The sequence below is a fragment of the Stenotrophomonas sp. YJH_SMC_19 genome (assembly GCF_059367915.1).
In genome coordinates, this window is sequence record NZ_JCAFRI010000002.1 from 1 (window position 1) to 57671 (window position 57671).

Below are 57671 nucleotides of genomic sequence, written 5' to 3' on the forward strand. Positions count from 1 at the left end.
CGCCCTGCAGCGCGTGACCAGCCAGCAGTACGATCCGCTCAACCGACTGGCGCAGACCCTGCAGGATGTCGGCGGCGTGGCGGCGGAGATCCGCAGCCAGTACAACGCGCTGGACCAGGTCACCCAGGTCACCGACCCGAAGGGCCTGCATACCACCTACGCCTACAACGGTTTCGGTGATATGACCGGGCAAGTCAGCCCGGACAGTGGCGCCAGCAGCTTCGCCGTGGACGCCGCCGGCAATCGCAAGACGGCTACCGATGCGCGTGGCGTCACCGCCACCTATCACTACGATGCACTCAACCGCCTGATCGGTATCGCCTACCCGGACCCCAATCTGGACGTGGGCTACAGCTATGACGTGGCGCCTGCTGCGTGTACCGCCGACGAGCGTTTTGCCAAGGGGCGCCTGGGGCAGGTGCTGCACGCCAATGGAAGCGCCCAGTATTGCCATGACCGCTTCGGCCAGGTCACCCGTAAAGTGCAGACGATCAATGGTGTCGCCAGCACGCTGCGCTACGCCTATAGCAAGTCGGGCCGTCTGACTGCGTTGACCTACCCCGACGGCAGCGTGGCCGACTATGTACGCGATAGCCAGGGGCGCATCAGCCAGATCGGCCTGACCCGGCCCGGCCAGGCACGCCAGATCGTGGTGAACAACGTGACCTACGCGGCCTTCGGCCCGGCCACCGGCTGGGCCTATGGCAATGGGCGGCAGCTGCAGCGTCCGCTGGACTTGGACTATCGCCCGCAGGCGGTGCACGACCCGGCTGCGGGCGGTCTGTCGCTGGGCTACGGCTACGACCCGGTCGGTTCGATCACCGAGCTGAAGAACGGCGCAGGTTCGACGGTGCTGGCCAAGTACGCCTACGACACGCTGGGCCGCCTGACCCAGACCCAGGACGGCGCGACCGGCACGCCGATTGAAACCTATGCCTACGACGCCACCGGCAATCGCACCGCGCTGACCACCTCGGCAGGCACCGCCAGCTACACCTACCCCGCAACCAGCCACCGGCTGACCGCCGTGGACGGCGAAGCGCGCAACCATGACGCGGTGGGCAACACCACCAGCATCGGCGGCAAGACGTTCATCTACAACGATGCCAACCGCATGAACGCGGTGAAGCAGGGCGATGCCGTACTGGAAAGCTACGGTTACAACCACCGCGGTGAACGCGTTCTGCGTACCCCGGCTGGTGGCGCAGCGCAGATCACCTTGTACGACGAAGCAGGGCAGTGGCTGGGCAACTACTCGGCCACGGGGCTGGCGCAGCAGCAGGCCATCTGGCTGGACAACTACCCGGTGGCGCTGATTAATGTGCCGGCTACCGGCGTGCCGGAGCTGGCCTACGTCCAACCAGATCATCTGGGTACGCCGCGCGTGGTGATCGATCCGGTGCGGAATGTTGCAATCTGGGAGTGGAGCAACAAGAGCGAGGTGTTCGGCAACCAGATGCCGAGTGCCGACCCGGATGGGGATGGTGTGGCGTTCGAGCTGGCGCTGCGATTCCCAGGCCAGCAGGCCACGGATGCGAGTGGGCTGTTCTACAACTACCAGCGGGAGTATGACCCTGCGGTGGGGCGGTATTCGCAGAGTGATCGCATTGGACTCAGGGGCGGGATCAGCACATACGGATACGCAGGTGGCGTCCCGTCGTCTTTGATAGATCCACTTGGTTTGTGTCCCTGCGAGTGCGTCGACTACTTAGGCATGACGTTCGGTGTGGCAGACCTCACCTTTGGAGGCTTGGAAGCTGTGAATGGCGCAGGAGCCACCATTGCCGGTGTTTTGTCTCTGCAGCCCGAAGTTGCAATCCCCGGATTCCTGGTAATGGTGAATGGTGGAGCAACGGCGTACGATGGAGTGTCAGCGATACAAACCGCTCAAGATGGAAAGGAAAGAGAATCCATCTACGCCGAGGTGGGCGGGGAGTTGCTGGGGCCAGTTGGCGCGAAGACGGGAGAGCTGTTGTCGTTTGGCTTGACGTTCAGCGGTCACCTTAAGGCCACACGGAAACTGTTGCAACGCGTAGCCACTGACAAGGATGCACTGGATGCCATGAAGGCGGTGAGGGATGTTTCGGGTGGGTCCGGGTGCAATTGCAAATAATGGAGATGATATGCATATGCGCAAGAAAATATTTAATTGGCTTGGTTTGTTGTTCTTTGCGCTAATCTTCTTGAGGTCCTCGTCCTATCTTGTATTGAAGGCGTATGCGATTGGCCGTCTTGAGAGGGGCGATTATTTTGTAATGTTGCCTATGGCGCTGGGGTCGCTCCTGATCTGCGGCATGTTTATGGCAATTATTATTAAAGGAGTGAAAGCCAATCGGTAAGCTCCGCCTGGAGACTCGCGCGCGACGTATGGTTGCGGCAGATTGTATGGGTATCACTTCACGATTTGCAGCTAGCTGGAATTCGTCTTGATCCGGTGTCGGGTGTGAATGGTTCTCTGTTCGATTGCAGGATCTTGCGAGAGCGCTCAGCGAGAACCTGCTGGTCGACTCTCCGGTGATCCGCCGGATTATTAATGTGTGAGATATGAAACATGAAAACATGGAGCTCCTCAGCCCTCCAGGAAGGTCCGTGGCATAGCATGAGAGCGTTTGATCTGCGGTGTTTGAAAAAGGACGCCGAAGCGAAACCATAAGGCGTTATTGGAAAAGAGGGTGCCTAATGCCCTGCGTGGGTAGGCCTAAAGGTGCAAGCGCATTCCCATAGGACTGGGAATATGGTGGGATCGGGCATCGGCAGCTGGCCAATGAGCTTGAGTGTCGCGCATATCAAGAGCGGATGATCTGCGCAACTCGGCTGCGCGATGGAGGACTCGGAGGCGCCGCAGTAGACAAGGCCTACAGCAGGGCAGTAAAGGAAGGAGCAACACGCAATGCGATGCATTCGGATACTGGCCATCTTCTCGCTCGTTCTGGGCCAGCTGGGGTGCCGGGATGATGCTGAGAGTTCAACGTACCCCATGGGTCAGACTGGAAAGACTTGCACTGCCTTCAAAGGCTTTGATCGCCAGCCTCCCGAAGTGGTTGTTACCGAACTGGCTAGACGGGGGTTGGACAGTCGCAGGTTGATCCATAAAACAGTTTGCGGCTCGATCACCAGCTGGGAGATCCTTCCTGCAGGGGCGTCGATCAATCGGATACCTCCCCCAGATACCTACGTGAACGTCTGGCTGAGGGAAAACGGCTCTGTTTCCGTCAGTACGGACCTCCCTTGATGTCGGCGCTCTGATGCTCACGCATCGGGCCAGCGCGCCTGCGCAATAGGTCAGCTAAGGCGAAGTCGCGCTCACTTGATGTCATCCGGGTGGACCGCGCGTGGCAATCGCTCGGTCGCCCGATGTCCCGGCTTGGGCGCGGAGCAGAAAGAGCGAAGTGTTTGGCAACCAGATTCCGAGTGCCGACCCGGACGGGGATGGTGTGGCAGTCGAGCTGGCGCTGCGCTTCCCGGGGCAGCAGGCCACGGATGCGAGTGGGTTGTTCTACAACTATCAGCGCGAGTACGACCCGGCGGCGGGGCGGTACTCGCAGAGTGATGCTATTGGATTGAAGGGGGGGCATCAGCGCTTACGCTTATGTGGATTCGAATCCAATCATTGCTACCGATCCGAAGGGGCTGGCAAAGAAGAGAGCGTGTGTCGCGGCCTACACCGCTGGAGGTGCGGTTTGCGGCGGTGCGGCGGGCTACTACGGAGGAGGCACTGTGGGAGGCATCAGCGGCGCGGCGGCTTGCAGTCCATCAGGCCCAGGGGCAGCAGTCTGCGCCATCGGCGGCGCGGCTGGCGGGAGTGCTCTCGGCGGTGCCGCAGGTTCGGTGGTCGGCGGGTTTCTGGGCAATATCGCCGGTCAGGCGATGTGTTCGGACGAGGAGGGAGAAGATTGTGAGGCCCTGCTACGGACTGACACGGATACCTGCAATGGAATCACCAGGGTGCGTGGCGCAAGAGCTGGTGCGGTCTGTCATGCGTCGGCGACGCAGAGATATGCTGCGTGTCTTAGCGGAAGCCCTATTCCGCCATTGAATACATGGAACAATTGACAATGAATACGTATGACCATCTCGTCTGTGTTGATGAAGATGCAAAGGAATTGGTTGTTTTTCGGGTGGGGGCAGATGGGAAGAGGACCTTGTTCACCAGGGTGGCGCTTCCGCAGGTTGAGGGATGGTCTGCCGAGTTGCAGGATCTTGCGAAAGCGCTCGGCGAGAACCTGCTGATCGACTCTCCGGTGATCCGGCGGATTCTCAATGTGTGAGACATGAAACAGGGAGCTCCTCAGCCCTCCAGGAAGGTCCGTGGCATAGCATGAGAGCGTTTGATCTGCGGTGTTTGAAAAAGGACGCCGAGAAAAGCGGAATGCGGGCCGTTGGAAATTTCTTGATTGCCTTGTATGCGCGAGATGTGATCTCTGGGTATGCGATAGCGCCTGCACCGTCTGCTATCTACTTATGGACCTTCGTGATTCCCACATATGATGATTTTCCCTACCTGCACATATCTCTAGGTCAGAGGATTGCAGGTGCGGAAGTGGATAGAGTTTTTTCCGTGGAATGCGTGAGAGGATTTTGAAGTTGCCAATGTCCAATGCTATTCAAAATAGACTAGATGCGATTCATTCTGTACTGAAGAATGGTGGTGAACCGGGAGCGCAGCATCTTCTGGAGACGTGGTCTGTTCAGACGGCTCGATTGGTCGGCGGCAGCTCCTGGGGCAGCGGACGGTAGCGAATTGTCTCGCTGGGCGCAGCCCCAACGCAGCAGGGAATACCACGCTCTGGCAGCAGATCGTTTACCTGCAGCGACCCGGTGCGTGATGTCGCGATCTGGGATTGGAGCAACAAGAGCGAAGTGTTCGGCAACCAGATTCCGAGTGCCGATCCTGATGGGGATGGTGTGGCGTTCGAGCTTGCGTTGCGCTTCCCGGGCCAGCAGGCGACGGATGCGAGTGGGTTGTTCTACAACTATCAGCGGAATACGTCTCTGCAGTGGGGCGGTATTCGCAGAGTGATCGCATTGGACTACTTTGGGGGATTGCAAGCTTTGCGTATGTTGGTGGGAATCCTATTTCACAGTCCGATTCTCTGGGATTGTGCGAAGACGATAATGGTTCTGATGCGTCCATTCATCAAAAGACATATGGCAAGTACTTCAAGTCATGCATGTCTTACGTTCAGCCTCCGACATGGTTGACTTTGCCGGTGTCTAGTGCATCCGTTCTGATATTGTTTGTTGAAGTGCCCTTTGTTGCCGGTGTTGCAACAGTGGGAGGAGGAGCGCTGGCGAGCTATGAGGTTGGAGCAGCTATAGTCTGCGCTATGGCTGGAATTCAAACTCTGCAGTGAGCCCTATGAAACTGACACGCGGGTGGCTTCTTACATTTTCTGGGATTTGGCTAGCACTTTCGGCCTTGATGCTGTGGCTTGACCGAGTCTGGGATGCGTGTGGCGCGTTCCTGGCTGCGGCAGCCTTCTTTCTGGTTGCCTTGAGGAGAAAGCAGCATTTGGCTGGTAGATCACAAGAGTAGCGCGCCTTCTCGGCCCTCTCTTCGAGGAGGGGGCTTGAGAATTGTGACTCCACCGGTAATCGCACCCCGCTGACCACTTCGGCAGGCACCGCCAGCTACACCTTTCCCCCAACCAGCCATCGCTTGGCTGCGGTGGATGGCGAGGTACGCAGCCATGACGCAGCGGGCAACACCACCAGCGTCCAGGTGGAGAACGTGGAAGTCGTCGGATTCGGGGGCGTGGTGTTCCTGTCCAGCACGACCCAGGTTTTCGGAAGCGACATTGCCACGGCCATGCTTGCCGATGCCGACGGCGTACCGGTGAGGGTCACCTTGTGCCTGGACAATCACGATCAGCTCTTCGAGCTGGAGCTGTGCAAGGTGGACTTCTCGCCGATCATCGGCGTCGATCTGAGGAGCGCTTTCAGCGAGTACTGACGCCTGCTGAAAGCGATCCAAGCTGAAGGGCGTTGCGCATCGCCTTCACCCTTCGGGCTGCAAGCGCCCCACCGCCTGCGCGCACAACGACTGGCAGGCCATGACCAACCCCTCCATCACCCGGTCGCCCACGTACTGCCCGGGTTCGCCATTCTGCCGGGTGCGTTCGGCCGCCAGCAGCATTTCCAGCACCACCCGCAACCCGCTCAACGCGCAATCGGCATCGGCCAGGGCCAGGCAGCGCCCGGGCAGCTGATGCCGCTCCGGCCACGGCTGCCCATCAGCCGCCGCACCGGAGCCGATGCGGTGGAGATTGGCAATGAAGGTGTTCCTGTCCACTGTTGGCGCAGCCTGTGGCGAACCGTCGTCGCCGGCGGTGCGGCGGTAGGCGTGCAGATGCGGGAAGTCCGATTCGTTCATGGCAAGGCTCCGTGCAGGGCAATCGGTAGCCGCCACCCATAAAAGTGGCGGGCGGTACGTGGTTCGAATCCGGGTTGGTCCCAAGCCGGTGGGCGCGAACGCCCCCACGCACCGCCCGCCATAGCCGGCAGACGGATTGCCAGCCGGCGCCACGGAATGTGGACGCCGACTGGCAAGCGCAATCACTCAGGACCAACTCGGGATTCGAAACCCGGCCACCCTTTTCCGGTGGCACGCCATCTGAGCCCGTGGCGCTGTGCAATGCCAATCAGAAGAGTTGCAAACATCACTCGATTGGAGACGCTTTCGGCATTCTCCCACGCTGTTAAGCACCGCCAGCGCTAGCTGGCGCGGCGGTCCGCCCGCACCGTGCAATCTGCGACAGGTGTCGAGGTTGGGGGGCGTTAGGGAACAAGGGGGGAGGGGCGATGACGACAGGCTCTGAAGGGAAGGGCCTGAGTCGAGCATGGCCCGCCTCTACAAGCGTCAAAGCGTGACGTGCGACTCGGGTTGACGTTCCCAGCCACCAAGCGCAGGCTTGTTCAGCACGTTTCCTAAACAGAAGGAGACTTATGACCGCGACCGCTTCGCTGCACCCCACCCCCGACACCCAGGGCCGTTCCCGCCTGTGGAGTGTGTTCTGGCTGCAGGGCGTCATTCCCAGCAACATTCTGTGGGCGGTGGCCCTCTGGGCCCTGGCCAACCAGCGCACCACGCTGCTGCTGGGGGTATTTGCCGTGCTGCTGCTTTATATCGGCTGGATCATCCCGGCGGCCTGGCGGGCGGCGCCCACCGCGCACAACCCCAACCTGGGTGTGGCGGCGCGCGGGTTGACCGTCGCCTGGGGGCTGAACACCGTGCTGGTGATCTTCTTCCTGACCCTGCAGCTGGTGGCTCAATAGAACTGAACGGGCTCGCCGCCACGGTCGAAGGCGGCGAAGCGGCCGATCTGACCGTCATGGATGGCGTTGACCATCAGCTTCAGCGGGCGCGCGGCTTCGTCGCTGTTGGGTGCGAAACCGCCTCTGCCATCCAGCGCCGCCACGAACACCAGGTCCCAGTCGATGCCGGTGGTGGTCGATTCGGTCGCCAGCGCCTGGAAGCTGGGCACCTCGGCTGGCAGCTTGTCCACGCACAGCACCGGCGACAGGGTGCCGCCCTCGCGGCGGTCATGCCGGTCGCGCTGGTCACCGGTGGGCGATTCGGGCAGCTCGGCGCGCACGAATACGAACAGCAGGCGTTGCGGTTCAGCCTGCTCGCCGGCGGCATGCAGCAGTTGCTGGAAATCGTTCATCATCATGAGGGTTGTCACACGCCCGCTGCACGGAAAGCCGCATGCTGCCACAACGCCTGCCGCGCGGGGCCGAACGCGATTGATTTAAGTCATGCCCATGGAACTGAAGGCCGCGTACTCTGGCAATCGTTCCAGCAGGCGAGGGTATCCGGGCCGTTCCGGGCACAGGCAAGACGGTGGAGCAACAAGGTGGACCAGCCATGAGCCAACTCACCGACGGTTTCGGACGCAGCTTTCCGTACCTGCGCCTGTCGTTGACCGAAGCCTGCAACTTCCGTTGCAGCTACTGCCTGCCCGACGGTTACCAGGCCGATGGCCGCCCGCGCTTCCTGCAGGTGGATGAAATCGCGAGGCTGGTGCGTGCGTTTGCCGCGCTGGGTATGAGCAAGATCCGCCTGACCGGCGGCGAGCCCAGCCTGCGCAAGGATCTGGACGAGATCATCGCCACCGTGGCGGCGGTGCCGGGCATCCGCAAGGTGGCCATCACCACCAATGGCACGTTGCTGCCGCGGCGCCTGCCGGGGTGGCACCGGGCCGGCCTGACTGCGCTGAACGTGAGCATGGACAGCCTGCAGCGCGAACGCTTCAAGACCATCACCGGGCACGACCGCCTGCCGGAGATCGAACAGGGCCTGGCCCTGGCGCAGGCGTTGGGCCTGCCGGCGATCAAGCTCAACGCGGTGCTGCTGCGTGGCCTGAACGATGACGAGTTGCCGCAGTGGATGGACTACCTGCGTGGCCGCCCCTTCAGCGTGCGCTTCATCGAACTGATGCGCACCGGCGACAACGAAGCCTATTTCCAGCGCCACCACCTGCGCGCCGACGTGGTGATCGAGCAGCTGCTGGCCGCTGGCTGGCACGAGCGTCCGCGCGCCGCCGACGCCGGCCCGGCGCGCGAGTTCGGCCACCCCGACCATCGCGGCAGCATCGGCATCATTGCCCCGTATTCGCGTGACTTCTGCAAGGGCTGCAACCGCCTGCGGGTGACCGCCAAGGGCGACTTGCGGCTGTGCCTGTTCGGCGAGTTCGGCGTACCGCTGCGCCCGCTGCTGCAGCGCGATGAGGACCACGACGCGCTGCTGGCACGCATCACCACACAGCTTGGCCTGAAAGCGGCCGGGCATGGACTGCACCAGGGCCAGACCGGGCTGACCCCGCACCTGGCCTCCATCGGAGGATGAGCAACACGATGAGTGGGGAATTGAATGCGGCCTTCCACATGGCCGATGTCCGTAACAAGCGCATCAGCCGCCGCCGTGCGGTGGCGGTGGGCGAGCTGCATGCCGGTCCAGTGGCCTATCCGCTGATCGTCGAGCGCCGCCTGCCCAAAGGCGATGCGCTGGTGATGGCCGAGATTGCCGGCCTGCAGGGCGCCAAGATGGCGTCGATGCTGATGCCGCTGTGCCATCCGCTGCCGCTGGAACTGGTGCAGGTGTTCTGCGCACCGGTGCCGGAGCGGCAGGCGATCCGCGTGTGGTGCGAGTGCGCCAGCGAGGCACGCACCGGCGTCGAGATGGAGGCGCTGGCTGGTGTCAACGCGGCGTTGCTGACCCTGTACGACCTGAGCAAGCCAGTGGAACCGGCACTGCGCATCGAAGGCATCCGCCTGCTGTTCAAGGAAGGCGGCAAGCGCGGGGTCTGGCTGCACCCGGATGGCATGGACGAGGCCGAGCGCGTGCGTTTCAACCCACGTGCACCTAAGGGGTTGGAGGGTGCGGCCTGCGCGGTGATTACGCTGAGCGATCGCGCCAGCGAAGGCACTTATGAGGATGTGTCCGGCCCGACCCTGGTGACCGGCCTGAGAAAGCTGGGTGGCGACGTAGTGGCCGCCGAAGTGCTGCCCGATGGCATCGAGCCGTTGGCGGGCCGCCTGCAGGCCTTGGCTGCCGAGGGCGTGCGCCTGTGCCTGTGTACCGGTGGTACCGGGCTGGGCCCGCGTGACCTGACCCCGGAGGCGCTGCGTTCCTTGAACGCGCGGCCCGTGCATGGCCTGGCGCAGATGGTGCGGGCCCTGAGTGCGCAGCACACGCCGATGGCCTGGCTGAGCCGCGCCGAGGTGGTACAGCTGGGCAACATGCTGGTGTTCGCATTGCCCGGCAGCCCGAAGGCGGCGGCGCAGTGCCTGGATATCCTGGCGCCGGTACTGGGCCATGCCCTGGCGATGGTCGAGGGGGATGGCCACTGATGATTGCCTACAGCGATGCCTTGCAGCACCTGCTGGACGCGGCCAAGCCGCTGCCGGCCGAGCATCTGCCGCTGCATGAGGCCGCGGGCCGCACGCTGGCCCGTGACATCCACAGCGCGCAGTCGCTGCCGCCGTTCGACAATTCGGCGATGGACGGCTTCGCGCTGCGCGCCAACGGCACGGCGTTCGAGGCCGGTACCGAATTTGCCGTGCAGGGTTGGCAGGCGGCCGGCGATGCTGGCGCCGAAGGCGGCGAGGGTGCCTGGGAAATCATGACCGGTGCGCGCATGCCGGTTGGGCTGGATACGGTGGTGCCGGTCGAGAATGTGGAGATCCTCGCCAGCGAGGACGGCCGCCCGGCCCGCATCGCCCTGAAGACATCGGTGAAGCCGGGCCAGAACGTGCGCCTGCGCGGCGAGGATGTGAGCGACGGCGAGCGCGTGCTGCGGGCCGGGCAGTTGCTGGACATCAACGCGCGCACCCTGCTGCATGCCATCGGCGTGGGCGAGGTGGCGGTGGTGGCACGGCCGAAGGCGGCGGTGATCGCCACCGGCAAGGAACTGGTGACCGAGGCGGCGCAGACGCTGGAATCCGGTCAGATCCGTGACAGCAACCGGCCGTACCTGGTCGGCCGCCTGCAGGCCGCCGGTGCCGAGGTGGTCTGGCAGGGCACGGTGGGCGACGACGTGGCCGCGTTCAACGCGGTACTGGATGCAGCGCTGGACGCGGGTGCGCAGCTGTTGATCAGCACCGGCGCGGTGTCGGCCGGCCGCTACGATTTCATTCCCGACGCGCTGCGCGGCCGGGGTGCGCGCATCGTGTTCCACAAGGTGGCGATCCGCCCCGGCAAGCCGCTGCTGTTTGCGGTGCTGCCCAATGGCGCGCTGTATTTCGGCCTGCCCGGCAACCCGGTGTCGGCTGCGGTGGGCCAGCGCTTCTTCGTTGAGCCGGTACTGCGCCGCCTGCTGGGGCTGGCGCCGGAGCTCATGTTGCAGCTGCCGCTGCAGGCCGACGTGCGCAAGCCGCCGGGCCTGCGCTTCCACGCGCGTGCGCGGGTGGAAATGGACGGACAGGGACGCCTGAGTGCGCGCGTGCTGTCCGGGCAGGAGTCGTTCCGTTTGATGTCCATGCTGCAGGCCAACGCCTGGGTGGTGCTGGAGGCCGAGGGAGACCTGGCCAGCGCTGGCACCTACGTGCGCGTGCAGGGCTGGGGTCACCACGAACCGGTGCAGCTGGTGAGCCAGGAGTCATGATGAAACAGGTGAATCTGCAGTTGTTCGGTGCGTTTTCCGATCTGGATGCCAGCCGCGAGATCGCCGTGGATGTGGCCGGTGGCACCGTGGCCGATCTGCGCCAGGCGCTGCGCGAGCTGCTGCCGCTGCGTTGGCCGGGTTTCCGTGCCGGCCTGCTGGACTACTCGGCGTTCGCCGACCAGCAACGCGTGCTGCGCGACCACGAGGCGCTGCCCGACGATGGCCGCGTGGCGATCCTGCCACCAGTGAGCGGGGGCTGAGCGATGAGCGAGAAGATCATCGCGAAGGTGGTGGACCGCGCGCAGGCGGCGATCGATCCAGCCGAGGGCATTGCTGCGGTCTCTGATCCGGGCTTCGGCGGCATCGACGTGTTCATCGGCAAGGTGCGCGACGTCAACATCGGCCGGCTGGTGACCGGGATCACCTACGACCTGTTCGAGCCGCTGGTGCTGAACGAGTTCAAGCGCCTGGCCGCCGAGGTCGAGGCGGCGTTCGGTCCGAAGCTGAAGCTGTATGTGGCCCACGCCAAGGGCCGGTTGGGCATCGGCGATGTGGCGGTGGTGGTGGCCGCGGGCAGCCCGCACCGCGACGAAGCGTTCCGCGCGTGCCGGCAGTTGATCGAGGTGGTCAAGCACCAGTGCCCGATCTGGAAGCAGGAGCACTACGAGGACGGCGACAGCGAGTGGAGCGAGGGTTGCAGCCTGTGCCATGCGGACAGCGAACCCGCCCATGCCCATGATCATGCGCACGACCACGGGCATTGACCCCACCCTTCAGGGCGGCGCGGGGTTCAGTAGATCCACGCCATGCGTGGATGAGGCCTTTCCCGAGCACCCGGCCGGCGCAGCCACGCATGGCGTGGCTCTACGGCGATGAGCGTCAACGGCATCGTGCTGGCCGGCGGCCTGTCCACCCGGATGGGCCGCGACAAGGCGCTGCTGCCGTGGCAGGGGCGGACCTTGCTGGAACACATGCGGGGCCTGTTGATGCAGGCTGGCGCACGCGAGGTCTGGGTCAGCGGAAATTACCCGGCGTTCGGCGGCGTGCCGGACCGCGTGGCACGTTGCGGGCCGCTGGGCGGGCTCTACAGCGTGGCGATGCGCATGCCCGATGGCCCGGCCTGGGTGGTGCCGGTGGATACGCCGCTGCTGCCGCCGCGATTGCTGCAGCAATTGCGTGACGGCCATCGCGGTCCATGCACGATCTTTGCCGGCCATCCCCTGCCCATGCTGGTGGATATAGACGATGCTTGTCGCAACGTACTTGAATCGATGCTGGGCGACCCGGACGGTCCGCGCTCGCTGCAGGCCCTGCAGCGTCGTCTTGGCGTGAATTCCGTGGCGCTGGCGCCGGTTGACGAGGCCGGGCTGGTCAACTGCAATACCCCCGAACAATGGGAGGATGTTGCGTCATGAAAGTGCAGTTGCAGGACCAATCGGTACGGCTTCGCCTGGACGAGGCCGAGCTGGCGCGCCTGCTGGCCGGTGAAACGGTCGAGAACATGACCCGCTTCGGCGGTATCGAAGGCTGGGGCATGGCGGTGTCGCTGCATGGCGGCGATCAACCGGTACTGCTCGACGGAGGCACCTTCTGCCGCCTGGTACTGCCGCGCTCGGCCGTCGAGGCCTTGGCGGCGCGGCTGCCGTGCCGCGATGGCCTGCCATTCGACATTGCCCTGGAAGATGGAAGCCAGCTTCAGCTGCAGTTCGATGTGGACGTGCGCGACAGCGTGCGCCAGCGCGGGGTGACCCGCCGCAGCACCGCTTCATCGGTTTGACATTTGTCAGGGGCAGGGTGGAAACCGGCCCTTGATTGATCCAGATCAACCCCGTCGTCCGTGCTGCACGGCCTAATGGCTGCATGACGACGGGTTACAACTTGAAACGCAGTACCCACGTCATTCCACAGCCTTGGAGCCATGTATGACCGTCGGTAGCGATCCTGTTGTCCGCAGCACTGCCAGTCCCGGTCGCGTCATCAGCGACTGGACGCCGGAGGATCCCGGCTATTGGGAGCGCACCGGCAAGCGGGTCGCCACCCGCAACCTGGTCATCTCGATCCCTTCGCTGCTGCTGGCCTTCTCGGTCTGGGTGCTGTTCTCGGCGGTGTCGATCAGCCTGCCGAAGATCGGCTTCAACTTCAGCACCGACCAGCTGTTCTGGCTGGTGGCACTGCCCAGCCTGTCCGGCGCGACCCTGCGCATCTTCTATTCGTTCGTGATCCCGATCTTCGGCGGCCGCCGCTGGACCGCGCTGTCCACCGCGTCGCTGCTGGCGCCGACGCTCTGGCTCGGCTTTGCGGTGCAGAACCCGGCCACGCCGTACTGGGTGTTCGTGGCCATCGCGATCCTGTGTGGTTTCGGCGGCGCGAACTTCTCGTCGTCGATGTCCAACATCTCCTTCTTCTACCCCAAGCAGAAGCAGGGCCTGGCGCTGGGCCTGAACGCCGGCCTGGGCAATGTGGGCGTGTCGGTGGCGCAGGCGGTGATTCCGCTGGTCATCACCGTGGGCGTATTCGGTGCGCTGGGTGGTGCACCGCAGCCCGCGGTGGAGGGTGGGGCACCGCTGTTCCTGCAGAACGCCGGTTTCATCTGGGTGCCGGCCATCGCGCTGTGCGCCATCGCGGCCTGGTTCGGCATGAACGACCTGACCAGCGCCCGCTCGTCGTTCTCCGAGCAGGCGGTGATCTTCCGCCGCAAGCACAACTGGCTGATGTGCTGGCTGTACATCGGCACCTTCGGTTCCTACATCGGTTTCTCGGCCGGCTTCCCGATGCTGGTGAAGAGCCAGTTCCCGGACGTGAACCCGCTGGCCTACGCCTTCATCGGCCCGCTGCTGGGCGCGCTGATGCGCTCGGTGGGTGGCAGCATGGCCGACCGCTGGGGTGGTGCACGCCTGACCTTCTGGGTGTTCGCGCTGATGATCGCGGCAGTGTTCGGCGTGCTGCACTTCCTGCCCAGCGATGGCCAGGGCGGCAACTTCTACGGCTTCCTGCTCAGCTTCATGGCGCTGTTCGTGCTCAGTGGCATCGGCAACGGCACCACCTTCCGCATGATCCCGGTGATTTTCCGCACCCTGCATGAGCGCTGGTCGGCCAACGACAACGCCGAGGGCAAGGCCACGGCCGCACACCAGGCCAGCATCGAGTCGGCCGCAGTGGTCGGTTTCTCCGGTGCGATCGGTGCCTACGGCGGTTTCTTCATTCCCAAGAGCTACGGCTCGTCCATTACGTTGACCGGCAGCCCCGACATGGCGCTGTACGGATTCGTTGTTTTCTATGTCACCTGCCTGGCCGTGACCTGGTGGTGGTACTACCGGCGCGGTGCCGAGACACCCTGCTGACGACATGAAAACGCACCGCAGCCAGATGACACACACAGCCACGATGCCGATGTCCGCAAAGGGAGATCCCCGATGAGTTATTTCCTCGATCGCTTGCAGTTCTTCAAGCGTGACCCCCAGACCTTTGCCGATGGCCATGGTTTTGCCAAGAGCGAGGGCCGCGACTGGGAAAACAGTTACCGCGCCCGCTGGCAGTACGACAAGATCGTACGATCCACCCACGGCGTGAACTGCACCGGCTCCTGCAGCTGGAAGATCTACGTCAAGAACGGCCTGGTCACCTGGGAAACCCAGCAGACCGACTACCCGCGCACACGCCCGGACCTGCCCAACCATGAACCGCGTGGCTGCCCGCGTGGCGCCAGCTATTCCTGGTACCTGTACAGCGCCAACCGGCTGAAGTACCCGCTGATCCGCGGCACGCTGCTGCGCCTGTGGCGCGAAGCACGCAAGAGCAAGGCCCCGGTCGATGCCTGGGCCAGCATCGTGGAGGACAAGGAGAAGGCGCGTTCGTACAAGACCCGCCGCGGCATGGGTGGCTTCGTGCGCCTGCAGTGGGAAGAGGCCAACGAGATCATCGCCGCCTCCAACCTGTATACGGTGAAGCAGTACGGCCCGGACCGCGTGGTCGGGTTCTCGCCGATTCCGGCGATGTCGATGGTGTCCTACGCCGCCGGTGCGCGATATTTGTCGCTGCTGGGTGGCGCCTGCCTGTCCTTCTACGACTGGTACTGCGACCTGCCGCCGGCCTCGCCGCAGATCTGGGGCGAGCAGACCGACGTGCCCGAATCGGCCGACTGGTACAACAGTCGCTACATCATCGCCTGGGGCTCGAACGTGCCGCAGACGCGTACGCCCGATGCACATTTCTTCACCGAGGCGCGCTACAACGGCACCAAGACGGTGGCGATCTGCCCGGACTATTCCGAGCTGGCCAAGCTGACCGACCACTGGCTGCACCCCAAGCAGGGCACCGACGCGGCGCTGGCCTTTGCCTTCGGCCATGTGATCCTGCGCGAGTTCCATGTTGATTGGCCCTCGCAGTATTTCCAGGACTACTGCCGCCAGTACTCGGACATGCCGATGCTGGTGCGTCTGGAGCGTCGCGACGATGGCCGCCTGGTGGCGGGCCGCTTCCTGCGTGCCAGTGAGCTGGGCGGGCTGGGTGAAGCCAACAACCCGGACTGGAAGACCCTGGCCTACGACGAGAACAGCGGCCAGATCGTGGTGCCCAACGGCTCGATCGGTTTCCGCTGGGGCGAGAAGGGTCGTTGGAACATCGAAGAGAAGGCCAGCAATGGCGCCGATACGCGCCTGCGCCTGAGCTTGTCCGAGGCCAACGACGGCATCGAGGCAGTGAGCTTCCCGTACTTCGGTGGCATTGAAAGCGATGGCTGGACCGCTGCACCGGCCGAAGAAGTACTGGACCGCAACATTCCGGTGCGCCGACTGGCCACGGCCGATGGCGGCGAGACGCTGGTGGCCACGGTCTACGACCTGCTGCTGGCCCAGTACGGCGTGGACCGTGGCTTTGGCGGCGGCAACGTGGCATCGAGCTTCGATGACATGGTGCCGGGCACGCCGGCGTGGCAGGAACGCATCACCGGCGTGTCGCGCGCCGAGGTGATCGAGATCGCCCGCGAGTTCGCGCGTACCGCCGACAAGACCCACGGCCGATCGATGATCATCGTCGGCGCGGGCATGAACCACTGGTTCCACAACGACATGAACTACCGCGGCCTGATCAACATGCTGATCATGTGCGGCTGCGTGGGCCAGACCGGTGGCGGCTGGGCGCATTACGTGGGCCAGGAAAAGCTGCGCCCGCAGGCCGGCTGGCAGCCGCTCGCATTCGGCCTGGACTGGAGCAAGCCGCCGCGCCACATGAACGGCACTTCGTTCTTCTACTTCAACACCGGGCAGTGGCGCTACGAGAAGCTGCAGGTGGACGAGCTGCTGTCGCCGCTGGCCGATGCGAGCAAGTACGGCGGCAGCCTGGCCGACCTGAACCTGCGCGCGGTGCGCATGGGCTGGCTGCCGAGCACCCCGCAGCTGGACCGCAACCCGCTGCAGCTGGTACGCGAGGCCGAAGCGGCCGGCGTGGCCCCGGCGGACTATGCGCTGGGCAAGTTCAAGGACGGCTCGCTGGACTTCGCCTTCGCCGACCCGGACGCCAGCCAGAACCACCCGCGCATGATGTTCATCTGGCGCTCGAACCTGCTGGGTTCCTCGGGCAAGGGCCACGAGTACATGCTGCGGCACCTGCTGGGTACGCGCCACGGGCTGCAGGGCAAGGACCTGGGCGAAATGGGCGCAGTGAAGCCGCAGGAGGTGAAGTGGCGCGACGAGGCGCCGGAAGGCAAGCTGGACCTGCTGGTCACGCTCGACTTCCGCATGTGCACCACCGCGCTGTACTCGGACATCGTGCTGCCGACGGCAACCTGGTACGAGAAGGACGACCTCAACACCTCGGACATGCACCCGTTCATCCACCCGCTGTCGAAGGCGGTGGACCCGGCCTGGGAATCGCGCAGTGACTGGGACATCTTCAAGGAGGTGGCCCGCACCGTGAGCGAGATGGCGCCGGGCGTGCTGGGTGTGGAGAAGGACCTGGTGCTGGTGCCGACCCTGCACGACACCCCCAACGAGCTGGGCATGCCGTTCGGCGTAGCCGACTGGAAGAAGGGCGAGTGCGAGGCCATTCCGGGCCAGACCATGCCGTCGATGACGGTGGTTGAGCGTGACTACCCGAACCTGTACCGCAAGTTCACCTCGCTCGGCCCACTGCTGGACAAGCAGGGCAATGGCGGCAAGGGCATGAGCTGGGACACGAAGCACGAGGTCGAGTTCCTCGGCAAGTTGAACCACACCGTGCACGAAGAAGGCGTAAGCCAGGGGCGCCCGGCCATCTCGACCGCGATCGACGCGGCCGAAGTGATCCTGCACCTGGCGCCGGAAACCAACGGCCACGTGGCGGTGAAGGCCTGGGAATCGCTGGGCACCTTCACCGGCCGCGAGCACACCCACCTGGCCGTGGGCAAGGAGCACGAGGCGATCCGCTTCCGTGACATCCAGGCACAGCCGCGCAAGATCATTTCCTCGCCGATCTGGTCGGGCCTGGAAGACGACAACGTCAGCTACAACGCCGGCTATACCAACGTGCACGAGCTGATTCCGTGGCGCACGGTGACCGGTCGCCAGCAGTTCTACCAGGACCACGAGTGGATGATCGACTTTGGCGAGGCCTTCATGAGCTACCGGCCGCCGGTCAACACGCGCACGGTGGAGCCGCTGCTGAACCAGCGCCCGAACGGCAACAAGGAGATCGTGCTGAACTGGATCACCCCGCACCAGAAGTGGGGCATCCACAGCACCTACAGCGACAACCTGATCATGCAGACACTGTCGCGCGGTGGCCCGATCGTGTGGATCAGCGAGGACGACGCGCGCAGCGCCGGCATCGTCGACAACGACTGGATCGAGCTGTTCAACGTCAACGGTGCGATTGCTGCGCGCGCGGTGGTCAGCCAGCGCGTGATGCCGGGCATGGCGATGATGTACCACGCCCAGGAACGCATCATCAACGTGCCGGGCTCGGAGATTTCCGGCACCCGCGGCGGCATCCACAACTCGGTGACCCGCATCGTGCTCAAGCCGACCCACATGATCGGCGGCTACGCGCAGCTGGCCTATGGCTTCAACTACTACGGCACCTGCGGTACCAACCGCGACGAGTTCGTGATCGTACGCAAGATGGACAAGATTGATTGGTTGGACGATGAACAAGGAAGTTCGAGTGTCGCGGGCGCAGGACGCGCAGGAGCGACCGATGAGCAGCCCGCTGGTGCTTCGGCATCGGCCAGCAAGGAGGTGGTGTGATGAAGGTCCGTGCACAGATCGCGATGGTGCTGAACCTGGACAAGTGCATCGGCTGCCATACCTGCTCGATCACCTGCAAGAACGTCTGGACTTCGCGCGAGGGCGTCGAGTACGCCTGGTTCAACAACGTGGAAACCAAGCCGGGCATCGGCTACCCGAAGGAATGGGAAAACCAGGAGAAGTGGAACGGTGGCTGGGTGCGCACCGGCAGCGGCAAGCTGGTGCCACGCGCGGGTGGCCGCTGGCGCATGCTGGCCAAGATCTTCGCCAACCCGGACCTGCCGCAGATCGACGACTACTACGAGCCGTTCGATTTCGACTACCAGAACCTGCACACCGCCAAGGACAGCCAGCACCAGCCCACCGCGCGGCCGCGTTCGCTGATCAGTGGCGAGCGCATGCAGAAGATCGAGTGGGGCCCGAACTGGGAGGAGATCCTCGGTTCGGAGTTCAGCAAGCGATCGCGCGACTACAACTTCGACCAGGTGCAGAAGGAGATCTACGGCGCCTTCGAGAAGACTTTCATGATGTACCTGCCGCGCCTGTGCGAGCACTGCCTGAACCCGGCGTGCGTGTCGGCGTGCCCCTCGGGCGCGATCTACAAGCGCGAGGAAGATGGCATCGTGCTGATCGACCAGGACAAGTGCCGCGGCTGGCGCATGTGCGTGTCGGCCTGCCCGTACAAGAAGATCTACTACAACTGGAAGAGCGGCAAGTCGGAGAAGTGCATCTTCTGCTACCCGCGCATCGAGATGGGTGAGCCGACCGTGTGCTCGGAAACCTGCGTGGGCCGCATCCGCTACCTGGGCGTGATGCTGTACGACGCCGACCGCATCGCCGAGGCCGCTTCGGTGGCCGCCGAGAAGGACCTGTACCAGGCCCACCTGGATATCTTCCTGGACCCGAACGATCCGGCGGTGATCGCCGCCGCGCGCAAGGAGGGCATCCCGGACAGCTGGCTGGAGTCTGCCAAGCAGTCGCCGGTGTACAAGCTGGCGATCGACTGGAAGCTGGCGCTGCCGCTGCACCCGGAATACCGCACGCTGCCGATGGTCTGGTACGTGCCGCCGCTGTCGCCGATCCAGTCTGCCGCCGAGCGTGGCCGCGTGGGCATGAGCGGGGAACTGCCGGACGTGGCGTCGCTGCGCATTCCGATGCGCTACCTGGCCAACCTGCTGACGGCCGGTGACGAGGCGCCGGTGGTACGCGCGCTGGAGCGGCTGATGGCGATGCGTGCCTGGCGCCGGGCCAGGAACGTGGACGGCGTGGAAGACACCTCGGTGCTGGAACAGACCGGGCTGAGCATCGCCCAGGTGGAGGAGATGTACCGCTACCTGGCCATCGCCAACTACGAGGACCGTTTCGTGATTCCGACCGGCCACCGCGAGTATGCCAACGACGCCTTCGGCGAGCGCGGCGGCTGCGGCTTCACCTTCGGCAACGGCTGCAATGGTGACAGCCCGGCCGACCTGTTCGGCCAGCGCAAGACCACCACCTTCGTGGTGGACAAGGGCCCGAACCACCGCCGCAAGGAGGTGGTGTGATGAGCGTGCTCAAGCTGGTCGGGGTGTTGCTGGACTACCCCCGCGAAGAACTGTGGGAGCACGGCGAGGAACTGCTCGCCGCCTGTGACGACCCGGCGCTGAACGCCACCCGCCGCCAGCAGCTGCGCAGCTTCGTGCAGCAGCTGCTGGCCACCGATGCGCTGGATGCGCAGGCGGCGTGGCTGGCCAGTTTCGACCGCGGCCGCTCGATGAGCCTGCTGCTGTTCGAGCACATCCATGGCGAGTCGCGCGACCGCGGCCAGGCCATGGTCGATCTGGTCGAAACCTACCGCCGCAACGGCTTCGAACTGGATGCACGCGAGCTGCCGGATTACCTGCCGCTGCTGCTGGAGTTCCTGGCCCATCGCCCAGGCAGCGAGGCCCGCGAGTGGCTGCACCACATCGGCCATATCGCCGGGATGCTGGCGGCGCGTGCCGCCGAGCGGGAGCTGCCGCACCGGGTGCTGTTCGAGATCCTGGTCGAAGCCGGTGACGGCAAGGCCGATCTGCAGGCGCTGCGCCAGCGTGCCAGCGAGGAAGTCCGCGACGATACCGCCGAGGCCATGGACCGTTTGTGGGAGGAGGAGGCGGTGCGCTTCGGCGCCGAAGCTCCTGCCGAAGACTGCAAGCCGCCCGTGCGTTCGCCGGCCCGTCCTTCGCATCGAGAGGTCCAGCCATGAGTTACTCCCTGCATCAATTCGCCTTCCAGTACTACCCGTACATCGCCGTGGCGGTGCTGCTGATCGGCAGCTGGGCCCGCTATGACAGGGCCATGTATACCTGGCGCACCGGCTCCAGCCAGATGCTGTCGGACAAGGGCATGCGGATCGGCAGCAACTGCTTCCACATCGGCATCCTGGCCATCCTCGGTGGCCACCTGGTCGGCCTGCTGACCCCGCACGCGGTGTACGAGCACTTCATCACCTCCTCGCAGAAGCAGATGCTGGCGATGGTGGTCGGTGGTGTGTTCGGCGCACTGTGCTTCATCGGCATCAGCATCCTGCTGGTGCGCCGCCTGTTCAACGCGCGCGTGCGGGCCACCGGCAGCTTCGGTGACACCCTGGTGCTGGTGTTGCTGTTCGCCCAGCTGTGCCTGGGCCTGTACAGCATCCGCATCTCGTCCGGCCACCTGGACGGCGGGGTGATGGTGCAGCTGGCCGAGTGGGCACAGCACATCGTGACCTTCCGTGCCGGTGCCGCCGACTACATCGAGGGCGTCAGCTGGGTCTACAAGATGCATATCTTCCTGGGCCTGACCCTGTTCCTGATCGCGCCGTTCACGCGCCTGGTGCACGTGTGGAGCATTCCGATCAGCTACCTGTGGAGGCCGTACCAGGTGGTGCGCCGCCGCCAGGCCACGCTGCGCTACGGTCCGCGGGAGTAAGTCATGGGCAGCCTGCCGAAATTCCTGCCGATCACCGTGATCGACTCCGCTGCGCCGGTTCCCGCCGAGGCGCATTCGCACCACCATGACGCGGCAGCGCAGGGGCCGCGCTCGCTCGGGCAGCCGGCACCGTGCCGGCTGTTCGTGGACGAGACCGCGATCAGCGAGGCCGACATCGCCCGCGAGATGCAGCACCACCGGGCGATGCGCCCGGAGCAGTCTCGTGCCGAAGCGGCACGTGCACTGGTGGTGCGCGAGCTGCTGCGCCTGGAAGCGCAGCGGCTTGGGCTGCAGGCGCCGGAGGGCAACCGAGTAAGCGACGAGGAAGTGCTGATCCAACAGCTGCTGGAAGATGCGATCAAAGACCGCGTACCGAGTGATGAAGACTGCCGCCGGTACTTCGAGCAGAACCCGGAGCGCTTCCGCTCCCCCGACCGCGTGCGTCTGCGCCATATCCTGCTGGCCGCGCCGGCCGACGACGTGGCTGGGCGCTTCGCCGCACGTACCGAGGGCGAGCGGCTGGTCGGGCTGCTGAAAGAGTCGCCGCACCTGTTCGCCGATTTCGCCCTGCGCCATTCGCGTTGCCCATCCAGCAGCGAGGGCGGCGACCTGGGCTGGCTGCAGCGTGGGCAGACCACGCCGGAGTTCGACCGCCAGGTGTTCCGCCTGCGCGAGGGCCTGGCCGGTTTCCCGGTGGAATCGCGCTGGGGCTACCACGTGGTCTGCGTCGATGCACGCGAGGAAGGCCAGCCGCAGCCGTTCGAGGCGGTGCTGCCGCAGCTGCGTGACTACCTGGAGCTGCAGGTACGCCAGCGTGAAGTGCAGGCCTACCTGCTGCAGCTGCAGGAACGCTACCCGGTGCGCGGGCTGGATGAGATCGAAGCCGAAGCGGATATCGGCTGAACCCCCTTGAACGAGGAGAATTCATGAACCAGGCCCTTGCCCCCGCCAGTGCCGGGCAGCAGCAACGTGCGCTGTGGCTGAGCACGTTCGCCTTCACCGTGTGCTTTGCGGTGTGGATGATCTTTTCGATCATCGGCATCCAGATCAGTCAACAGCTCGGCTTGAATGACACCCAGTTCGGCCTGTTGATCGCCACGCCGGTGCTGACCGGTTCGGTCAGCCGGGTCTTCCTCGGCATATGGTCCGACCAGTTCGGTGGCCGCAAGGTGATGGTGCTGGTGATGCTGTGTGGCGCAGTGGCCACCTGGATGCTGACCTATGCCCAGACCTACACCCAGTTCCTGATTGCCGCGCTGTGCGTGGGTATCGCCGGCGGCAACTTCTCGGTGGGCGTGGCCTACGTCTCGAAGTGGTTCCCGGCCAGCAAGCAGGGCACCGCACTGGGCATCTTCGGTGCTGGCAACATCGGCTCGGCGGTGACCAAGCTGCTGGCGCCGCTGGTGATGGTGGCGGCCGGCTGGACCATGGTCGCCAAGGTCTGGGCCGTCGCGCTGGCCGTCACGGCGGTGCTGTTCTTCCTCTTCAGCAAGGAAGATCCGTCGCTGGAGCAGCGCCGTCGCGAAGGCGTGAAGCCGGTGCCGTTCGCCGAGCAGATGGCGCCACTGAAGAACCTGCAGGTGTGGCGGTTCTCGCTGTACTACTTCTTCGTGTTCGGTGGCTTCGTGGCGCTGGCGCTGTGGCTGCCGCACTACCTGGTGGGCGCCTATGGCATGGACGTGGGCCACGCCGGCATGCTGGCGGCGTGCTATTCGATCCCGGCCAGCCTGTTCCGCGTGGTCGGTGGCTGGATGTCGGACCGGATGGGGGCGCGCCGGGTGATGTACTGGACCTTCGGCGTGTCGGCCATCTGCACCTTCCTGCTGGCCTACCCGGATACCGAGTATGTGGTGAAGGGCATCCATGGCCCGATCCACTTCCATCTGGCCATCGGCGTGGTGATGTTCACCGTGCTGGTGTTCGTGCTGGGCTTCTTCATGTCGCTGGGCAAGGCCGCGGTCTACAAGCACATCCCGGTGTACTACCCCAAGCACGTGGGTGCCGTGGGCGGCGTGGTTGGCATGATCGGTGGCCTGGGTGGCTTCATCCTGCCGATCGTGTTCGGTGCATTGAACGATGCGGTGGGCATCTGGAGCAGCTGCTTCATGCTGCTGTTCGTGCTGGTGGCCGCTGCACTGGCCTGGATGCACTTCGCGATCCGCCGTATGGAACGCCGCCACTTCCCGCAGATCGACCGCGAAACCGACCTGCCCGAAGCCATCGATGCGGCCGCCGCCGAGCGGGTGCGCGGTGGGTGAAGGTGTTTGCCGGCCAGCGGCCGGCACTACCAGAACGGTGCGCGATGGGTGGAGGGTGCTGCCGGCCAGCGGCCGGCACTACCAAATGGTGGGTGAAGGGGTAGTGCCGGACGCTGGCCGGCAGCAACCGCCAGATGCGCCACGCTTGATTTCAATCAGGGCCACGCGAAGAGGAACGCCCGAAGATGTCTGCCATGAGCTTCCACGTTGACGAGAGCGAGGACACTGCGCTGCAGGCTGCATTGCTGCGGCAACCGCGGCACGTGCTGTTTCCGCCGGCTGACCAGTTCAGTACTGGTTTTGGCGAAAGCGGCTGGCGCGCTGCCATGCGCGCCAGCAATGAGCACCTGATCCCACGCGGCTTGACGCTCGGCTTCCAGGTCGGTCGTGGCGGGCGCGGTGTGCCGCCGCAGGCCTATCTGGACACCTTGCTGCTGGCGCTGCGGCTGCAGGCCGACGTGCTGGCCGAGGACCGTGAAGTGGTGGCGATGGTACTGCAGCTGGGGCTGGCCGAGACGTTGCCGCCGCCGCAGCTCGGCCAGCTGCTGGATGCGGTGCCGCAGCACCTGCGCACCGTGGCGCGGCCCCAGGTGGAGGTGCGGCTGGACGCAGGCAGCGCGCTGGCGCCGGCGCAGCTGCGTGCGGTGGGCTGCACCCGTTTGAACGTGATCGATCGCGCCGATGCACCGGGGCCGACCCTGCTGGCACAGGCGCGACAGGTGGGCTTCACCGCGCGCTACTACCAGTTGCGGGTACCCGGCAGCGAGGACGCTGGCTTCATTGAACGGCTGCACGAGGTGCTGGCCGAGGCACCGGAGCGCATCCTGCTGCCGGCGCCGTGTGCGCTGCCAGAATACCCCTCGGCCGTCCATTGGCTGCAGGCCTGGCGCCTGCTGCGCGCTGCGGGTTACGAACCGATTGGTGGCGATCACTATCAGCGCGGCGATCTGCCGAACCCGCACGGTCCGGGCGATGGCCAGCGCCATTGCGATCTTGCCAGCGTGCCACGCCGCGACCGCAGTGATTTCATCGGGCTTGGCCTGTCTGCCTGCAGCCAGATCGGCGAGGTGTTCTACCGGCTGGAGGACGAACTGGGCGAATGGCGTGCGCGGCTGCTGGCGGGTCACATGGGAGTCTCCGCCGGGCTGATCCTGTCCGAGGACGAGCGGTTGGTGGCCGAAGTGGCGCAGAGCATCGCCTGTGACCACGCCCTCGATGCGGCTGCCTTCGAGTGGCGCAACGATGAACCGTTCGAGGAATGTTTCGCCGAACAGCTGCCCGCGTTGTCGCCGCTGCTGGCACGCGGCTGGGCGCAGTGGGATGCGCGCGTGCTGCGCCTGGCCGAAGAAGGGCGCCTGCTGTGGCGTATGATGGCCGCATGCTTCCGGCCGGCGGCCGCCATCGCTTGAGTCTTGCCCCGATGTCTTCAATTCCGCCTTCGCAGGGCCGTCTCGGCCGGGCCACACCCAACCCCGCCGCCGCCGATGATGGCGACGCACTGCACTTCTGCAGCACCTGCGCGTTCTCCGACGCATGCATGTCGCAGGGTTACGACAAGACCGCACTGGGCGACCTGCACGTGCTGGTCGACCATGTCGGTCCGTTCCATGCAGGTGACTACATCTTCCGCGCCGGCGAATCGTTCGATTCGATTGCTGCGGTGCGCGCGGGCATGGTCAAGACCTTCGTCGATGACAGCCAGGGCAACGAGCAGGTGCTGGGCTTCAGCCTGCCGGGCGAAGTGATCGGCCTCAACGCGATCCACGGTTCGCGCTTCCCCTGCAATGCGGTGGCGCTGGACACCGTGCACCTGTGCCGCATCTCGTTCCCCAAGCTCAGCCTGTTGGCGACCCGCATGCCGGGGCTGCAGGCCAAGCTGTTCAGCCTGCTCAGTGCGGAGATCGGCAAGGTCGCGACCCTGGCCGCCAACCACCGTACCGAAGAACGCATGGCCGCGTTCCTGCTGGACATGTCCGAGCGCTACGCGCGGCGCGGTTTCTCCGCCACGCGCTTCAACCTGACGATGGCGCGTACCGAGATCGCCAATTACCTGCGGATGGCGCCGGAAACCGCCAGCCGCGTGCTGCGCCGCCTGAGCGATGATGGGATCATTGCGGTGAAGCAGCGCGAGATCCTGTTGCTGCAGCCCGAGCGCCTGGCAGCGCTGGCGGTGGCCGACGAATCCGATCCGAACTGAACCTGGCCGGGAGCCGACGATGAAGCGAGCTGGACTGTTGTTGCTGGGACTGCTGGCTACGGTGCCGGCCTGGGCGGCCGACCTGACGGTGTCGGCGGCTTCGAGCCTGACCGAGAGCTTCCGCGAGCTGGGCGCGGCGTATGAGAGGGCGCACCCGGGAACCAAGGTCGATTTCAACTTCGCCGCATCCGGCGTGCTGCTGCAGCAGATCAGCCGTGGCGCACCGGTGGATGTGTTCGCGTCGGCCGATGAAACCACGATGGACCAGGCCCAGCAGCAGGACCTGCTGGCGGCCGGTACCCGCGAGGTGTTCGCGGTGAACGCGCTGTGGGTGGTGGTACCGCCGCAGGCCAGGGCCGCGCCGCGCACCTTGAAGGACCTGGCTGGTGCCGGTGTGCAGCGCGTTGCGCTGGGCAACCCGGACAGCGTGCCGGTCGGCCGCTATGCCAAGGGCGCGCTGGAAGCGGCGGGCCTGTGGCCGTCGGTGCAGGGCAGGATCATCACGACGCAGAACGTGCGCCAGTCGCTGGATTACGTGGCGCGCGGTGAAGTGGATGCCGGCTTCGTCTATGCCACCGATGCACAGGCGATGCCCGACCGGGTGCGCCGCGCCTTCGCGGTTCCGGTGGCGGGGCGCATTGCCTATCCGCTGGCGGTGACCAGGGCCAGCGCGCAGTCGGCCGAAGCCAGGCGCTTCACCGCCTTCGTGCGTTCGGCGCAGGGCCAGGCGATCCTGGCCAAGCACGGGTTCGGCAAGCCCTGACGCATGGATCTGGACTGGAGCGCACTGGGGTTGTCGCTGAAGGTGGCCGGCTGGGCCACCGCGATCAATCTGGTGCTGGGCGTGGCACTGGGCGCGCTGCTGGCGCGGAGGCGCTTTCCCGGCCGCGAGCTGCTGGATTCGCTGCTGACCCTGCCGATGGTGCTGCCACCGACGGTACTGGGCTATTACCTGCTGGTGCTGATCGGCCGCAACGGCCCGATCGGCGCGTGGCTGCAGTCGTGGTTCGGCATCAACCTGGTGTTCACCTGGCAGGCCGCGGTGATCGCCGCGGCGGTGGCTTCGCTGCCGCTGGTGTTCAAGCCGGCACGCGCGGCGTTCGAAGAAGTGGACGGGCAGCTGGAGCAGGCCGCGCGCACGCTTGGAGTGTCCGAAGCAGCGGTGTTCTTCCGCGTCACGCTGCCGCTGGCGTGGCGCGGCATTCTTGCCGGCCTGCTGCTGGCCTTCGCACGCGCGATGGGTGAGTTTGGCGCGACATTGATGGTGGCCGGCAGCATTCCGGGACGCACGCAGACGCTGTCGATCGCCATCTACGAGGCGGTGCAGGCCGGCCAGGATGGCAAGGCCAATGCGCTGGTGATCCTGACTTCGGTGGTGTGCATCGTGATCCTGTTGCTGGCAGCGCGGCTGGTGGGCGGGCGTCGCCGGGAGCTGCGCGATGTGGCTTGACCTGCAGGTGCAGCGCCGCCTGCAGGCGGCCGGCCAGGATTTCGTGTTGGACGTATCGCTGCAGTGCACGCAGCGGCAGGTGGTGCTGTTCGGGCCTTCAGGCGCCGGCAAGAGCCTGACCCTGAAGGCGGTGGCCGGGCTGCTGCGGCCGGGCCAGGGCCATGTGCGCCTGCAGGGGCAGACCCTGTTCGACGCGGCCACCGCTGTGGATCTGCCGCCGCAGCGCCGCCGGCTGGGCTACGTGTTCCAGGATTACGCGTTGTTCCCGCACCTGAGCGTGCGCCAGAACGTGGCGTTCGGGCTGCAGAAGGGATGGCTGAATCCGCGGGTCGGCCAGCGTTTCGATGCGGTGGAGCAGTGGCTGCACGCATTCCGCATCGACACGGTGGGCGATCTGCTGCCGTCGCAGGTCTCCGGTGGCCAGCGCCAGCGCACTGCATTGGCGCGCGCCCTGGTGACGCAGCCGCAAGCGCTGCTGCTGGATGAGCCGTTCTCCGCACTGGACCATGACCTGCGCCAGCATCTGCGCCAGGAGCTGGAGACCGTGCTGGACAAGACCGGCATTCCGCTGCTGTTGATCAGCCACGATCCACAGGACGTGGCCATGTTCGGCCAGCAGGTGGCGCGCGTGGTGGACGGCCGCATTGTCGGCAATTGACCCGTGATGGACGCACCGGCGACGGTGGGTCACATCTGATGGTAGTGCCGGCCGCTGGCCGGCAACCAAGGGATACTGGGCAGCCGGCCAGCGGCCGGCTCTACCGTGATGCACGGGCGATGGTTGGCTACATATTCTGGTAGTGCCGGCCGCTGGCCGGCAACCTCGGTATCCTGAGCAGCCGGCCAGCGGCCGGCTCTACCGGTCCAGGATTCGTGCAGTCCAGTGGTACCGATCAATACAGCTCACAGTGCGTGCGGCCTTCACCGCGCAGCGCGTCCCAGCGCCCCTCGCCACCAATGGCATCGATGGCCTCGCGCACCGCGCCTTCCAGATGGCGCTTGTTGCCGCACAGGTAAAGATGCCCACCGCGGGCCAGGACGTCGCGCACTTCGCTGGCGCGCTGCTGCAGCACGTGCTGCACATAGATCTTTTCAGCGCCATCGCGCGAGAACGCGGTATGCAGGCCGGCCAGCACGCCACGCGCGTGCCAGTCCTGCAGCTGGTCTCGATACAGGTAATCGTGCTGGCGGTGCTTCTCGCCAAACACCAGGTGCACCTCGCGTTCGCAGCCGTTGGCCTGCAGCTCCTGCATCAGGCCCATCAGCGGTGCGATGCCGGTGCCGGTGCCGACCAGCAGCAGCGGCGCCTGGCCGGTATCGGGCAGGTGGAAGCCAGGGTTGGAGCGGCAGTACACACGGGCGTGGTCGCCGCCATGCAGCAGGCTGCCGGTGGCGGTGCCGAAGCGCTCGCGGCCGCGCAGGGTGTAGCGCACTTCGCGCACGCACAGGCTCAGCTGGTCGTCGCACGGGTGCGAGGCGATCGAATAGGCACGCGGCAGCCGCGGTGACAGCAGTTCGCGCAGCCGGGCCAGCGGCACGCTGTCCGGCGTGGCGTGGTCCTGCAGCACGTCCAGCAGGTCCAGGCCGTGCAGGTAGGCTTCCAGCTCGCGCTTCTGGCTGACCTTCAACAGGCCCTTCAGTACCTCGCTGCCGCCGAGCCTGGCCAGTTCGCGCAGCACGCCCTTGCTCAGCAGGCGCAGCTCGCGGTCGTGCAGGGCGGCCACGGCGGCGGTGTCGCCGTACCAGGTAGCCAATGCCTGCAGCAAGGCAGGGTCGTTCTCGGGTACCACGTGCAGGGTGTCCCCCGCGCGGTAGGCCATGCCACTGCCGGCAATGTCCAGTTGCAGGTGCCAGGCGGCCGGGTCGCTGCTGTTCAAGCGGCGGCGTTCGAGGATGCGGGCGGCAAACGCATTGTCTTCGCCATAGGCGGTGACCTGCAGGTGCAGGTGCTGGCCAGCGCTGAGGTCGCCATCCAACACCTGGCCGAGCACCGGCTGCCATTGCTGGAAGAACTGCTCGTAGCCCAGGTCGGCGTCCACCCGATGCAGCAGCGGCTGCGCCTGGCGCTCGCTCAGCGCGGCATCCAGCGCCTTGGTGAAGCCGCAGAAGCTCGGGTAGCCGGTATCACCGAGCCCGAACACTGCATAGCGCAGGCCGCTCAGCGTCGGGACCTGGCGCAGCGTTTCGAAGAACTGCTCGCCATTGGCTGGCGGCTCACCGTCACCGAAGGAACTGGAGATCGCCAGCAGCACATCGCCTTGGCCGAGACTGGCTACGTCGATGTCGTTGAACGGGAGCACCTGCGGCCCATGCGGCTGCAGTTCCGCGCCCAGGCGCTGGGCCAGGGCGCGGGCGTTGCCCGACTCGGACGCGAAACCCACCAGCAGACGGCTGAAGGGCGTACTGGTCGGGAGAGCGTTCACGCGGCCTCGTAGAAGTCGTCGAACTTTTCCTTGCTGAACTCGACCAGGTCGTAGTTCTGCATCAGGTCGTTCACCACGCGGCGGATGCTGATGTAGGAGGTGATGTTGCCGTCTGCGTCGAACAGCGGCTGCACGGTGGTGTCGACCACGTAGAGCACGCCGCCCTTGCCGAGGTTGGGCACGATGCCGGTCCAGGTCTTGCCGGCCTTGATGGTGTCCCACATGTCCTTGTATACGGCCTTGGGCACGTCCGGGTGGCGCACGATGCTGTGCGGCTGGCCGATCAGCTCTTCGCGGGCGAAGCCGGTGAGCGTGCAGAACAGGTCATTGGCGTAGGTGATGTTGCCCTGCAGGTCGGTGGTGGAGATCACCATGACGTTCTGCATGGCGTTCAGCAGCTGGGCGTTGTCGGGGGTGTAGCTCATCGCAGGGTCCTTGTGGATGCCGGCCGCGCCGGCGTGTTCGGGTCCTGCATAGGAATACGCCCGCGCGGCGGCGGGCGGTTTGACATTGGTCAAGCGCGTAGCGCGAAGGCCTGCGACCGGGTGTCGCAGGGTGAGTCTCTTAAAGACCAATCCAGCTCGGCTCAGGCGGCACGCGGGATTGCAGCCGGGCGTGGGCTCGGCCCCATCGCAGGAGAGACGTGCAGGAGGCGGGCGCATGTCATGTGTACTGAGCTCATGACGTGTTGTCACAAAGAAATCGCCATGGCTTCACGGTTGATTGATCGCATGCAGGGCTATTGTCGTCCTGAGCCTCTCGCTGACGTCCCCCACGTCCTGCGTCGACTTCCTTCCCACCATCAGCGCCCGTCCGGGCGCCGCTGGCGTCCGTCTGCCTGAAATACCCGAGAGACCCTCCCATGGCCCGCGCTGTCCAGTCCGCTTCATCTGTTGCGACCTCTCCCGGTTCGCTCGTGCCGATCGGCACCCGGCGTGGCCACTCGCAGCCACTGCAGCTGCCGGAGCTGGTACAGCGTGTGTTGTTCGTCGCGACCGAGATGGCCGACTTCATCAAGGCCGGGGGCCTGGGCGACGTGGCCGCAGCCCTGCCGCGTGCGGTACGCGGCGCCTGTGATTCGCGCGTGCTGCTGCCCGGCTACCCGGAGGTACTGCAGCGCCTGCCACAGCTGCAGCGGGTGGGACAGGTCAGCGCGAGGGCGGGCCTGCCTGCGTGCGGGATCGGCATGGCAGTGCAGGCAGACGGCCTTCCGATCTACGTGCTGCTCTCGCCAGAGCTGTACGAGCGCGAAGGTTCGCCATACGTCGATGGGCAGGGCCAGGAGTGGAAGGACAACGCGGTTCGCTTCGCCACGCTCTCACACGCGGCGGCGGAGATTGCGGCCGGGCGTGCCGGGCTGGACTGGTCGCCGCAGCTGCTGCACCTGAATGATTGGCCTGTGGCCATGGCGGCAGCCTACGTGCGTTGGGACCGGACCACCGTGCCGACCCTGCTGACCATCCACAACCTGGCTTACCAGGGGCTGTTTCCGTATGCGCTTGCACCTGTGCTAGGCGTACCGGTCGAACACCTGGATGAACTGCACTTCCACGGGCAGATGTCGTTCCTGCAGGGTGGCATCACCAATGCCACGCGCCTGAACACGGTCAGCCTGCGCTACGCGCAACAGATCACCGCCCCGGACGATGGTTGCGGACTGCATGATCTGTTGGCCCGGCGCGCCGCCGGCGGCCACCTGAGCGGTATCGTCAACGGCATTGACGCCAGCTGGGACCCCCGTCGTGACATCCATCTCAAGGCCCACTTCGGCATTGGTGAGTGGACCGGGCGCGCCACCAATGCGCACGCGGTGCGCAGTGCATTCGGCCTGGCGCCCTCGGCCGGCCCGCTGTTCGCGGTGGTCTCCCGCCTGGTGCACCAGAAAGGTCTGGACATCACATGCGACGTGGCGCCGCAGATCGTGGCGGCCGGCGGCCAGCTGGTCATCATCGGTGGCGGCGAGCCGCAGGTGGAAGCGCAGGTGCAGGCGCTGGCCCGGCGCTACCCCGGACGGGTGGGCGCATTCATCGGCTTCGAAGAGGCGCTGGCCCGCCAGATGTTTGCTGGCGCCGATTTCCTGCTGATGCCTTCGCGTTTCGAACCCTGTGGGTTGAGCCAGATGTACGCGCAGCGCTTCGGCTGCCTGCCCATCGCGCACGCGACCGGCGGGCTGGTGGATACCGTCGAGGATGGCGTGACCGGATTCCTGTTCCACGGCGCCAATGCCGATGGCCTGCGCCGCTGCGTGGAACGGGCGATGCGCACCTTCCGCCTGCCCGGCCTGCTGCAGGCCATGCGCCGCGCGGCCATGCTGCGGCCGGGCGGTTGGGATGCGGCGGGGCGCGCATATCTGGCCCTGTACCAGCAGACCTGCCAGGTGGCCGCATGAGTCACGACAGCCTGCAGCCGGTCGCCCTCGAGGACGAGCCCATGGCGACTGCCGGACGGGAGGAGGGCGTGGTGGCTCCGGCCCTGGACGACCTGGTTCATGCACGGCCGGCCGATGCGTTTGCCTGGCTCGGGCCGCACCAACAGCCCGATGGCCAGCGCCAGCTGCGCGTTCTGGTGCCCCACGCGCGTCGCGTGGAGGTGATTGCGGGCCCGGAGCGGCGCTGGGATCTGCAACCGGGTCCCTTGCCCGGCCTGTTCGAAGGTGCAGCAGGTGAAGCGCCCGTGCCGCTGCTCGCCCTGCATTTCGAGCAGGGTGTGGAGCAGGTGCACGATGCCTATTCCTTCGGTCCGCTGCTGGATGAGGCGCTGCTGCAGCATTTCCATGCCGGTGACGCTGATGCAGCGCGCCAGTTGGGCGCAGTAGCGATGCAGGTACAGGGTATCGACGGCGTGCGCTTCGCGGTGTGGGCCCCCAACGCACGAAGGGTTGCCGTGGTCGGCGATTTCAACGGGTGGGATGGCCGGCGCCATCCGATGCGGCTGCGCCACACCGCTGGCGTGTGGGAGCTGTTCCTGCCTGGCGTGCAGGCCGGTGCCCGCTACAAATTCCGCATCGTCGGCGCCGACGGCCGGGTGATGCCCGACAAGTTCGATCCGATGGCGCGCTGGGCCGAGCTGCCACCGGCCACCGCCTCGCGGGTGCCTTCGGCAGCGCCGATGCAGTGGCACGATGACGCATGGTTGGCGGCGCGGCGGCAGGCCGGAACCTGCACGCCGCTGTCCATCTACGAAGTGCATGCGGGCTCCTGGCAGCGCAGCGACGATGGTTCGCCGCTGGACTGGGATGCCTTGGCCGACCGGTTGATTCCGTACGTGGCAGGGCTTGGTTTCACCCACATCGAGCTGCTGCCGGTCAGCGAGCATCCCTTTGGCGGTTCCTGGGGCTATCAGCCACTGGGGATCTACGCGCCAACGGCGCGCCATGGCACGCCACAGGCCTTCGCACGCTTCGTGGACCGCTGTCATCAGGCCGGCGTAGGGGTGATCGTGGACTGGGTGAGCGCGCACTTCCCGAACGATGCGCATGGCCTGGCCGGGTTCGATGGCACCGCGCTGTACGAGCATGCCGACCCGCGCGAAGGGGTGCACGCCGACTGGGACACGCTGATCTACAACTATGGCCGCAACGAAGTGGCCGCCTACCTGATCGGCAGTGCATTGGAGTGGGTGGAGCGGTTCCACATCGATGGTCTGCGCGTGGATGCCGTGGCGTCGATGCTGTACCGGGATTACAGCCGTGCCGAGGGCCAGTGGATACCCAACGAGCAGGGCGGGCGCGAGAACCTGCAGGCGGTCGCTTTTCTACGGCGGATGAACCAGACGCTGAGGGAGCGCTTCCCGGACGTGCTGGTGATCGCCGAGGAATCCACCGCATGGCCAGGGGTGACCGCGCCGGTGGAGCAGGGCGGGCTTGGTTTCACCCACAAATGGAACATGGGCTGGATGCACGACACCCTGCAGTACCTGGGGCGCGATCCGGTTCATCGCCAGCATCACCATAGTGAGATCAGCTTCGGCCTGGTCTACGCCTTCTCCGAACGGTTCGTGCTTCCGCTTTCGCATGACGAGGTGGTGCACGGCAAGGGAGCGCTGCTGGCCAAGATGGTGGGCGACCCGGCGCAGCGGCTGGCCCAGCTCCGCGCGTACTACGGTTTCATGTGGGCGCACCCGGGCAGCAAACTGCTGTTCATGGGCGGCGAGTTCGGCCAGGGACAGGAGTGGTCGCACGATGCGGCACTGGACTGGGCACGGGCGGCCAGCAACGAGGGCCAGGGCCTGTCGCGCCTGGTGGGCGACCTCAATGCCGTGCTGCGCTCCGAACCTGCGCTGCACCGCGACGAACGCGACGAACGCGGTTTCGACTGGAGCGTGGCCGACGACAGCCGCAACAGCGTCTACGCCTTCATCCGCCGGGATCCGGCCGGTAGCGGCCGCACCCTTCTGGTGGTGAGCAACTTCACTCCGGTACGTCGCGACGGCTACCGGGTCGGCGTGCCGCAACCGGGGTGTTGGACCGAACGGCTCAACACCGACAGCGGTTACTACGGTGGCGGCAACGCGGGAAACCTCGGCGCAGTGCATACCGAGCCGAGGCCGATGCATGGTCACGCGCAGTCGCTGCGGCTCACACTGCCGCCGCTGTCCACGCTGTACCTGCAGGTTGATGCATGACCGCAGTGGCGCCGCGCCTGGGCGCATGGCCGGTGGCCGGTGAAGGTGTCGAGTTCCGCGTGTGGGCACCGGACGCAGGCACCGTGGCGCTGTGCCTGCAGGGCGTGCCGCGGCCGATGCACCGCGACCCGGACGGCTGCCACTGGCTGCGGACACAGGCGTCGCATGGTGACCGCTACCGGTTCCGCCTGCCGTCCGGCCAGGACGTGCCCGACCCGGCCTCGCGCTGGCAACCGGACGGCGTCGACGGCGACAGCGCCGTGGTGCTGGATACGGAGGCAGCGCGGCCTGCCTGGCACGGGCATGCCTGGCAGGACCTGGTGATCTATGAAGTGCATATCGAAGCGGGCGGCGGCTTCGCTGCGCTGGCTGCGCAGCTGCCGCTGCTGGCGGCGCTGGGCGTTACCGCCATCGAACTGATGCCGGTCGCGCAGTTTCCCGGGCAGCGCAACTGGGGCTACGACGGCGTGTTCCCGTATGCGCCGGCCCATGCCTACGGCGGGCCGGCAGCGCTGAGGACCTTCATCGAGGCGGCGCACGATGCAGGGCTGTCGGTGCTGCTGGATGTGGTCTACAACCACTTCGGACCGCAGGGCAACCACCTGCGCAACTACGCGCGCGGGTTCTTCCGTGACGATCGCAGCACGCCGTGGGGCGAGGCCATCGACTTCCGCCAGCCCTGGGTGCGGCGGTTCTTCATCGACAATGCGCTGATGTGGCTGCGCGACTATGGAGTCGACGGACTGCGCCTGGATGCTGTGCACGCCATTGACGATGACCGGTTCCTGCAGCAGCTGGCCGATGAGGTACGCGCTGCGGTGCCGCAGGCGCACCTGGTGCTGGAGAACGAACGCAACCAGGCGCGTTGGCTGCGCGGCGCCTATCAGGGGCAGTGGAACGACGACTTCCACAACGCGCTGCATGTGATGCTGACCGGCGAGCAGGAAGGCTATTACGCGGCCTATGCCGGGCGCGCCGAAGCACTCCTGGCGCGCTGCCTGGCCGAGGGATTCGCCTGGCAGGGCGAACCGGACCTGCGCGGCCATCCCCGTGGCGAGCCCAGCGTCGACCTGTCGCCTGCGCGTTTTGTGGTATTCGCGCAGAACCACGACCAGGTGGGAAACCGCGCCTTCGGCGAGCGCCTGTCGATGCTGATCGATCCTGCCCGGCTGCGCGCGGCGCTGGCCCTGACCCTGCTGACGCCGATGATCCCGCTGCTGTTCATGGGCGAACCGTGGCAGGTGCAATCGCCATTCCTGTTCTTCACCGACTACGCGCCACCGCTGGACGAGGCGGTGCGTGAAGGGCGTCGCCGTGAGTTCTCCGGTTTCAGTGCCTTTGCCGACGCCGCCGCGCGCGCGCGTATTCCGGACCCGAACGATGCGGCGACCCTGCAGGCGTCGTACACGCCGCCGCCCGGCGATGATCCCTGGTCGCAGCACTGGCTGCGCTGCACGGGTGAGTTCCTCGGCCTGCGCAGGCGCTATCTGCAGCCGGGCCTGCTGCAGGCGCGGTCGCTGGGCGCGCGCGTGCTGGGCCAAGGCGCGGTGCAGGCGGGCTGGCAGTTGCCCTCGGGCCAATGGTGGATCGCGATCAACGTGGGCCCTGTGCCGGTGGCGCATGCGGTGCCGGCCGGCGAGTGCGTCGTTGGGCCGGACGCGGCCGCGATGCTGCCGGCAGGCGGCGGTGCGCTTGCGCGCTGGATCGCCGCATGAATACGGATGCGGCGGTCCGGGAGGCGGCCCGCCGTGCGGGCCTGCTGGTCCGCTGGACCGACGTGGCCGGAGCAGAGCGCGAGGTTGCGCCCGACGTGCTGCGCGCCGTGCTGTCGGAGTTCGCGTGCGACGGTGTGCCGGTGGCCCACCCGTTGCTCACTGCCTGCTGTGGTCAGCTCCTGGCCATGCCTGAGGCAACTGGCGCGGCGTGCTGGGTGGACGAGCAGGGCACAGCGTTGCCTGCACGTGCGGATGCGCAAGGGCGCTGGCGGGTTCCGGATCAGCCAGGCTATTGGCAGTGGCGCCGGGGCGACCGGCAACAGGCGGTTGCGGTGGCACCGCAGCGTGCCTGGTGGCCGCAGGGCCTGCTGCGCGGTTGGGGTCTGTCGGCGCAGGTCTACAGCCTGCGCGCGCCCGGTGATGCCGGCATCGGTGACAGCGCCGGCTGTGCGCGGTGGCGCGAGCTGCTGCACCGTCACTGCGGCGATGCACTGGCGTTGAGTCCGCTGCACGCCGGCCTGGCACCGGGCACGGGCTACAGTCCTTACTCGCCCAGCGACCGGCGCTGGCTCGATCCGCTGCAGGTGTCGCTGCCGCAGGTTTTGCCGGAGGCCGCCGGCAGCGTGTTGCGCGAGGACGAAGCACTGGCGATGGCCGTTGAAGCGGCTACCGCAGCACGCCGCATCGACTGGCCGCACTCGGCGGCAGTGAAGTGGCGCTGGCTGCGCCAAGGGCGCCAATGGCTGCGGCAGCAGGCGCCGGCACAGTACGAACAGATGCAGACGTGGTGCGATGCGCAGCGGGAACCCCTGCTGCAGTATTGCCAGCACGCCGCCGACCGATTCACTGGAAGCGCCGACGACCATGCGTTTGCGCAGTGGTTGGCGTGGCAAGGCTGGGCGCAGGTGCAGGCGGGACTGCGCAACGACGGCGCGTCGATCGGACTGATCGCGGATCTGGCAGTGGGTTGTGCACCGCAGGGCGTCGAGGCCCGGACCGGCGGCGACCGCCTGCTGCAGGGCCTCGAGCTGGGCGCGCCGCCGGATGCGTTCAATCCGCTGGGCCAGGCCTGGGGTATCACCAGCTGGTCACCCTCTGCGTTGCAGCGCGAAGGGTTTGAACCGTTCATCCGCGTGTTGCGCGCCGTGATGGCGGGTCGCGGTGGATTGCGCATCGACCACATTCTGGGCCTGCAGCGGCTGTGGGTGCTGCCGCGTGGCGCGGGCGCCGGGCAGGGGGTGTATCTGCGCTATCCGTTCGATGATCTGATCAACCTGCTGGTGCTGGAATCGTGGCGCCATCGCTGCGTGCTGATTGGCGAAGACCTGGGCGTGGTTCCTCCGGGTATCCGCCAGCGACTGGCAGCCCGTGGCGTGCTGGGGCTGGAGGTGCTGCCGTTCGCCCGCAACGGTGAGCGCTTCCTGCCGGCGCCACGGTGGCGCCGCGATGCGGTGGCCATGCCCTCCACCCATGATCTGCCGCCGCTGGCCGGCTGGCTGCGTGGGCGCGACCTGCGCTGGCGTGCACGCCTGGGTGAGCTGACCGAGCTTCCCGCGGCGCTGCACGCGCGTGCCAGCGAGGTACAGGCGCTGTCCGCAGTCGCCCGGGGCGAGGGCGCGACGCTGGAAGCGCGTGCGCTGTCACTGGTGGCGCACGCACCTTCACGGCTGGCGCTGCTCCCGCTGGAAGATGCGCTGGGCAGCCGCGCGCAGGTGAACCTGCCGGGTACCGTCAATGGTCACCCGAACTGGCGCCGACGCTTGCCGCTTGCGTGGGATCCGGACGCGGCCGATGCGCGCATTGCCCGGTTCAGCGCCACGCGGCGCAAGGCGGGACGATGACCCGGTTGCGTGCCACCGCACGCCTGCAGCTGCATGCAGGCTTCAACTTCGAGGCCGCTGCGGCGCAGCTGCCGTACTACGCCGCGCTGGGCGTCAGCCACCTTTACCTGTCGCCGATCAGCGCTGCGATGCCAGGGTCCATGCATGGCTACGATGGCATCGACCCGGCCCGCATCAATCCGGAACTGGGCGGCGAAGAAGCCTTCCAGCGGCTGGCGACAGCGGCGCGTGCGCATGGCATGGGCCTGATCCTGGACATCGTACCCAACCATCTTGCGGCATCCCCGCAGACGCCCTGGTGGAACGATGTGCTGCTGCACGGGTGCAGAAGTCCCCATGCAGGATGGTTCGACATTGACTGGGAGGCGCCGGGTTGCGAGGGCCGGCTCTGGCTGCCAGTGCTGGACCGGCCACTGCACGACGCCGTGCGCGATGGCGTGTTGCGCGTAGCAGTGGACGATGAGCGGCCGACGCTGCGTCATCACGGGCTGGCATTGCCGTTGTCTCCGCGCAGCCATCCGCTGGTACCCGCGCAGTGGCCGGCATGGGCGGAACGCTGCAACCGCAGCGTCGAACGGTTGCACACGCTGCTGCGGCGGCAGCACTACCGGCTGGCTTGGTGGCGCACGGCGGGCGATCAGGTGAACTACCGGCGCTTCTTCGACATCAACGAACTGGCCGCACTGCGGGTGGAGCGCGACGATGTGTTCGCGGCGGTGCATGCGCTGCCGTTGCGGCTGGTGCGTGCGGGGTGGGTTGACGGCCTGCGCATTGACCATGTGGATGGCCTGTCGTCACCCGGGCCGTACCTGCAACACCTGCGTGCGTCGCTCGACGAGGCCTGCGCGGCAGGCGGTCGCGACCCACAGGCAGTGAGCGTGCATGTGGAGAAGATACTGGCGGAGGACGAACAGCTGCCCGATGGCTGGGCCTGCGACGGCACGACGGGCTATGACTTCATGGACCAGGTTGGCGCCTGGCTGCATGATCCGGCTGCTGCACCCGCGCTCTCCCGCACCTGGCAAGCGGCGATTGGCGACGCGCGCAGCTTTGACGACTTGCAGCAGGATGCCCGCAGCATGCTGCTGCGCACGTCGCTTCACACCGACTTCCAGCGACTGCTGCGCAGCGCGCAGCGGGTCCTGCAGCCCCGGCTGGCCGAAGCCGATATCGGAGCCGCTGCGCTTGCCCGTGCATTGGCCGCGCTGCTGCGGCACTACCGTACCTACCGCCCCTATTCGCTGCAGGATGCAGGTGAACGGAAGGCCCTGGTGGACGCTGCCGCGGCAGCACGCGAGGCACTGGACGGTACGGCACACGCGGCACTGGATCTGCTGCTGCGGGCACTTCCCGGCGAGGCGGAGGCCGAGCGCGCGCTGCGGGTGAGATTCGGGCAATTGGCCGCGCCGTTGAATGCCAAGTCGGTGGAGGACACAGGCTTCTATCGTTACTTCAGGCTGCTGTCGCGCAACGAAGTCGGAAGTGATCCGCAGCGGCTGGGCATGGAGGGACGCGAGCTGCTGGAACACGCAGTGGGACGCCTGCAGCGCCATCCGCGGGCATTGCTTGCGCTGGCGACCCACGATCACAAGCGCGGGGCCGACAGCCGGGCGCGGCTGGCGGTTCTCAGCACCTGCACGGTCGAGTGGCGGGACGCCGTGCGGCGCTGGAGCCGGATGTCGACCCGCGCGGGCGCGCCGATGCCGTTGCCGGGTGCCGAGGCCTATGCGCTGTGGCAGGCGCTCGTGGCCGCGTGGCCGATGCACGGTAACCCGGGCGCCGACTTCGCATCGAGGATGGTGCAATGGCTGACCAAGGCGTTGCGCGAGGGCAAACGGGTCAGCAGCTGGTCCGATCCCAACGTGGCGGTGGAGGAGGCCGCCGCGCAGTGGCTGCACGCACTGCTGGATGGAGCGCCATTGCAGCCGGTGCGGGAGGCGCTGGCGACGTTCGTGGCGCGCATTGCGCCGGCCGGCGCCTGCAACGGCCTGGCACAACTGTGCCTGCAGCACTGCCTGCCCGGCGTGCCCGACCTCTACCAGGGCGGAGAAGGCTGGGACCTGAGCCTGGTGGACCCGGACAACCGGCGTGCCGTGGACTATCCAGTGCGGCAGGCGTGGCTGCGCGATACGCGCGGTTGGCCCGCCCTGCTGGAGGACTGGCGGGACGGTGGCATCAAGGCATTTCTGCTCAGGCGCTTGCTGGAGTGCCGCCGCAGGCACCCGCAGCTGTTCCTGCACGGCCAACTGCAGGCGCTGTCCGCACCGGCGCGTTCGCCCTGGCTGGCATTCGCGCGCAGGCATCAGGCGCAGGTGCTGCTGGTGATCGTGCGGCGTGGTTCGCCCACCGCCGTGCCCGGGCCCAGCCTGCACGCAGCACACAACGTCGGCACTGGCCTGATGCTGCACGGGCTGGCGACAGGCCCCATGCGCAACCTGCTGGACGGGCGCATCGAACATTTCAAGGCAACCGGGGACGCGGCACGGCTTCTGGCTGGCAGCCCGTTGGCGGTATGGATCAACGAGGAGACGGACAGGAATGGACAGCAGGGAACGACGGCAGCGGATTGAGGCATTGGCCCACCAGATATGGGAAGCGGAAGGGCGGCCGGACGACCAGCAGCAGCGGCATTGGCACATGGCCGAGCGCCTGGTGGAAGCCGAGATTGCCGCTGCGCGCGACGAGGAGGGAACCGATGGCCAGCCGTAAGTGGACGCAGACCTCGCGGGTGCGCGAAGGCCGGCCGTTCCCGCTGGGGGCGACCTGGGACGGCTTGGGTGTGAACTTCGCGCTGTACTCGCGGCACGCTACCCGGGTGGAACTCTGCCTGTTCGACGCGCGCAACCGTGAAGTCGAGCGTATCGCGCTGCCCGAGTACACCAACGAGATCTGGCACGGCTACCTGCCGGACGTGCGGCCCGGGCAACGTTACGGCTACCGGGTGCACGGCCCGTATGCGCCGGAAGAGGGCCATCGCTTCAATCCCAACAAGCTGCTGCTGGATCCCTATGCCAAGCAGATCGTCGGCGAACTGAAGTGGGCCCCACACCTGTTCGGCTACACCCTGGGTCACCGCGATGGCGATCTCAGTTTCGACCGCCGCGACAGCGCCGGTTACATGCCACGCTGTGCCGTGATCGATCCGGCTTTCAGCTGGGGCGCAGAGCGTGCACCTGCCACGCCCTGGGACCGGACCGTGATCTACGAAGCCCACGTGCGCGGACTGACCATGCAGCATCCCGACGTCCCACAGGCCGAGCGCGGTACCTTCTCCGCGTTGCGGCACGATGCGGTGGTCGACCACCTCAGCCATCTGGGGGTGACCGCCATCGAGCTGCTGCCGGTGCATGCCTACGTGGATGACCAGCAGCTGCTCGAGCGCGGGCTGCGCAACTACTGGGGATACAACACCATCGGCTTCTTCGCGCCGCAGGCACGCTATCTGTCGCTGGGCACCGTGGCCGAGTTCAAGCAGATGGTCGCGCGCCTGCACAACGCGGGCATCGAGGTCATCCTGGACGTGGTCTACAACCACACGGCCGAAGGCAACGAGCTGGGCCCTACGCTGTCGTTCAAGGGCATCGACAACGCCAGCTACTACCGTTTGGCCGATGATCGCCGCTATTACATCAACGATACCGGTACCGGCAACACGTTCGATCTGACCAATGCCGGTGCGCTGCGCATGGTCATGGACTCCCTGCGCTACTGGGTGACCGAGATGCGGGTGGATGGGTTCCGCTTCGACCTGGCAACCATCCTCGGCCGCGAACGGCATGGCTTCGACGCCTCGGGCAGCTTCCTCGATGCGGTACGCCAGGACCCGATCCTGAGCCAGGTGAAGCTGATTGCCGAGCCATGGGACATCGGCCCGGGCGGCTACCAGCTGGGCCAGTTTCCGCCGGGCTGGGCCGAGTGGAACGACCGCTTCCGCGACACGGTGCGCGCGCTGTGGCGTGGCGATGGCGGGCAGCTGGCGGAGTTTGCCACGCGCTTCACTGGCTCGGCCGACCTGTTCGAACACCACGGCAGGCGACCGTCGGCCAGCATCAATCTGGTGACGGCGCATGATGGATTCACCCTGCACGATCTGGTCAGCTACAACGATCGCCACAACGAGGCCAACGGCGAGGACAACCGTGACGGCCACTCGCACAACCTCTCCAGCAACCACGGCGTGGAGGGAGACACCGATGATGCGGCGATCCTTTCGTTGCGTGCGCGGCAGATGCGCAATCTGCTGGCCACGCTGCTGCTGGCGCAGGGGACGCCGATGCTGCTGGCGGGCGATGAGTTCGGCCATTCGCAGCAGGGCAACAACAACGCCTACTGCCAAGACAATCCACTGAGCTGGATCGACTGGGAGCGCGCAGCATTGCCGGCTGCACAGGCGCAGGTGGCGTTCGTGCGGCGGGCGCTGTCACTGCGCCGGCGCTACGGCCTGCTGCGCCGGAACCGGTTCCTGCGCGGCGAGTACGATGAGGCGCTGGGCCTGCGCGATATCGACTGGCGGCATCCCGATGGTCGCGGCATGGAGGAAGCGGACTGGCATGACGCAGGGCTGCGTGCGCTGGCGATCGTGCTGGACGGTCGCAGTCCGGACAGTGGCCTGCGCGAGCCCGGGCGGCATGTCAGCCTGGCCCTGCTGTTGAACGCCGGGGAGCAGCCGCAGCGGTTCTGTGTGTCAGACGACGCCCTGTCGTTCCGGCGCGTACTCCTGCAGACCGACGAAACGCCGTTGGAGCCGGATGAGGAAGGCGCCTGGACGCTGCCGCCGCGCAGCCTGTGCCTGCTGGCGGCAAGCAGCAGCGCGTGATTGCACTGCTGCGCCACTACGGACCGCCGGGCATTGCCCGGCGTACCGGTAGCTACCCCATCAGATAGCGCAACACACCCGCCGAGACCACGCCGATCAGCACGGTCGGCAGCATCGACAGCCGCGTGGCGGCCAGCAGGGTGATGGCCAGTGCGGCCAGGTCGGCCGGCTTGTCGGCCACGAAGTCCGGGGCGATCACCGAGATCAGCACGCAGCCCGGCGCGGCTTCCATCACCGTCACTGCGCGTTTGCTCAGTGTGCGGTTGCGCAGCGCGAGGAAGCCGACGATGCGGGTCAGGTAGGTGGCGGCGGCCATCAGCACGATGGCCAGTACCGAGGTCCAGTGGATCAGGCCATCGAAGATCATGCTGCGTCCTCCGCCAGCAGCCAGGCTGCGGCCAGGCCGGCCAGTGCGCCGCTGGCCACGTACCACGCACCTGGCACCAGCAGGTAGGTAGCAGCGGCAACGACCAGGCTGACCAGCCACGGCCGCGCGGCCTTCATGCCCTGCCACATGCCGCGCAGCAGCACCAGGAACACGGCGGGGAAGGCCATGTCGAAACCATAGGCGTGGATGTCGCCCAGCATCGGGCCAACGATCGCGCCCAGCGCGGTGCAGGCCACCCAGACCGTGTACAGGCCTGCCGATACGCCCAGGTAGTAGGCCAGGCTGAAGCCAAGCGCGCGTCGGCGCGCATCGGCCACGCCCATCGCCCAGCTTTCGTCGCACATGAAGAACAGGGCCGGCAGCACCCGGCGGCGCGGCAGGTGCTGGAGCAGCGGGGCCAGGCTGGCGCCCATCAGCAGGTGACGGCTGTTGACCAGCGCGGTGATGGCCACGATCAGTGCAATGTGCGGTGGCGAGGTCCACAGTTCGACGGCGGCGAACTCCGAGCCGCCAGCGAAGTTGAGGCCGGTCATCAGCGGCACTTCCAGTGCGCTCAGGCCCTTCTGGGCCGCCTGCGCACCGAGCACCAGGGCGAACGGAATGAAGCCGATCATCACCGGCACGGCGGCGCGCAGGCCGCGCAGGAATTCGGCACGCGGCGCGGTATCGCAGGTGTCAGGCAGGGGGAGGGTGGTACGGGCGTCCATCGAACGGCACAACAAGGTGGGGGTGGCCCATGCTAGCGGTCCAATCGCGAAATCGGGTTGCGTTGATGCCACTTGATTCCGGATGATTGATATTTCATGCGGCCAGAAGTGAAAGGGGTGAAATTCCATGCAGTACCAGCTGGACAACCTCGATCGGCGCATCCTCGACGCCCTGCAGCGCGACGGCCGCCTGCAGAACCTCGAGCTGGCACGCCTGGTCGGGCTGTCCCCGTCGGCCTGCCTGCGCCGGGTGCGTCTGCTGGAGGAGGGCGGCTACATCGACCGCTATGTGGCCTTGTTGAACGAGGCCAAGGTGGGCCGTGGCTTCACGGTGTTCGTGCGGGTGTGGCTGCGCGGGCAGGACGAGGACACCACCAATCATTTCATCAACAGCATCAAGTCGTTCCCGGAAGTGCTTGAATGCCATCTGATGGCCGGTGACTGCGATTTCCTGCTGCGGGTGGCGGTGGCCGACCTGGATGCCTACCGGCAGTTCCAGATGCAGCACCTGAACCGGATTGCGGGGGTGCAGAACACCAAGACCGAGATTCCAATGCAGCGGATCAAGCAGACGACCCAGCTGCCGCTTTGAGGGATGGGGTTTGCGGCCGGGTTGCACCCGGCACCCGCGGGTAGTGCCGGCCGCTGGCCGGCAACCTCTGGAGCAACAGCAACAGCAACAGCGGGCCTGCTGAGGGATGGCGGGGTGGGTCCGGTTGCGGGGGACGCTGCAAGTACGTCCATGTAAGCTCGGTCGCCGCATCCATGCGGCTCACGCCCCCGCAACCGGACCCACCCCGCCTTCGACAGATTTCCACGATCTGCCGGAACGGCATGAGCTGCTCCTGGTGGGTGTCGACCTTGGTCGACACGTCTGGGTCGGCACGGGGTCGGATCCCGTTGCTGCGCAACGGGCTCTGACCCCAGGCGTGGATGAGGTGGTCTGTTCAATTCATTGATTCCTGATGGGTGACTGGCTTCGCGTCGGCTGTAGGCAGCGGTCATCGCAATGACATGTGGCGCCGGTACGGTTTGAGCCCGCTTGCGGGTCGCGCGCGGGCCGGGGTTCCGGTGGTGGCGCGCGTCCACTGCAGCTGCTGTCGCTGCCGAGGGTCATGTGTTCTACGTCAGGGGGCTGAATGGACACCATGCGGTCAGAACTTGGAAGGTGGCCATCGCCACATGGCTGCTGCTGTCCTTTGCCGCTGCCGCGCAGGACGCTGTTCATGCCTACGACATCCCTGCGCAGCCGCTGGAACAGGCGGTCGAGCGCTTCAGCGTCATCAGTGGGTGGTCAGTGATGTACCCGGGTGACCTGGCCGCCGGCCGCAGCAGCCATGCGCTGCGCGGCAGCCTGGCACCGCTGCCTGCGTTGCAGGTGCTGCTGCAGGACTCCGGTATCGAGGCCGAGGTGATCGGCGAGCAGCGCGTGGTGCTGCGCCGGGGCACGCCCTCGGCCGCCGAATCGAGTGTTGGCGCCGAACTTCCCGAGGCCGAACGTCGGCGTCGCTACGGCGGCCTGCAGCAGCGGCTGCGTGCGGCGTTCTGTGACGACCCGGAGATCGCGCCCGGCCGCTATGCCGCGACGCTGCGCTTCCGCATCGACGGCGCGGGCCAGGTGAGCGAGCCCGAGCTGCTGTCAGGCAGTGGCAGCGCCCGCCGCGATGCGCGCCTGCTGCAGGCGCTGCAGGGCCTGGTGCTGGCGCCCGATGCCGCTGCGCTGCCGCAGCCGGTGACGCTGCAGATCCGTCCTTCCGGCACCGACCACGACTGTGGCCGGCGCGCGCCCCTTCCATGACTTCAAGGATTCGAACATGAGCAACGGTACGGCTGGGGCAATTGACCTGATGGACCACCTTCTGGGTGCCTACGATGAGCTGAAGCGCCGGCTGGTGCGCAAGCTGGGCTCGGAGGAGCTGGCCGGCGACGCGCTGCAGGACACGTGGATGCGCCTGAGCGCGCGGCGTGACCGTCTGGATGCCGTGCAGAACCCCGTGGCCTACCTGCTGCGCATGGCAATGAATACCGTGATCGACCGCCAACGTGCTGACCACCGCCTGCTGAGCCTGGAGGAGGTGGATATGCTGATGGACATGGCCGACCCTGCACCCGGTCCGGCGCAGGCGGCCGAACTGGACTTCGCGCTGGAAGACATGGTCGGCCTGCTGCAGCGCATGCCCGAGCGCCGTCGCCGCATCCTGCTGGCGATCCGCGTCGATGGCCTGCAGCAGCGCGACGTGGCCGACCACCTCGGTGTGTCGCTGCGGCTGGTGCAGCGTGAGCTGAAGGCGGCCCAGGACTACCTGGCCGAGCGCAGCGGGCAGGGGCGCCAGGTGCGGTTCTGAACGGCGGCATCCGTCTACACTTTGACGCCGAGCAGAACCCCGCAGCGTGCGGGTCCGGCATGAGCCCCCATGGATCCTGACGATCGCCCGCAACGCCCGCTGGATGCCGTCGAGCGTCAGGCGCACGCGTGGGTGGTGCGGCTGACCTCGGGCGAGGCGACCGCCGCCGACGGGCGCAGGTTCCGTGCGTGGTGCGAGTCGGATCCGCGTCATCGTGAGGCGTTCGGCCGTGCGCGCCGGCAATGGGAGCAGGTACGGCTGGCCGGCGAGCAGCTGCCCGCGGCCGCGCGCCAACCGGTGGCGCCGACGCCGGCCCAGCGCTGGAGCCGGCGCGCCTTCCTGGGCGCGGCGATTGCCGCCCCGGCCAGCCTGGTGGTGGTGGCGGCAATCCGCCCGCCGCTGGGATTGTGGCCCTCGGTGACGGCGATGACGGCCGATTTCCACACCGGCACCGGTGAACGTCTGCAGATCGCGCCCTTGCCACAGCTGAAGATCGAACTGGATACGCAGAGCAGCCTGCGCCGCCGCGCCGACAAGCAGGGCGAAGGCTTCGAGCTGGTGCAGGGCCAGGCCGCGATCGAGACCCTGGCCGGCCTGCGCCTGGCGTTGTTCGCGGGCCCGGGTTGCGTGATTGCCGATGAAGGCGCAGTGCGCCTGGACGTGCGCAACACCCACGGCCAGGTACGGGTGACCTGCCTGCAGGGCAGCGCCCGCATCGAGCATCCGCAGGGCCGGCTGCAGTTGCAGGCCGGCCAGCAGACCCACTATGACGAGCGCCTCAGTGGCGTGGTGGCCGAGGCCGTGGCTTCTGAGGTGAGCGCCTGGACCGAAGGCATGCTGGTGTTCCGCCGCGCACCGCTGCGTGAAGTGGTGGACGAGATCAACCGCTACCGCCGCGGCAAGGTGCTGCTGGGAGAATCGGCGTTGGCGCGCGCGCCGGTCAGCGGTCGCTTCCGTATTGATGATCCGGACGCGGCACTGGAGCAGCTGCGACTGACGATGTCGCTGGATCTGCGTCGCTTTCCGGGTGGCATTGCCGTCCTTGGATAGATGAAGACGCTGGCCGTGCGCGCCGCGCAGGGCTGTTGCAAGCGAGGAGAGGCCAAGGATGCGCAACGAGACCATCGGTGTGCTGGATCTGCGTCGCAATCTGTCGGCGCTGCTGGAAACCACGCAGCGACGGCCATTGATGGTGCATCGCTATGGCTCACCTTGGGTGTGCGTGGTGTCCGATGCACAGTGGCAGCAACAGGCGGTGCTGCTGGACTTTGATCCGCAGTCGCACCCGCTGGCGATGCTGCTGCGCCTGCAGCAGCAGTCGCTTCCGCTGCCTGAAGCCGGTGCGTTGCCGCCCGCGGCGGTTGCACGCGCACTGCTGTTGATGGACGTGCATCGCGTTGAGGATCTCGCACAGCTGCACGACCAGGTGCTTCACCATCGCCTCTGGCATTGGTTCGTAGCAGGCACCCATGGTGTGATGGACGGCTGGCAGCTGCCGGCGCTGCGCGTTGCGATGGCGTCATGGTTCGATGACGTGGACATGTCCAATGCGCTGGCAGCATTCGCCGCGCGCAGCGACGTGGCGATACTGGCACGCCGTTGTGGAGGCGAAGCGCCGCGGCTGGAACGCGAAGCCTGCAGGCAGATGACGCTGCGATGACGTTGTCGATGAAGCGCCACGCAGTGCACAGAGCTGCATGCGCGCTGTCGCTTCACCTGCCTTGCTGACGTCTTCTCCAGAGTACGACGCACCACGCGTCGTGGAGCACGGGCGGCGCCGATGGCAGACAGTCGCAGGATCAGCATGCTGGAGCTGGATCGTCACCTGAGCCAGTCACTGGAGCAGGCACGGCATGCACCATTGAACGTGCAGCGCTATGGGCGCTCGTGGGTCTGGGTGCTGTCCAGCGACGCCTGGGCGGATGCGGCGCGCTGGGCGGCACTGGATGGTAGTGCGCACCCACTGGCGGCGCTGCGAAAAGCCCTCGACCTGCAGCTGCGGCCCTGGCCCGAGGCGGCGATGAGCCCGCTACCGCTTGATGCAGGCGATGCGCGGCTGCTGCAGCGCGCGGCTCTGCTGGTGGTCGTGCGCGATCTTAACAGTGCCCAGCGCGTGTACGACGACCTGCGCTATCACCAGGCCTATCGGTTGTTCATCGGCTTCGATCATGGAACGGCATGGTCGCCGATGCAGTGCGTGCGCCTGCTGCAGGCCTGCGCGCACCCGTTGCTGCGCGGCTGCATCGACGATGCGCTGGCCAGCGTGCCGCAGCACCTGTTCGAGTCCGCATGTGCCCCGGCTGCACGTATTGCGCCTGCACAGGTACACGCGCAGCGGATCTCCAGCGGATGTTTATCGTACTGACACATGCACCGCTGACCATGGCGCAGCGGTCTCTTCCAGGATGACGAGGGCGGAACAATGGCAAGGCAGGTTCGTGGTCGCAGGGCTCGGCAGCAGGGTTTCAGCCTGATCGAGATCATGGTGGTGGTGGTGATCATCGGCATCCTCGCCGCATTGATCGTGCCGCGGTTGATGGACCGCCCCGACCAGGCGCGCGTAGTGGCGGCGCGCCAGGACATCGCTGCATTGATGCAGGCGTTGAAACTGTTCAAGCTGGACAACGGGCGCTATCCCAGTGCCGAGCAGGGGCTGCAGGCGCTGGTGAAGCCACCGCAGGGCGGTGGCGCGATGCCGGTCACGCCCTATCTGGATCGCCTGCCCAATGATCCATGGGGCCATCCGTACCAGTACCAGATTCCCGGAACCCATGGCGACGTCGATGTGTTCTCGCTGGGCGCGGACAGCAAGCCCGGTGGCGACGCCGGGAATGCGGACATCGGTTCCTGGCAGCTGTGAGGCAGGCCGATGTCAGCCCGGATGCGTTCTGTTTCGAGTGTCCGCCAACGTGGCATGGCGGTGATCGTCGCCTTGCTGGTGGTGGCACTGGTGGCGGTGATTGCCACGGCACTGCTGACCCGGCAGTCGGCCCAGCTGCGTGCGCTGCGTGGCGATCAGCTGCGCGCACAGGTACGCATGGCGGTGGACGCAACGCTGGAGCGTGCGGCGCAACAGCTGCGTGAGGATGTAAAGGAACAGCTGACCACGGTGCGCAGCGGGCGCTGGGCGCGCCCATTGGAGCTGCAGGCGCCGTTGCCGGTGCAGCTGCAGCTGGTCGATGCGCAGTCGATGTTCAACCTGCGCAACCTTCTTGCGCATGGCAGGCCGGACCCCGAGGCGCGGCGCGCGTTCATCGCGTTGTGTGCCGGGCAGGGGCTGGGCCAGGGCGCCTGCGCATCCGCCGCCGACCACATCCAGGCGCGCCTGCGCGATGGCGACATGCAGGCGCAGGCGCCGCTGCCGCGCGAATCACTGATCGAACAAGCGCTACCTGGTGCCGATCCGGTGGCGTTGCAGGCGCTGGCGCGGCGCACCGTGGTGTTGCCGGCGCAGACCCTGGTCAACGCCAACACCAGCGACCTGCGCGTTCTGCAGGCGGTGACGCCCGTGGTCGAGCCGGCACGGCTGCAGGCGCTGCTCGGTGAGCGCGATGCTGGCCATTGGCTGCTCAATCGCGGCGACATCGCCAACCGACTCCAACTGAGCAACGAACAGATGGCCGTGCTTCCCCTGGGTATCCATAGCGAATGGTTCCTGGCCGTCGGCCAGGTGCAGGCTGACGGCAGTGCGGTCGATTTTCGCGCGCTGTTGTGGCGTGAATACCGCGACGATGGGGTGCGTGTGCAACGGGTGTGGACGAGGATCGGCGCATGAACGTGCAGCTTCGCGTGCGCCTGCCGGCGCTGGAGCGCCTGCGCGCCGACAGCGCGGTGGACTGGGCGCAACTGCACAAGGGCGATGTACTTGCTCACGGTCGCGACACGCTGGCGGCGCTGGGCCTGCGGCATCCGCAGGCCGCGGTGCATGCCTGCCTCGATCCGAACGACCTGATCCTGCTGGAACTGCAGCTGCCGCCATTGTCCGGGCGCCGCCTGCAGTCGGCGCTGCAGGGTGAGGTGGAGGCGATGCTGCTGGATGACCTGCAGGAGGTGGCGCTGGCCCACGGCGCGCAGGCGGCAGACGGCACGGTTCCGGTGGCCTGGCTTGGCCAGCAGGCCATCGCGCAGGTGCAGCAGATGCTGGCCTCGTGTGCGCTGCAGCTGCAGGCGCTGTATCCGACGCCACTGCTGCTGCCCTGGCAGGAAAGCCATGCCACGCTGCAGGTCAGCGGCGAGCACCTGCTGGTACGCCGCGGGCGCGATCGGGGTTTCGTTCAATGGTATGGCGGACGTGATGCCTGTGCGGTGATGCAGGCGCTGGCCGTGCGCCTGCAACAGGCCGGCGTGCTGGCCGTGCAGTGGATCGATAGTGTGCCGCCGACGTGGCCGGACAGCCTGCCGGCCACCGCCGTCACGCATGAACGGCAGACCTCTGGCCCCTTGCCAGGCTGGTCATTGCCGCTGCCCGGCGCAGGCCGGCAAGCACCGCGACTGGCGATCGGCCTGGCATTGGCAGCAGTGCTGCTGGCTGCACTCGGCCTGCAGCTGCAGGTCTCGCGTTGGCGGATCGAGGGCGAGGCCCTGCAACGGGACATGGCGCGCCAGTTCAGCGCGCGCTTCCCGGAGATCACCGATGTGGTGGACCCGGTGTTGCAGGCAAGGCGAGCACTTGCGGTGCCGCTGCCGGCGCCGCCGTTGCCGGCGCTGCAGCGTCAGGTTGCCAGCACGCTGCAGGCTGTTCCGGAGCTGGCCGGGCAAGTGCGCAGCCTGCATTACCAACCCGGGCAGCTGGACATGGAGCTGGATGCCGATGCCCAGGCATTGGCCGACGATCCGCAGCGGCTTGAGCACTGGCAGCAAGCAGTTCAGGCACAGGGCCTGCAGCTGGCGCGCCAAGCCGGTGGACACCTGCGAGTGAGCGGAGCTGGGCAGTGACGACCCGCACCCTATGGCTGGGCGAGGGGCTGGTGGGCCTGCAGCACCGCTGGCAACGCCTGCCACCGCGCGACCGGCTGATGCTGTGGGTGATGGTGGTGGCGCTGCTGGTGGCGGGCCTGTGGTCGTTGTGGCTGGAGCCACTGCTGAAGCAGCGCACGTATTGGCAGGCCGAGCTGCCGCGGCTGCAGGCGCAGTCCCGCGCACTGGCACCGCTGCTGCGCGCCCGTGAGCGCCAGCAGCTGGCGCAGAGCCAGCACCCGACACTGGCCGGGCTGCGCGATGGCATCAAGACCGCCGGCCTTGCCGCCGGCCTGCATATCGAAGCGCGCGACGGGCGTTGGCACCTGCAGGTGCAGGCAGTGCCCGCCGACGCGCTGTGGAACTGGCTGCTGCCCGTGCTGGCCGATCCGGCCATCGAACTGCAGCAGCTGCAACTGACACGCACAGGGGATGCGAACATGCCGGCGGCACGGATTTCCGGAAACATCGTGATGGTGGCCACCGCGGGTGCCCATCCATGAGGGCGATGCGTAGCTTTGCCTGCAGTACCGCACTGGCCCTGATCGTGTGCATGGCCCACGCACCGGCGCTGGTACTGGCGCAGGACGCCCGTGATGAGCCGGTGCAGTTGAACCTGGTCGACACCGATATCGGTGGCGTACTGCGCATGGCAGCGCGCTTCACCGGGCGCCAGTTCCTGGTCGATCCACGGGTGACCGGCAAGATGACAGTGGTTTCCGATGGCCCGGTCAGCCGTACCCAGGCCTACCAGTTGCTGCTGGGCGCACTGCGCATGCGCGGCTTCGCCGTGGTCGAGAACGGCGGCGTCAGCCGGGTGGTGCCGCAGGCCGATGCCAAGCTGCTCGGTGGCCGCGTTGGCAGCGGCGGTGCGGGGGGCGAGGTTGCCACGCGCACCTTCGCGCTGCGCTACGAGAACGCGGCCGCGCTGGTGGCGGTGCTGCGGCCGATGATCAGCCCGGACAATCCGATCACTGCCAATCCGGGCAACAACACGCTGGTGATCACCGACTATGCCGACAACCTGGAGCGCATCGCGCGGGTGATCGCCAGCGTGGATACACCGGCCGGCATGGACACCGATGTGGTGAAGCTGCAGCAGGGCATTGCCGTTGACGTCGCGGCGATGGTCGCGCCGCTGCTGGATGCGCAGGGCGCCGAGCCCACCCAGAAGGTGGTGGTGATGGCCGACCCGCGCAGCAACAGCGTGCTGCTGCGGTCGAGCAGTCCCGGGCGCACCCGCCTGGCTAGGCAGCTGGTGGAGAAGCTGGAACGTGCCCAGGATGAATCCGGCAGCCTGCATGTGGTCTACCTGCGCAATGCCCAGGCCAACCAGCTCGCGGGTGTGCTGCGTGGCGTGGTGGCCGGGCAGAGCGATGCACCGGCGATGGGCAGCAACGAAGGCATCACACCACCGCCCGGCGACGCCAGCCGCTCCACCCCCGCGCAGCCGTCGCAGCCGCAGCAGGCCAAGCCCGGAGGCAATGCGCTGGAATCGCAGCGCCTGGATCCGAGCCGCCGTGACCCGATCGATGCAGGAAGCACCGGCTTCAGCCAGAACGGCATCTCAGTACAGGCGGACGTGGCCACCAACACGCTGCTGATCTCGGCGCCGGAGCCGGTGTACCGCAACCTGCGACGGGTGATCGATCAGCTCGACCAGCGCCGTGCGCAGGTGCTGGTCGAGAGCCTGATCGTGGAGGTCAACCAGACCGATGCGGCCGAACTGGGCGTGCAGTGGATGCTGGGCAATGGCCGCACCTTCGGCGGCACCCACTTCGGCGGCACCACCGGTGGCAGCGGGTTGAACACCAACGCACGCACCACCCTGGACGTGCTGCCCAAGGATGGCCTGAAGATCGGTGTGATCGACGGCACCATCAACCTGCCCGGCGTCGGCCAGATCCTCAACATGAAGGCGTTGGCCAACGCGCTGCAGAGCAAGGGCGGTGCCAACATCCTGTCCACGCCGAACCTGATGACGCTGGACAACGAAGCGGCCAGCATCATGGTCGGCCAGACCGTGCCGTTCGTCAGTGGCCGCTACGTGACCGACGGCGGCGGCGGCAGCAACAACCCGTTCCAGACCATCGTGCGCGAGGACGTCGGCCTGAAGCTGCGGGTGCGCCCGCAGATCTCCGAGGGCGGCACGGTGAAGCTGGACATCTACCAGGAAGTCAGCAGCATCGACGCGCAGAGCGCGAACAGCACGGCCGGCATCATCACCAACAAGCGCGCCCTGGATACCAGCGTGCTGCTGGACGATGGCCAGATCATGGTGCTGGGTGGCCTGCTGGAAGACAGCGTCAGCCATGGCCGTGATGCGGTGCCGGGGCTGGGAAAGATCCCGGTCCTGGGCGCCTTGTTCCGCAGCGACACGCGCAAGCGCGCCAAGACCAACCTGATGGTGTTCCTGCGCCCGCACGTGGTGCGTGACCCGGCCGCCGGCCAGCGCCTGACCCGCGACCGCTACGACTACATGCGCAACGCGCAGGCGGGCGCGCAGCCGGCACAGAGCTGGGCCTTGCCGGCGCTGTCGGCACCGCAGCTGCCACCGCAGGACCTGTCTGTACTCGGCCAGGGCAATGCACGCGATGACCAGGGCCAGCCGCTGCAGAGCAGCAGCCTGGCGGCGCTGTACCCGTCCGGTGACGGCGACGCGCAGCTGGTGCAGTTCGCGCAGGGGCTGGACCCGGCGCGTGCCAGCCAGGGCGTGGCGCAGGTGCGTGCACTGGGCCTGCAGGCCTATGCCGAAGCGACGCCCGGCGAGAGCGGGCAACGCCTGCGCGTGAGATTGCCGCGCGATCCGGCGACGCTGGACCCTGCGCTGCAGCAGCTGCGCGGGCTGGGCTACACGCCGGAACTGGTGATCGGGCCGTGAGCGCCGCCACAGCTCTGCCGTACGCCTGGGTGCGCAGCCATGGCGTGATGCTGTCCGAAGTTGGTGGCGAGCCCGTGTTGCTGGGCACCGCCGAAACTGCGGCGTGGGCCGTGGCCGAACTGCGCCGTCGGCATGGCCCGCTGCCGTTCCAGGCGCTGGATGCTGCGACGTGGCAACAGCGGTTGAGTGAGCAGTACCGTGACGGCGGCGATGCCGCTGCCGTAGTGGGTGCCGCCGAAAGCGAAGTCGATCTGGACCGGCTGATGCAGGACATGCCGGAGGTCACCGATCTGCTGGATGCTCAGGACGATGCGCCGGTGATCCGCATGATCAACGCGCTGCTGGCACAGGCCGCACGCGATGGCGCCAGCGATCTGCATATCGAACCGTTCGAGACTCATTCGGTGGTGCGCTACCGCGTGGACGGCACGCTGCGCGACATGGTGAAGCCACGGCGCGCACTGCATGCGGCGCTGGTATCACGCATCAAGATCATGGCGCACCTGGATATTGCCGAGAAGCGCCTGCCGCAGGACGGGCGCATCGCCATCCGCGTGGGCGGGCGGCCGCTGGATATCCGTGTCTCCACGGTGCCGACCGGTCATGGCGAGCGTGCTGTGCTGCGCCTGTTGGAAAAGGATGCCGGTCGCCTGCAGCTGCAGCGCCTCGGCATGGCCGATGACACGCTGGCCACGTTCACCGGGTTGATCCGTCAGCCGCACGGCATCGTGCTGGTCACCGGGCCGACCGGCAGCGGCAAGACCACGTCGCTGTACGCCGCACTGGGCCAGCTCGACAGCAGCACCAGCAACATCCTCACTGTGGAAGACCCGGTGGAGTACGACTTCGCCGGCATCGGCCAGATCCAGGTCAACGCGCGCATCGGCATGAGCTTTGGCACCGCGCTGCGTGCGATCCTGCGCCAGGATCCGGACACCATCATGATCGGTGAGATCCGCGACCTGGAGACCGCGCAGATTGCGGTGCAGTCGTCGCTGACCGGGCATGGCGTGCTGGCCTCGCTGCACACCAACGATGCGATCTCGGCGGTGACCCGCCTGGCTGACATGGGCGTGGAGCCCTTCCTGCTGGCCTCGTCGCTGCGCGGCGTGCTGGCGCAGCGGTTGGTGCGGCGGCTGTGCACGCAGTGCCGTCGTGCCGAGGTGGACGGCGAGGGTCGCACCGTATGGCGCGCGGTGGGCTGCGCGGCCTGCGCCAACAGCGGCTATCGGGGGCGAACCGGCATCCATGAACTATTCGTGGTCGACGACCGCGTGCGCGCATTGATCCATGAAGGGCAGGGCGAGCCTGCGCTGCGCGAGGCGGCCCGGCGGGCCGGCATGCGGACCCTGCGGCAGGATGGCCAGCGCTGGGTCGACAGCGGGGTAACCACGCTGGAAGAGATCCTGCGCGTCACCGGCGACGATTGAGGCCTGCATGGCACTGTTCGACTACCAGGCTGCCAACGCGCAGGGCCGCATCGAAAAGGGCCAGTTGGATGCCGACAGCCCGCGCGGTGCTCGCCAGCTGCTGCGCGGGCGCGGGCTGACCCCTGTGCAGGTGAGTGCGGCGCGCAGTGCCGGCAGTGGCTGGGGCGCTCGCCGGTTGTCCGCCAGCGAGTTGGCCTGGGCTACGCGCCAGCTGGCCAGCCTGTTGGCGGCCAGCCTGCCGCTGGAAGGCGCATTGAGTGCGGTGATCGAGCAGGCCGAACGCCCGCACGTGGCCCAGGCGCTTACCGCCGTGCGCGCCGACGTGCGTGCCGGCCAGCGCCTGACCGTTGCGCTGGCCGCGCGGCCGCGCGATTTCCCGCCGATCTATCGGGCGCTGGTGGGCGCAGGTGAAGACTCCGGTGACCTGGCGCGGGTGATGGAGCGCCTTGCCGACTACATCGAAGAACGCAACGCGCTGCAGGCCAAGGTACTGACCGCCTTCATCTACCCAGCAGCGATCAGCCTGGTATCGGTGGCGATCGTGATCTTCCTGCTCAGCTACGTGGTGCCGCAGGTGGTGACCGCGTTCGTGCAGGCGCGGCAGACACTACCGATGCTCACGCAGATGATGCTGGGCGCCAGCGCGTTCGTGCGCAGCTGGGGCGTGTGGGTAGGGCTCGGCATCGCTGCGCTGGTGGTGGCCTGGCGGTTGGCCCTGCGCAGGCCCGAGCTGCGCCTGCGCTGGGACGCGATGCTCATGCGGGTGCCGATGGTCGGGCGATTCGTGCTGGGTGTGAACAGTGCGCGCTTCGCCTCGACGCTGGCGATCCTGCTGGATGCCGGCGTGCCGCTGCTGCGTGCACTGGAGGCGGCGCGGCAGACCCTGGGCAATGCGCTGCTGGCGCGCTGTGCCGACGATGTGTCCGCGCGCGTGCGCGAAGGTGCTGCGCTTGGTGCTGCGTTGAAGGTACAGAAGGTGTATCCGCCGATCCTGGTGCATCTGGTGGCAAGTGGCGAGAAGACCGGTTCGCTGGCGCCGCTGCTGGATCGCGCCGCGCAGACCATCTCGCGCGAGATCGAACGTCGCGCGATGGCACTGACTGCTTTGCTGGAGCCGGCCATGATCCTGGTGATGGGCGGCGTGGTGCTGACGATCGTGCTGGCGGTACTGATGCCGATCATGGAAATGAACCAGTTGGTGCAGTGATGCGCAACGCGCATCACAGGTAGAGTCGACTGTTAGTCGACCAGCGCGGAGATCGAGTGCATTCAGATCGTTTCCGCGTGCGAAAAGCAGTCGACTAACAGTCGACTCTACCCAGTCGATCCCATCGGGTCGATTCAATTCAGTCGATTCAATTCAGTTGATTCAATTCAGTCGATCGGGCGGCGTCGTTGGAATGTGGCATGGGTCGATTCTCCACACAATCCTCCACACCTTTTTTCGATCTTCCACAGGTTTCTTAAGCGGCCTGTCATCGGCGCGGACCAGCATGGACACGTCGCCGCAGAGTGGGCTGGGAGGCCCTCGGCGGCAGCAGGCGTGTAGTGACCGTTCCTCCCTTGGCGTTTCCCTTCGCAGTAAACCCTTCAGGAGAAGATCATGAACAAGTACAAGACCCTGGCCGCGCTGGTTGCCACCGCGCTGCTCGCTACCGTTGGCGCCGCCTCCGCGCAGACCGTTACCGGCGGCGGTGCTTCGCTGCCGGCCGACCTCTACAAGGGTTCGTCCGACAGCATCCTGCCAGCGAACTTCACCTACGCCGTGACCGGTTCGGGCACCGGCAAGAAGGCCTTCCTGGAAAACAACTCGCTGCTGTTCTCGACCACCGGCACCGTGCACTTCGCCGGCAGCGATTCGGTGCTGAGCAGCACCGAGCTGAGCAACTACACCACCAACTTCAACCAGCCGACCAACGCCAACCGCTACGGCGCGCTGATCCAGGTGCCGTCGGTGGCCACCTCGGTCACCATTCCGTTCAACAAGGCCGGTTCGGCGGTGGACCTGAGCGTGGCGCAGATCTGCGGCGTGTTCTCGGGTGCGATCAGCGACTGGTCGACCATCGATGCCAACCGCAGCGGCCCGATCCAGGTGGTGTACCGCCCGGAAAGCAGCGGCACCAGCGAAATGTTCAGCCGCTTCCTGACTGCGGCCTGTGCGGCTGAGAACGCTGGCACCTCGAACCTGGTGGGTGGCAAGTTCGCCATCAAGTCGACCTTCGCCGACCTGTACAAGCGCGATGCCAACGGCAACCTGCCGGCGTTCCTGGTGGCCGCGCCGGCCACCGGTGGCACCTCGCTGTACAACGCTGTCTACGCTGCTGAAGGCCGTATCGGTTACGTTGGCCCGGACGTGATCCCGAGCGTGACCGATGCGACCAAGGTCGC

The 57671-nt window shown here is 66.7% G+C and carries 50 protein-coding genes and 3 pseudogenes (1 of these 53 running past the window's edge); 47 read left to right on the forward strand and 6 right to left on the reverse strand.

Annotated elements, in window-relative coordinates; all coding sequences use genetic code 11:
• The 6 genes and pseudogenes from AC5P5R_RS02580 to AC5P5R_RS02605 all read left to right on the forward strand — a co-directional run.
• Positions 1–2113 (forward strand): RHS repeat domain-containing protein (locus AC5P5R_RS02580; RefSeq protein WP_495205366.1); only part of this gene is annotated, 2113 nt, incomplete at its 5' end.
• Between the two features lie 10 nt (positions 2114–2123).
• Positions 2124–2339, forward strand: coding sequence for a hypothetical protein (locus AC5P5R_RS02585; protein ID WP_044570362.1), 216 nt, complete (start codon positions 2124–2126; stop codon positions 2337–2339).
• Positions 2340–3314: 975 nt separating this feature from the next.
• Positions 3315–3645: pseudogene (locus tag AC5P5R_RS02590) on the forward strand (RHS repeat-associated core domain-containing protein); the annotation flags it as partial.
• Positions 3646–4055: 410 nt separating this feature from the next.
• Complete coding sequence (locus tag AC5P5R_RS02595) at positions 4056–4268, forward strand: hypothetical protein (RefSeq protein WP_005409921.1); 213 nt, start codon at positions 4056–4058, stop codon at positions 4266–4268.
• 493 nt (positions 4269–4761) lie between these two features.
• Positions 4762–5102 (forward strand): annotated as a pseudogene (locus tag AC5P5R_RS02600) (RHS repeat-associated core domain-containing protein); the annotation flags it as partial.
• Positions 5103–5581: 479 nt separating this feature from the next.
• Positions 5582–5953: pseudogene (locus AC5P5R_RS02605) on the forward strand (DUF6984 family protein); the annotation flags it as partial.
• 45 nt (positions 5954–5998) lie between these two features.
• Here AC5P5R_RS02605 and AC5P5R_RS02610 read toward each other — a convergent pair.
• Positions 5999–6373 carry a hypothetical protein gene (locus AC5P5R_RS02610; protein WP_099498041.1) on the reverse strand — a complete coding sequence of 125 codons (375 nt, stop codon included), beginning with the start codon at positions 6371–6373 and terminating at the stop codon, positions 5999–6001.
• Positions 6374–6945: 572 nt separating this feature from the next.
• Here AC5P5R_RS02610 and AC5P5R_RS02615 point away from each other — a divergent pair.
• Positions 6946–7275 carry a hypothetical protein gene (locus AC5P5R_RS02615; RefSeq protein WP_164281591.1) on the forward strand — a complete coding sequence of 110 codons (330 nt, stop codon included), beginning with the start codon at positions 6946–6948 and terminating at the stop codon, positions 7273–7275.
• Here the strand turns inward: AC5P5R_RS02615 and AC5P5R_RS02620 are convergent.
• On the reverse strand, positions 7269–7673 hold the full coding sequence (locus AC5P5R_RS02620) for a hypothetical protein (protein WP_012480480.1): 405 nt from the start codon (positions 7671–7673) through the stop codon (positions 7269–7271). The genes AC5P5R_RS02615 and AC5P5R_RS02620 overlap by 7 nt on opposite strands.
• 194 nt (positions 7674–7867) lie before the next feature.
• On the opposite strand from AC5P5R_RS02620, the gene moaA reads away from it, so the two are divergent.
• The 19 genes from moaA to AC5P5R_RS02715 all read left to right on the forward strand — a co-directional run bounded on the left by moaA (position 7868) and on the right by AC5P5R_RS02715 (position 27816).
• Entirely contained in the window at positions 7868–8848 is a 981-nt protein-coding gene (gene moaA, locus AC5P5R_RS02625) for a GTP 3',8-cyclase MoaA (RefSeq protein WP_012480479.1), read from the forward strand.
• Between the two features lie 8 nt (positions 8849–8856).
• Positions 8857–9852 carry a bifunctional molybdenum cofactor biosynthesis protein MoaC/MoaB gene (gene moaCB / locus AC5P5R_RS02630; RefSeq protein ID WP_043033279.1) on the forward strand — a complete coding sequence of 332 codons (996 nt, stop codon included), beginning with the start codon at positions 8857–8859 and terminating at the stop codon, positions 9850–9852.
• The gene (locus AC5P5R_RS02635) at positions 9852–11105 is read left to right on the forward strand and encodes a molybdopterin molybdotransferase MoeA (RefSeq protein ID WP_062606550.1); all 1254 of its coding nucleotides are present in this window, start codon (positions 9852–9854) and stop codon (positions 11103–11105) included. The genes moaCB and AC5P5R_RS02635 overlap by 1 nt, the downstream gene beginning before the upstream one ends.
• The gene (locus tag AC5P5R_RS02640; RefSeq protein ID WP_019337814.1) at positions 11105–11365 is read left to right on the forward strand and encodes a MoaD/ThiS family protein; all 261 of its coding nucleotides are present in this window, start codon (positions 11105–11107) and stop codon (positions 11363–11365) included. The genes AC5P5R_RS02635 and AC5P5R_RS02640 overlap by 1 nt, the downstream gene beginning before the upstream one ends.
• 3 nt (positions 11366–11368) lie before the next feature.
• Positions 11369–11869: a molybdenum cofactor biosynthesis protein MoaE gene (locus AC5P5R_RS02645; RefSeq protein WP_012480475.1), complete on the forward strand. Its 501-nt coding sequence runs from the start codon at positions 11369–11371 to the stop codon at positions 11867–11869.
• A gap of 108 nt (positions 11870–11977) precedes the next feature.
• A complete protein-coding gene (gene mobA, locus AC5P5R_RS02650; RefSeq protein WP_012480474.1) occupies positions 11978–12520 on the forward strand; it encodes a molybdenum cofactor guanylyltransferase in 543 nt (180 codons plus the stop codon).
• A complete protein-coding gene (locus AC5P5R_RS02655) occupies positions 12517–12882 on the forward strand; it encodes a DUF7009 family protein (RefSeq protein WP_012480473.1) in 366 nt (121 codons plus the stop codon). The genes mobA and AC5P5R_RS02655 overlap by 4 nt, the downstream gene beginning before the upstream one ends.
• Before the next feature lie 145 nt (positions 12883–13027).
• Positions 13028–14446: a NarK family nitrate/nitrite MFS transporter gene (locus AC5P5R_RS02660; RefSeq protein WP_012480472.1), complete on the forward strand. Its 1419-nt coding sequence runs from the start codon at positions 13028–13030 to the stop codon at positions 14444–14446.
• A 72-nt stretch (positions 14447–14518) separates the two neighbouring features.
• On the forward strand, positions 14519–18325 hold the full coding sequence (locus AC5P5R_RS02665; RefSeq protein WP_164281590.1) for a nitrate reductase subunit alpha: 3807 nt from the start codon (positions 14519–14521) through the stop codon (positions 18323–18325).
• On the forward strand, positions 18325–19869 hold the full coding sequence (narH, locus tag AC5P5R_RS02670) for a nitrate reductase subunit beta (RefSeq protein ID WP_012480470.1): 1545 nt from the start codon (positions 18325–18327) through the stop codon (positions 19867–19869). Before AC5P5R_RS02665 ends, narH begins: the two co-directional genes overlap by 1 nt.
• Entirely contained in the window at positions 19869–20549 is a 681-nt protein-coding gene (gene narJ, locus AC5P5R_RS02675; protein WP_043396264.1) for a nitrate reductase molybdenum cofactor assembly chaperone, read from the forward strand. The genes narH and narJ overlap by 1 nt, the downstream gene beginning before the upstream one ends.
• Positions 20546–21253, forward strand: a complete 708-nt coding sequence (gene narI / locus AC5P5R_RS02680; RefSeq protein ID WP_012480468.1) for a respiratory nitrate reductase subunit gamma — start codon at positions 20546–20548, stop codon at positions 21251–21253. Before narJ ends, narI begins: the two co-directional genes overlap by 4 nt.
• Before the next feature lie 3 nt (positions 21254–21256).
• On the forward strand, positions 21257–22156 hold the full coding sequence (locus AC5P5R_RS02685; protein WP_012480467.1) for a peptidylprolyl isomerase: 900 nt from the start codon (positions 21257–21259) through the stop codon (positions 22154–22156).
• 23 nt (positions 22157–22179) lie between these two features.
• Positions 22180–23511, forward strand: a complete 1332-nt coding sequence (locus tag AC5P5R_RS02690) for an MFS transporter (protein WP_012480466.1) — start codon at positions 22180–22182, stop codon at positions 23509–23511.
• A 194-nt stretch (positions 23512–23705) separates the two neighbouring features.
• The gene (locus AC5P5R_RS02695; RefSeq protein ID WP_044570336.1) at positions 23706–24920 is read left to right on the forward strand and encodes an oxygen-independent coproporphyrinogen III oxidase; all 1215 of its coding nucleotides are present in this window, start codon (positions 23706–23708) and stop codon (positions 24918–24920) included.
• An 11-nt stretch (positions 24921–24931) separates the two neighbouring features.
• On the forward strand, positions 24932–25708 hold the full coding sequence (locus tag AC5P5R_RS02700; protein ID WP_010485317.1) for a helix-turn-helix domain-containing protein: 777 nt from the start codon (positions 24932–24934) through the stop codon (positions 25706–25708).
• Positions 25709–25727: 19 nt separating this feature from the next.
• Positions 25728–26471: a molybdate ABC transporter substrate-binding protein gene (gene modA, locus AC5P5R_RS02705; protein ID WP_099498080.1), complete on the forward strand. Its 744-nt coding sequence runs from the start codon at positions 25728–25730 to the stop codon at positions 26469–26471.
• A 3-nt stretch (positions 26472–26474) separates the two neighbouring features.
• Entirely contained in the window at positions 26475–27158 is a 684-nt protein-coding gene (gene modB / locus AC5P5R_RS02710; protein WP_005409908.1) for a molybdate ABC transporter permease subunit, read from the forward strand.
• On the forward strand, positions 27148–27816 hold the full coding sequence (locus AC5P5R_RS02715; RefSeq protein WP_049397976.1) for a sulfate/molybdate ABC transporter ATP-binding protein: 669 nt from the start codon (positions 27148–27150) through the stop codon (positions 27814–27816). Before modB ends, AC5P5R_RS02715 begins: the two co-directional genes overlap by 11 nt.
• Before the next feature lie 235 nt (positions 27817–28051).
• On the opposite strand, the gene AC5P5R_RS02720 is transcribed toward AC5P5R_RS02715, so the two are convergent.
• Both AC5P5R_RS02720 and AC5P5R_RS02725 read right to left on the reverse strand, forming a co-directional pair.
• Entirely contained in the window at positions 28052–29581 is a 1530-nt protein-coding gene (locus AC5P5R_RS02720) for a diflavin oxidoreductase (RefSeq protein ID WP_100438586.1), read from the reverse strand.
• On the reverse strand, positions 29578–30006 hold the full coding sequence (locus AC5P5R_RS02725; RefSeq protein ID WP_005409905.1) for a PAS domain-containing protein: 429 nt from the start codon (positions 30004–30006) through the stop codon (positions 29578–29580). Before AC5P5R_RS02725 ends, AC5P5R_RS02720 begins: the two co-directional genes overlap by 4 nt.
• Positions 30007–30443: 437 nt before the next feature.
• Between AC5P5R_RS02725 and glgA the strand changes: the two genes are divergently transcribed.
• From glgA to glgX, 7 genes are read left to right on the forward strand one after another with little or no spacing between them, the layout of a single operon-like run.
• Positions 30444–31970: a glycogen synthase GlgA gene (glgA, locus tag AC5P5R_RS02730; protein WP_012480461.1), complete on the forward strand. Its 1527-nt coding sequence runs from the start codon at positions 30444–30446 to the stop codon at positions 31968–31970.
• Complete coding sequence (locus tag AC5P5R_RS02735; protein WP_099498082.1) at positions 31967–34204, forward strand: 1,4-alpha-glucan branching enzyme; 2238 nt, start codon at positions 31967–31969, stop codon at positions 34202–34204. Before glgA ends, AC5P5R_RS02735 begins: the two co-directional genes overlap by 4 nt.
• Positions 34201–35919, forward strand: coding sequence for a malto-oligosyltrehalose trehalohydrolase (gene treZ / locus AC5P5R_RS02740; protein WP_099498083.1), 1719 nt, complete (start codon positions 34201–34203; stop codon positions 35917–35919). Before AC5P5R_RS02735 ends, treZ begins: the two co-directional genes overlap by 4 nt.
• Entirely contained in the window at positions 35916–37760 is a 1845-nt protein-coding gene (locus tag AC5P5R_RS02745) for a 4-alpha-glucanotransferase (RefSeq protein ID WP_099498084.1), read from the forward strand. The genes treZ and AC5P5R_RS02745 overlap by 4 nt, the downstream gene beginning before the upstream one ends.
• The gene (gene treY / locus AC5P5R_RS02750; RefSeq protein WP_099498085.1) at positions 37757–40330 is read left to right on the forward strand and encodes a malto-oligosyltrehalose synthase; all 2574 of its coding nucleotides are present in this window, start codon (positions 37757–37759) and stop codon (positions 40328–40330) included. The genes AC5P5R_RS02745 and treY overlap by 4 nt, the downstream gene beginning before the upstream one ends.
• Positions 40299–40469, forward strand: coding sequence for a DUF2934 domain-containing protein (locus AC5P5R_RS02755; protein WP_005413658.1), 171 nt, complete (start codon positions 40299–40301; stop codon positions 40467–40469). The genes treY and AC5P5R_RS02755 overlap by 32 nt, the downstream gene beginning before the upstream one ends.
• A complete protein-coding gene (gene glgX, locus AC5P5R_RS02760; protein WP_033835070.1) occupies positions 40456–42576 on the forward strand; it encodes a glycogen debranching protein GlgX in 2121 nt (706 codons plus the stop codon). The genes AC5P5R_RS02755 and glgX overlap by 14 nt, the downstream gene beginning before the upstream one ends.
• 52 nt (positions 42577–42628) lie before the next feature.
• Here glgX and AC5P5R_RS02765 read toward each other — a convergent pair whose 3' ends face one another.
• Positions 42629–42943, reverse strand: a complete 315-nt coding sequence (locus AC5P5R_RS02765; protein WP_012480455.1) for an AzlD family protein — start codon at positions 42941–42943, stop codon at positions 42629–42631.
• Positions 42940–43671, reverse strand: coding sequence for an AzlC family ABC transporter permease (locus AC5P5R_RS02770; RefSeq protein ID WP_014037422.1), 732 nt, complete (start codon positions 43669–43671; stop codon positions 42940–42942). Before AC5P5R_RS02770 ends, AC5P5R_RS02765 begins: the two co-directional genes overlap by 4 nt.
• Positions 43672–43798: 127 nt before the next feature.
• Between AC5P5R_RS02770 and AC5P5R_RS02775 the strand changes: the two genes are divergently transcribed.
• The 14 genes from AC5P5R_RS02775 to AC5P5R_RS02840 form a co-directional block, all read left to right on the forward strand.
• Entirely contained in the window at positions 43799–44263 is a 465-nt protein-coding gene (locus tag AC5P5R_RS02775) for an Lrp/AsnC family transcriptional regulator (protein ID WP_005413654.1), read from the forward strand.
• Between the two features lie 525 nt (positions 44264–44788).
• Complete coding sequence (locus AC5P5R_RS02780) at positions 44789–45469, forward strand: TonB C-terminal domain-containing protein (RefSeq protein WP_043033304.1); 681 nt, start codon at positions 44789–44791, stop codon at positions 45467–45469.
• A 16-nt stretch (positions 45470–45485) separates the two neighbouring features.
• Positions 45486–46016, forward strand: a complete 531-nt coding sequence (locus AC5P5R_RS02785) for an RNA polymerase sigma factor (protein WP_043033591.1) — start codon at positions 45486–45488, stop codon at positions 46014–46016.
• A gap of 69 nt (positions 46017–46085) precedes the next feature.
• Positions 46086–47066 (forward strand): FecR family protein, encoded by a 981-nt coding sequence (locus AC5P5R_RS02790; protein ID WP_043033305.1) that lies wholly within the window; start codon positions 46086–46088, stop codon positions 47064–47066.
• A gap of 58 nt (positions 47067–47124) precedes the next feature.
• Positions 47125–47676, forward strand: a complete 552-nt coding sequence (locus tag AC5P5R_RS02795; RefSeq protein ID WP_043033306.1) for a hypothetical protein — start codon at positions 47125–47127, stop codon at positions 47674–47676.
• A gap of 120 nt (positions 47677–47796) precedes the next feature.
• On the forward strand, positions 47797–48381 hold the full coding sequence (locus AC5P5R_RS02800; protein ID WP_043033307.1) for a hypothetical protein: 585 nt from the start codon (positions 47797–47799) through the stop codon (positions 48379–48381).
• A gap of 57 nt (positions 48382–48438) precedes the next feature.
• Positions 48439–48876 (forward strand): type II secretion system major pseudopilin GspG, encoded by a 438-nt coding sequence (gene gspG / locus AC5P5R_RS02805; protein ID WP_043033308.1) that lies wholly within the window; start codon positions 48439–48441, stop codon positions 48874–48876.
• 9 nt (positions 48877–48885) lie between these two features.
• Positions 48886–49791 (forward strand): type II secretion system minor pseudopilin GspK, encoded by a 906-nt coding sequence (gspK, locus tag AC5P5R_RS02810; RefSeq protein WP_032966855.1) that lies wholly within the window; start codon positions 48886–48888, stop codon positions 49789–49791.
• Positions 49788–50951: a type II secretion system protein GspL gene (gene gspL, locus AC5P5R_RS02815; protein ID WP_043033311.1), complete on the forward strand. Its 1164-nt coding sequence runs from the start codon at positions 49788–49790 to the stop codon at positions 50949–50951. The genes gspK and gspL overlap by 4 nt, the downstream gene beginning before the upstream one ends.
• Complete coding sequence (locus AC5P5R_RS02820; RefSeq protein WP_005409887.1) at positions 50948–51475, forward strand: type II secretion system protein M; 528 nt, start codon at positions 50948–50950, stop codon at positions 51473–51475. The genes gspL and AC5P5R_RS02820 overlap by 4 nt, the downstream gene beginning before the upstream one ends.
• The gene (gene gspD, locus AC5P5R_RS02825) at positions 51472–53853 is read left to right on the forward strand and encodes a type II secretion system secretin GspD (RefSeq protein WP_099498087.1); all 2382 of its coding nucleotides are present in this window, start codon (positions 51472–51474) and stop codon (positions 53851–53853) included. The genes AC5P5R_RS02820 and gspD overlap by 4 nt, the downstream gene beginning before the upstream one ends.
• Positions 53850–55283: a type II secretion system ATPase GspE gene (gspE, locus tag AC5P5R_RS02830; RefSeq protein ID WP_099473548.1), complete on the forward strand. Its 1434-nt coding sequence runs from the start codon at positions 53850–53852 to the stop codon at positions 55281–55283. The genes gspD and gspE overlap by 4 nt, the downstream gene beginning before the upstream one ends.
• A gap of 7 nt (positions 55284–55290) precedes the next feature.
• Positions 55291–56490 (forward strand): type II secretion system inner membrane protein GspF, encoded by a 1200-nt coding sequence (gspF, locus tag AC5P5R_RS02835; RefSeq protein ID WP_043033313.1) that lies wholly within the window; start codon positions 55291–55293, stop codon positions 56488–56490.
• A 396-nt stretch (positions 56491–56886) separates the two neighbouring features.
• Positions 56887–57671, forward strand: partial view of a substrate-binding domain-containing protein gene (locus AC5P5R_RS02840; RefSeq protein ID WP_005413642.1) — the 5' portion only. Its footprint extends 391 nt past the window's final position; 785 of the gene's 1176 nt are visible here — the first part of the coding sequence; the start codon lies at positions 56887–56889; the stop codon falls past the right edge of the window.

Bases quoted from the DNA above. Each gene is read 5' to 3' on its own strand.
- AC5P5R_RS02585 (WP_044570362.1), top strand. From the start codon at position 2,124: ATGCATATGCGCAAGAAAATATTTAATTGGCTTGGTTTGTTGTTCTTT.
- AC5P5R_RS02595 (WP_005409921.1), top strand. From the start codon at position 4,056: ATGAATACGTATGACCATCTCGTCTGTGTTGATGAAGATGCAAAGGAA.
- AC5P5R_RS02610 (WP_099498041.1), bottom strand. From the start codon at position 6,373: ATGAACGAATCGGACTTCCCGCATCTGCACGCCTACCGCCGCACCGCC.
- AC5P5R_RS02615 (WP_164281591.1), top strand. From the start codon at position 6,946: ATGACCGCGACCGCTTCGCTGCACCCCACCCCCGACACCCAGGGCCGT.
- AC5P5R_RS02620 (WP_012480480.1), bottom strand. From the start codon at position 7,673: ATGATGATGAACGATTTCCAGCAACTGCTGCATGCCGCCGGCGAGCAG.
- moaA (WP_012480479.1), top strand. From the start codon at position 7,868: ATGAGCCAACTCACCGACGGTTTCGGACGCAGCTTTCCGTACCTGCGC.
- moaCB (WP_043033279.1), top strand. From the start codon at position 8,857: ATGAGTGGGGAATTGAATGCGGCCTTCCACATGGCCGATGTCCGTAAC.
- AC5P5R_RS02635 (WP_062606550.1), top strand. From the start codon at position 9,852: ATGATTGCCTACAGCGATGCCTTGCAGCACCTGCTGGACGCGGCCAAG.
- AC5P5R_RS02640 (WP_019337814.1), top strand. From the start codon at position 11,105: ATGAAACAGGTGAATCTGCAGTTGTTCGGTGCGTTTTCCGATCTGGAT.
- AC5P5R_RS02645 (WP_012480475.1), top strand. From the start codon at position 11,369: ATGAGCGAGAAGATCATCGCGAAGGTGGTGGACCGCGCGCAGGCGGCG.
- mobA (WP_012480474.1), top strand. From the start codon at position 11,978: ATGAGCGTCAACGGCATCGTGCTGGCCGGCGGCCTGTCCACCCGGATG.
- AC5P5R_RS02655 (WP_012480473.1), top strand. From the start codon at position 12,517: ATGAAAGTGCAGTTGCAGGACCAATCGGTACGGCTTCGCCTGGACGAG.
- AC5P5R_RS02660 (WP_012480472.1), top strand. From the start codon at position 13,028: ATGACCGTCGGTAGCGATCCTGTTGTCCGCAGCACTGCCAGTCCCGGT.
- AC5P5R_RS02665 (WP_164281590.1), top strand. From the start codon at position 14,519: ATGAGTTATTTCCTCGATCGCTTGCAGTTCTTCAAGCGTGACCCCCAG.
- narH (WP_012480470.1), top strand. From the start codon at position 18,325: ATGAAGGTCCGTGCACAGATCGCGATGGTGCTGAACCTGGACAAGTGC.
- narJ (WP_043396264.1), top strand. From the start codon at position 19,869: ATGAGCGTGCTCAAGCTGGTCGGGGTGTTGCTGGACTACCCCCGCGAA.
- narI (WP_012480468.1), top strand. From the start codon at position 20,546: ATGAGTTACTCCCTGCATCAATTCGCCTTCCAGTACTACCCGTACATC.
- AC5P5R_RS02685 (WP_012480467.1), top strand. From the start codon at position 21,257: ATGGGCAGCCTGCCGAAATTCCTGCCGATCACCGTGATCGACTCCGCT.
- AC5P5R_RS02690 (WP_012480466.1), top strand. From the start codon at position 22,180: ATGAACCAGGCCCTTGCCCCCGCCAGTGCCGGGCAGCAGCAACGTGCG.
- AC5P5R_RS02695 (WP_044570336.1), top strand. From the start codon at position 23,706: ATGAGCTTCCACGTTGACGAGAGCGAGGACACTGCGCTGCAGGCTGCA.
- AC5P5R_RS02700 (WP_010485317.1), top strand. From the start codon at position 24,932: ATGTCTTCAATTCCGCCTTCGCAGGGCCGTCTCGGCCGGGCCACACCC.
- modA (WP_099498080.1), top strand. From the start codon at position 25,728: ATGAAGCGAGCTGGACTGTTGTTGCTGGGACTGCTGGCTACGGTGCCG.
- modB (WP_005409908.1), top strand. From the start codon at position 26,475: ATGGATCTGGACTGGAGCGCACTGGGGTTGTCGCTGAAGGTGGCCGGC.
- AC5P5R_RS02715 (WP_049397976.1), top strand. From the start codon at position 27,148: ATGTGGCTTGACCTGCAGGTGCAGCGCCGCCTGCAGGCGGCCGGCCAG.
- AC5P5R_RS02725 (WP_005409905.1), bottom strand. From the start codon at position 30,006: ATGAGCTACACCCCCGACAACGCCCAGCTGCTGAACGCCATGCAGAAC.
- glgA (WP_012480461.1), top strand. From the start codon at position 30,444: ATGGCCCGCGCTGTCCAGTCCGCTTCATCTGTTGCGACCTCTCCCGGT.
- AC5P5R_RS02735 (WP_099498082.1), top strand. From the start codon at position 31,967: ATGAGTCACGACAGCCTGCAGCCGGTCGCCCTCGAGGACGAGCCCATG.
- treZ (WP_099498083.1), top strand. From the start codon at position 34,201: ATGACCGCAGTGGCGCCGCGCCTGGGCGCATGGCCGGTGGCCGGTGAA.
- AC5P5R_RS02745 (WP_099498084.1), top strand. From the start codon at position 35,916: ATGAATACGGATGCGGCGGTCCGGGAGGCGGCCCGCCGTGCGGGCCTG.
- treY (WP_099498085.1), top strand. From the start codon at position 37,757: ATGACCCGGTTGCGTGCCACCGCACGCCTGCAGCTGCATGCAGGCTTC.
- AC5P5R_RS02755 (WP_005413658.1), top strand. From the start codon at position 40,299: ATGGACAGCAGGGAACGACGGCAGCGGATTGAGGCATTGGCCCACCAG.
- glgX (WP_033835070.1), top strand. From the start codon at position 40,456: ATGGCCAGCCGTAAGTGGACGCAGACCTCGCGGGTGCGCGAAGGCCGG.
- AC5P5R_RS02765 (WP_012480455.1), bottom strand. From the start codon at position 42,943: ATGATCTTCGATGGCCTGATCCACTGGACCTCGGTACTGGCCATCGTG.
- AC5P5R_RS02770 (WP_014037422.1), bottom strand. From the start codon at position 43,671: ATGGACGCCCGTACCACCCTCCCCCTGCCTGACACCTGCGATACCGCG.
- AC5P5R_RS02775 (WP_005413654.1), top strand. From the start codon at position 43,799: ATGCAGTACCAGCTGGACAACCTCGATCGGCGCATCCTCGACGCCCTG.
- AC5P5R_RS02785 (WP_043033591.1), top strand. From the start codon at position 45,486: ATGAGCAACGGTACGGCTGGGGCAATTGACCTGATGGACCACCTTCTG.
- AC5P5R_RS02790 (WP_043033305.1), top strand. From the start codon at position 46,086: ATGGATCCTGACGATCGCCCGCAACGCCCGCTGGATGCCGTCGAGCGT.
- AC5P5R_RS02795 (WP_043033306.1), top strand. From the start codon at position 47,125: ATGCGCAACGAGACCATCGGTGTGCTGGATCTGCGTCGCAATCTGTCG.
- AC5P5R_RS02800 (WP_043033307.1), top strand. From the start codon at position 47,797: ATGGCAGACAGTCGCAGGATCAGCATGCTGGAGCTGGATCGTCACCTG.
- gspG (WP_043033308.1), top strand. From the start codon at position 48,439: ATGGCAAGGCAGGTTCGTGGTCGCAGGGCTCGGCAGCAGGGTTTCAGC.
- gspK (WP_032966855.1), top strand. From the start codon at position 48,886: ATGTCAGCCCGGATGCGTTCTGTTTCGAGTGTCCGCCAACGTGGCATG.
- gspL (WP_043033311.1), top strand. From the start codon at position 49,788: ATGAACGTGCAGCTTCGCGTGCGCCTGCCGGCGCTGGAGCGCCTGCGC.
- gspD (WP_099498087.1), top strand. From the start codon at position 51,472: ATGAGGGCGATGCGTAGCTTTGCCTGCAGTACCGCACTGGCCCTGATC.
- gspF (WP_043033313.1), top strand. From the start codon at position 55,291: ATGGCACTGTTCGACTACCAGGCTGCCAACGCGCAGGGCCGCATCGAA.